50 protein-coding genes and 2 pseudogenes are annotated in these 54,335 nt (G+C 65.0%); 32 read left to right on the top strand and 20 right to left on the bottom strand.

The features are described 5' to 3' along the window. Nucleotides 1-221: 221 nt before the first annotated feature. Nucleotides 222-1,448 carry a CaiB/BaiF CoA transferase family protein gene (locus CH339_RS16785; RefSeq protein ID WP_111435527.1) on the bottom strand — a complete coding sequence of 409 codons (1,227 nt, stop codon included), beginning with the start codon at nt 1,446-1,448 and terminating at the stop codon, nt 222-224. 278 nt (nt 1,449-1,726) lie between these two features. Here CH339_RS16785 and CH339_RS16780 point away from each other — a divergent pair, with 278 nt between their 5' ends. From CH339_RS16780 to CH339_RS16705, 16 genes and pseudogenes are all read left to right on the top strand, one after another. After that, nucleotides 1,727-2,938: an ABC transporter substrate-binding protein gene (locus CH339_RS16780; RefSeq protein ID WP_111435526.1), complete on the top strand. Its 1,212-nt coding sequence runs from the start codon at nt 1,727-1,729 to the stop codon at nt 2,936-2,938. A 74-nt stretch (nt 2,939-3,012) separates the two neighbouring features. Further along, entirely contained in the window at nt 3,013-3,762 is a 750-nt protein-coding gene (locus tag CH339_RS16775; RefSeq protein WP_111435525.1) for an SDR family NAD(P)-dependent oxidoreductase, read from the top strand. Between the two features lie 4 nt (nt 3,763-3,766). Continuing rightward, the gene (locus CH339_RS16770; RefSeq protein ID WP_111435524.1) at nt 3,767-4,678 is read left to right on the top strand and encodes an NAD(P)-dependent oxidoreductase; all 912 of its coding nucleotides are present in this window, start codon (nt 3,767-3,769) and stop codon (nt 4,676-4,678) included. Beyond that, entirely contained in the window at nt 4,675-5,565 is an 891-nt protein-coding gene (locus CH339_RS16765) for a branched-chain amino acid ABC transporter permease (RefSeq protein WP_111435523.1), read from the top strand. The genes CH339_RS16770 and CH339_RS16765 overlap by 4 nt, the downstream gene beginning before the upstream one ends. Next, nucleotides 5,558-6,547: a branched-chain amino acid ABC transporter permease gene (locus tag CH339_RS16760; RefSeq protein ID WP_111435522.1), complete on the top strand. Its 990-nt coding sequence runs from the start codon at nt 5,558-5,560 to the stop codon at nt 6,545-6,547. Before CH339_RS16765 ends, CH339_RS16760 begins: the two co-directional genes overlap by 8 nt. Next, the gene (locus CH339_RS16755) at nt 6,544-7,323 is read left to right on the top strand and encodes an ABC transporter ATP-binding protein (RefSeq protein ID WP_244669170.1); all 780 of its coding nucleotides are present in this window, start codon (nt 6,544-6,546) and stop codon (nt 7,321-7,323) included. Before CH339_RS16760 ends, CH339_RS16755 begins: the two co-directional genes overlap by 4 nt. Further along, nucleotides 7,316-8,044: an ABC transporter ATP-binding protein gene (locus CH339_RS16750; RefSeq protein ID WP_111435520.1), complete on the top strand. Its 729-nt coding sequence runs from the start codon at nt 7,316-7,318 to the stop codon at nt 8,042-8,044. The genes CH339_RS16755 and CH339_RS16750 overlap by 8 nt, the downstream gene beginning before the upstream one ends. Nucleotides 8,045-8,054: 10 nt before the next feature. Beyond that, on the top strand, nt 8,055-8,867 hold the full coding sequence (locus CH339_RS16745; protein WP_111435519.1) for an N-acyl homoserine lactonase family protein: 813 nt from the start codon (nt 8,055-8,057) through the stop codon (nt 8,865-8,867). 66 nt (nt 8,868-8,933) lie between these two features. Beyond that, the gene (locus CH339_RS16740) at nt 8,934-9,569 is read left to right on the top strand and encodes a GntR family transcriptional regulator (RefSeq protein ID WP_111435518.1); all 636 of its coding nucleotides are present in this window, start codon (nt 8,934-8,936) and stop codon (nt 9,567-9,569) included. Nucleotides 9,570-9,638: 69 nt separating this feature from the next. Continuing rightward, nucleotides 9,639-10,217 (top strand): cysteine hydrolase family protein, encoded by a 579-nt coding sequence (locus tag CH339_RS16735; protein ID WP_111435517.1) that lies wholly within the window; start codon nt 9,639-9,641, stop codon nt 10,215-10,217. Between the two features lie 236 nt (nt 10,218-10,453). Further along, entirely contained in the window at nt 10,454-11,686 is a 1,233-nt protein-coding gene (locus CH339_RS16730) for an FAS1-like dehydratase domain-containing protein (RefSeq protein WP_245408159.1), read from the top strand. 30 nt (nt 11,687-11,716) lie between these two features. Continuing rightward, nucleotides 11,717-12,901, top strand: a complete 1,185-nt coding sequence (locus tag CH339_RS16725; protein ID WP_111435516.1) for a CoA transferase — start codon at nt 11,717-11,719, stop codon at nt 12,899-12,901. After that, nucleotides 12,898-14,106 (top strand): CaiB/BaiF CoA transferase family protein, encoded by a 1,209-nt coding sequence (locus tag CH339_RS16720; protein ID WP_111435515.1) that lies wholly within the window; start codon nt 12,898-12,900, stop codon nt 14,104-14,106. The genes CH339_RS16725 and CH339_RS16720 overlap by 4 nt, the downstream gene beginning before the upstream one ends. A gap of 22 nt (nt 14,107-14,128) precedes the next feature. Beyond that, nucleotides 14,129-14,992: an HTD2 family dehydratase gene (locus tag CH339_RS16715; RefSeq protein WP_111435514.1), complete on the top strand. Its 864-nt coding sequence runs from the start codon at nt 14,129-14,131 to the stop codon at nt 14,990-14,992. A 10-nt stretch (nt 14,993-15,002) separates the two neighbouring features. After that, on the top strand, nt 15,003-15,809 hold the full coding sequence (locus CH339_RS16710) for an HpcH/HpaI aldolase/citrate lyase family protein (protein WP_111435513.1): 807 nt from the start codon (nt 15,003-15,005) through the stop codon (nt 15,807-15,809). A gap of 474 nt (nt 15,810-16,283) precedes the next feature. Further along, nucleotides 16,284-16,409: pseudogene (locus CH339_RS16705) on the top strand (IS5/IS1182 family transposase); the annotation flags it as partial. A 59-nt stretch (nt 16,410-16,468) separates the two neighbouring features. On the opposite strand, the gene CH339_RS16700 reads toward CH339_RS16705, so the two are convergent. From CH339_RS16700 to CH339_RS16655, 10 genes and pseudogenes are all read right to left on the bottom strand, one after another. Continuing rightward, on the bottom strand, nt 16,469-17,971 hold the full coding sequence (locus CH339_RS16700; RefSeq protein ID WP_111435511.1) for an amidase: 1,503 nt from the start codon (nt 17,969-17,971) through the stop codon (nt 16,469-16,471). Then, the gene (locus CH339_RS16695; RefSeq protein ID WP_111435510.1) at nt 17,968-19,062 is read right to left on the bottom strand and encodes an ABC transporter ATP-binding protein; all 1,095 of its coding nucleotides are present in this window, start codon (nt 19,060-19,062) and stop codon (nt 17,968-17,970) included. Before CH339_RS16695 ends, CH339_RS16700 begins: the two co-directional genes overlap by 4 nt. A 30-nt stretch (nt 19,063-19,092) precedes the next feature. Next, a complete protein-coding gene (locus CH339_RS16690) occupies nt 19,093-19,890 on the bottom strand; it encodes an ABC transporter permease (RefSeq protein ID WP_170138562.1) in 798 nt (265 codons plus the stop codon). Nucleotides 19,891-19,919: 29 nt separating this feature from the next. Next, nucleotides 19,920-20,750: an ABC transporter permease gene (locus CH339_RS16685; protein ID WP_170138561.1), complete on the bottom strand. Its 831-nt coding sequence runs from the start codon at nt 20,748-20,750 to the stop codon at nt 19,920-19,922. A 156-nt stretch (nt 20,751-20,906) separates the two neighbouring features. Next, nucleotides 20,907-21,968 carry an ABC transporter substrate-binding protein gene (locus CH339_RS16680; protein ID WP_111435507.1) on the bottom strand — a complete coding sequence of 354 codons (1,062 nt, stop codon included), beginning with the start codon at nt 21,966-21,968 and terminating at the stop codon, nt 20,907-20,909. A 53-nt stretch (nt 21,969-22,021) separates the two neighbouring features. Further along, entirely contained in the window at nt 22,022-23,182 is a 1,161-nt protein-coding gene (locus CH339_RS16675; protein ID WP_111435506.1) for a mandelate racemase/muconate lactonizing enzyme family protein, read from the bottom strand. A gap of 343 nt (nt 23,183-23,525) precedes the next feature. Next, nucleotides 23,526-24,503, bottom strand: coding sequence for a LysR family transcriptional regulator (locus tag CH339_RS16670; protein WP_111435505.1), 978 nt, complete (start codon nt 24,501-24,503; stop codon nt 23,526-23,528). Nucleotides 24,504-24,736: 233 nt separating this feature from the next. Further along, nucleotides 24,737-25,222: pseudogene (locus tag CH339_RS16665) on the bottom strand (aldehyde dehydrogenase family protein); the annotation flags it as partial. Between the two features lie 71 nt (nt 25,223-25,293). Continuing rightward, a complete protein-coding gene (locus tag CH339_RS16660; protein ID WP_244669171.1) occupies nt 25,294-27,222 on the bottom strand; it encodes a bifunctional 5-dehydro-2-deoxygluconokinase/5-dehydro-2-deoxyphosphogluconate aldolase in 1,929 nt (642 codons plus the stop codon). Then, nucleotides 27,219-28,064, bottom strand: coding sequence for a MurR/RpiR family transcriptional regulator (locus tag CH339_RS16655; protein ID WP_111435503.1), 846 nt, complete (start codon nt 28,062-28,064; stop codon nt 27,219-27,221). The genes CH339_RS16660 and CH339_RS16655 overlap by 4 nt, the downstream gene beginning before the upstream one ends. Before the next feature lie 134 nt (nt 28,065-28,198). Here CH339_RS16655 and CH339_RS16650 point away from each other — a divergent pair, with 134 nt between their 5' ends. From CH339_RS16650 to CH339_RS16630, 5 genes are read left to right on the top strand one after another with little or no spacing between them, the layout of a single operon-like run. Then, nucleotides 28,199-29,230, top strand: a complete 1,032-nt coding sequence (locus CH339_RS16650) for an L-idonate 5-dehydrogenase (protein ID WP_111435502.1) — start codon at nt 28,199-28,201, stop codon at nt 29,228-29,230. Then, a complete protein-coding gene (locus tag CH339_RS16645; protein WP_111435501.1) occupies nt 29,227-30,693 on the top strand; it encodes a mannitol dehydrogenase family protein in 1,467 nt (488 codons plus the stop codon). Before CH339_RS16650 ends, CH339_RS16645 begins: the two co-directional genes overlap by 4 nt. Continuing rightward, nucleotides 30,686-31,183 carry a TRAP transporter small permease gene (locus CH339_RS16640; RefSeq protein ID WP_201241058.1) on the top strand — a complete coding sequence of 166 codons (498 nt, stop codon included), beginning with the start codon at nt 30,686-30,688 and terminating at the stop codon, nt 31,181-31,183. Before CH339_RS16645 ends, CH339_RS16640 begins: the two co-directional genes overlap by 8 nt. Before the next feature lie 3 nt (nt 31,184-31,186). Then, nucleotides 31,187-32,479, top strand: a complete 1,293-nt coding sequence (locus CH339_RS16635; protein ID WP_111435500.1) for a TRAP transporter large permease — start codon at nt 31,187-31,189, stop codon at nt 32,477-32,479. A 22-nt stretch (nt 32,480-32,501) separates the two neighbouring features. Next, nucleotides 32,502-33,512, top strand: coding sequence for a TRAP transporter substrate-binding protein (locus CH339_RS16630; protein WP_201241059.1), 1,011 nt, complete (start codon nt 32,502-32,504; stop codon nt 33,510-33,512). A gap of 1,145 nt (nt 33,513-34,657) precedes the next feature. Here the strand turns inward: CH339_RS16630 and CH339_RS16625 are convergent. The 7 genes from CH339_RS16625 to CH339_RS16595 all read right to left on the bottom strand — a co-directional run bounded on the left by CH339_RS16625 (nt 34,658) and on the right by CH339_RS16595 (nt 41,082). Then, entirely contained in the window at nt 34,658-35,827 is a 1,170-nt protein-coding gene (locus tag CH339_RS16625) for a M24 family metallopeptidase (RefSeq protein WP_111435498.1), read from the bottom strand. 12 nt (nt 35,828-35,839) lie between these two features. Further along, on the bottom strand, nt 35,840-36,058 hold the full coding sequence (locus CH339_RS25435; protein WP_170138560.1) for a TOBE domain-containing protein: 219 nt from the start codon (nt 36,056-36,058) through the stop codon (nt 35,840-35,842). Next, a complete protein-coding gene (locus CH339_RS16615; protein ID WP_111435496.1) occupies nt 36,036-36,938 on the bottom strand; it encodes an ABC transporter ATP-binding protein in 903 nt (300 codons plus the stop codon). The genes CH339_RS25435 and CH339_RS16615 overlap by 23 nt, the downstream gene beginning before the upstream one ends. Then, entirely contained in the window at nt 36,938-37,738 is an 801-nt protein-coding gene (locus tag CH339_RS16610) for an ABC transporter permease (protein ID WP_111435495.1), read from the bottom strand. The genes CH339_RS16615 and CH339_RS16610 overlap by 1 nt, the downstream gene beginning before the upstream one ends. Before the next feature lie 12 nt (nt 37,739-37,750). Next, nucleotides 37,751-38,635 carry an ABC transporter permease gene (locus CH339_RS16605; protein ID WP_111435494.1) on the bottom strand — a complete coding sequence of 295 codons (885 nt, stop codon included), beginning with the start codon at nt 38,633-38,635 and terminating at the stop codon, nt 37,751-37,753. Nucleotides 38,636-38,804: 169 nt separating this feature from the next. Next, on the bottom strand, nt 38,805-39,851 hold the full coding sequence (locus CH339_RS16600) for an ABC transporter substrate-binding protein (protein WP_111435493.1): 1,047 nt from the start codon (nt 39,849-39,851) through the stop codon (nt 38,805-38,807). Nucleotides 39,852-39,891: 40 nt separating this feature from the next. After that, complete coding sequence (locus CH339_RS16595; protein ID WP_170138559.1) at nt 39,892-41,082, bottom strand: pyridoxal phosphate-dependent decarboxylase family protein; 1,191 nt, start codon at nt 41,080-41,082, stop codon at nt 39,892-39,894. 410 nt (nt 41,083-41,492) lie between these two features. Between CH339_RS16595 and CH339_RS16590 the strand changes: the two genes are divergently transcribed. Then, entirely contained in the window at nt 41,493-42,110 is a 618-nt protein-coding gene (locus CH339_RS16590) for a TetR/AcrR family transcriptional regulator (protein WP_146610219.1), read from the top strand. A 925-nt stretch (nt 42,111-43,035) separates the two neighbouring features. Here CH339_RS16590 and CH339_RS16585 read toward each other — a convergent pair. Continuing rightward, nucleotides 43,036-44,061 (bottom strand): helix-turn-helix transcriptional regulator, encoded by a 1,026-nt coding sequence (locus tag CH339_RS16585; protein ID WP_146610218.1) that lies wholly within the window; start codon nt 44,059-44,061, stop codon nt 43,036-43,038. Between the two features lie 240 nt (nt 44,062-44,301). On the opposite strand from CH339_RS16585, the gene CH339_RS16580 reads away from it, so the two are divergent. From CH339_RS16580 to CH339_RS16535, 10 genes are all read left to right on the top strand, one after another. Then, a complete protein-coding gene (locus CH339_RS16580) occupies nt 44,302-46,290 on the top strand; it encodes a TonB-dependent receptor domain-containing protein (RefSeq protein ID WP_111435489.1) in 1,989 nt (662 codons plus the stop codon). Nucleotides 46,291-46,364: 74 nt separating this feature from the next. Next, nucleotides 46,365-46,649 carry a DUF2218 domain-containing protein gene (locus CH339_RS16575; protein WP_111435488.1) on the top strand — a complete coding sequence of 95 codons (285 nt, stop codon included), beginning with the start codon at nt 46,365-46,367 and terminating at the stop codon, nt 46,647-46,649. Then, nucleotides 46,646-47,791, top strand: a complete 1,146-nt coding sequence (locus tag CH339_RS16570) for an ABC transporter substrate-binding protein (RefSeq protein WP_111435487.1) — start codon at nt 46,646-46,648, stop codon at nt 47,789-47,791. Before CH339_RS16575 ends, CH339_RS16570 begins: the two co-directional genes overlap by 4 nt. Then, nucleotides 47,784-48,863 carry a FecCD family ABC transporter permease gene (locus CH339_RS16565; protein ID WP_111435486.1) on the top strand — a complete coding sequence of 360 codons (1,080 nt, stop codon included), beginning with the start codon at nt 47,784-47,786 and terminating at the stop codon, nt 48,861-48,863. The genes CH339_RS16570 and CH339_RS16565 overlap by 8 nt, the downstream gene beginning before the upstream one ends. Further along, on the top strand, nt 48,854-49,657 hold the full coding sequence (locus CH339_RS16560) for an ABC transporter ATP-binding protein (protein WP_111435485.1): 804 nt from the start codon (nt 48,854-48,856) through the stop codon (nt 49,655-49,657). Before CH339_RS16565 ends, CH339_RS16560 begins: the two co-directional genes overlap by 10 nt. 4 nt (nt 49,658-49,661) lie before the next feature. Next, nucleotides 49,662-50,075, top strand: a complete 414-nt coding sequence (locus tag CH339_RS16555; protein ID WP_111435484.1) for a hypothetical protein — start codon at nt 49,662-49,664, stop codon at nt 50,073-50,075. 96 nt (nt 50,076-50,171) lie between these two features. Next, nucleotides 50,172-50,891 (top strand): MotA/TolQ/ExbB proton channel family protein, encoded by a 720-nt coding sequence (locus CH339_RS16550; RefSeq protein WP_111435483.1) that lies wholly within the window; start codon nt 50,172-50,174, stop codon nt 50,889-50,891. Next, entirely contained in the window at nt 50,881-51,282 is a 402-nt protein-coding gene (locus CH339_RS16545) for an ExbD/TolR family protein (RefSeq protein ID WP_111435482.1), read from the top strand. Before CH339_RS16550 ends, CH339_RS16545 begins: the two co-directional genes overlap by 11 nt. After that, nucleotides 51,279-51,674, top strand: coding sequence for an ExbD/TolR family protein (locus CH339_RS16540; RefSeq protein WP_111435481.1), 396 nt, complete (start codon nt 51,279-51,281; stop codon nt 51,672-51,674). The genes CH339_RS16545 and CH339_RS16540 overlap by 4 nt, the downstream gene beginning before the upstream one ends. Continuing rightward, nucleotides 51,671-52,708: an energy transducer TonB gene (locus CH339_RS16535; protein ID WP_111435480.1), complete on the top strand. Its 1,038-nt coding sequence runs from the start codon at nt 51,671-51,673 to the stop codon at nt 52,706-52,708. Before CH339_RS16540 ends, CH339_RS16535 begins: the two co-directional genes overlap by 4 nt. A gap of 48 nt (nt 52,709-52,756) precedes the next feature. Here the strand turns inward: CH339_RS16535 and fes are convergent. Continuing rightward, nucleotides 52,757-54,335 (bottom strand): enterochelin esterase (fes, locus tag CH339_RS16530; RefSeq protein WP_111435479.1); only part of this gene is annotated, 1,579 nt, incomplete at its 5' end.

The following is a 54,335-nucleotide window of genomic DNA, read 5'->3' as shown; positions in this document are numbered from 1 at the left end:
GATCGCCGCCCCCGGATCGCTGCCCGTCTACATCATCAACACCAACGAGGAATTCATGATCGCACGCCACGCCGTCACTCTCCTGAACGCCAGGAACGCGGCGTAACATTTCCCCACAGGTTTGCAGCCGCCGGAAGGACGGTGGCTGCAAACCATGCTTCTAGCCCTGCCGTGCCCCGCCGCTCTCCGGCAGGTCGTCCCATCGCCCCGCGGCCTGCGGCTCACGTCCCGGTTTTTGCCTCCTTCGGCCGTGCCCAGAGTTCGGCATGCGGGTCTGCGGCCACGGCCGCGCCGGACTGAAGGATGCCTGCGATCGCATCAGCGTCGTAGCCCAGCCGGGCAAGGAGGCTTTCGGTATCCTCGCCGAGCAAGGGGGGGCCGTGCGAAAGGCCGTCGTCCCGCAACAGGGAGGGCAGCGGCAGGTCCGGCGTCTCGAACTCGAAATCCTTGAAGGAAAAACCGGAAATCTTTCCGGGGGCCTGCGCTTGAGGGGTGGCCAGCACGCGGTCAGCCGAGAGGACTTCGGTATGGCCGACACCGCTTGCCGACAACCGTTCGGCCAGGTCGTCATAGGTGAAGCCGGAAACGGCAGAGCGCACGATGGCCTCCACCTGCGGCCGTGCTTTCCGGCGGGCACGCAGGGTGTCGAGAGCCGGATCGGGATCGATGCCCGCGGCGGCGCAGAACTTGCGCCAGTGGTCGTCGCTCAGCATCACGAGGTAGATCCACCTGCCGTCCGAGGTCTCATAGGCGCCGTATCCGGGAATGCTGAATTCCGCCGAAGGCTCCGTTTCGGGACGGCCCAGCAGTTGCGATTTCAACTGGACGGCCAACAGGTCCCGCGCGGCAATGTGCAGGCCGGTCTCGTAAAGGCCAAGTTCGATGTTGCGCTCGCCCTCAGCCCCGGCAAGCAACGTCGCAAGGATGGCAATGGCCGCATAACATCCCGCGAACTGGTCGTGGTAGGACGGCCCCAGCCGGGACGGGCGCCCGTCCACCCGGTTGGAGAACATGACGCCGGTCGCCGCTTCGGCAATCGGGTTCGATGCGACTTCTTCGGCGAGGGGACCGGCGCCATAGCCCTTGATATGGCAGAAGATGATATCCGGATTGAGGGCGTTGCAGTCCGCAAAGGTGGCGCCGAGCTTTCGTGCGGCGCTGGGCGAGAGATTGTGCACGACGATGTCCGCCTCGCTGACCAGCTTGCGGAAGATCTCCCTGCCGGCCCCGGACTGCAGGTCGAGGCAAAGGCTCTTCTTTCCCCGGTTGAAGGCAAGGTAGCTGCCGCTCGGCCCGCCGCGCACCAGCTTGCGCGTGGTTTCCCCCGCCGGCGGTTCGATCTTTATGACCTCGGCGCCCATCTGCTGCAGAATGTGCGTGGCAAAGGGGGCCGCGATCATGCTGCCCAGTTCGATGATTGTTTTTCCCTTCAGGACTGGATTGTCCATGGCGCTCTCCCGCTTCCACGATGCCGCTTCCTCGGCGGCGTACTGGCCGAATGACTCTCATGGCGGCGCTTCGCGCGCAACAAAAAATGCATTATATATCGAAATATCGTGCTCACGTCCCAGCGCTGATGGAGCGAAAAGGGCGGAAATTGGCATTCCTGGTGCGATTTTTTCGTTTTCGATCAGATGGGCCAGAATATTAGTGCATTATATATTGACGCGGCCCCATAAGCGCGACTATCGTCATTCGCGAAAAAAAATCCATGGGAGGAGTACAGATGTTTCCGAAGTTGAGGGGGGCGGTATGTGCCGCCGTTGCGCTCGCAGCCGGCACCTTTGCCGGGCCGGTGGCAGGCGCGGAAATCGGTATCGATCAGGAAAACAAGGTCGTTACCGTCGGAGCGTTCACGCCGGTGACGGGGCCGGTGCCGTTCTATGCAATCCTGACCCACGCCGCCGATGCGTACTACAAGAACCTGAACGAGAACGGCGGCATCGACGGCTGGACCGTGAACTACGTCACGAAGGATGACGGCTACGATCCGGCCCGGTCCGTTGCCGTCACGCGCCAGATGGTCGAGGACGACGGGATATTTGCCCTGTCGGCGCCGATCGGCACGGCAACGAACGTCGCCGTGCTTCCCTATGCGCGCGAGGTCGGGCTTCCGGTCGTCGGCCCGATCGGTGGCGCCAGCGCGTTCTTCGTCGAGCCGACGGTGTTTCCGCTGCTGCCGGACTATGGTTGGTCCGCCGCCTCGAACCTCGACTACGCGATCAGCGATCTCGGGCTGACCAAGGTGGCGCTGCTGTGGGAAAACGACGAGCTCGGCAAGTCGGCCCAGCGCGGCGTCGACGCCTATATGGCCAAGGCCGGCAAGGAGCTCGCCGAATCCGTGCCGTTCGACGTCAAGACGACGAATTTCAGCCCCCATATCCGCCGCGTCGCCAATTCCGGTGCCGAGGCGGTGATCCTGTTCGGATCGAACGCCAACCTCGCCGCCGCCCTCAAGGCGGCCGACCTGCAGGGGCTCGACGTGAAATGGTTCGCGCCGTTCTTCACGGCCGACCCGTCGACGCGCAAGCTGACGGGCGGGCTTCTGGACGGCGTCTATTTCTCGTCCTGGCTGCTGCCGGTCTCCAGCGACGAGCCGGAGATTGCGGCCTATCGCGACGCCATGGCGAAATACTACCCCGATGATCCGGTCGGCGTCTTCGGCCTCAATGGCTGGAGCAATGCCGCGATCTTCCACAAGGGGTTCGAGGCCCTGCTCGCCTCCGGCAAGGAATTGACGCGGGAAAACCTGGTCGCCGCATTGGAGACCCTGGACGGAGCAGCGGTGGGCGGTGCCCGCGGCGTGACGTTCAAGCCGGGCGACCATCGCGGCACGCGCCAGGAGGGCATCATCCAGGCAACGGCCGACGGATTCGAGCTGGTGCAGGAATTCCGCCCCTATCCTGCCGTGGTCTTCGACGCTTCCAAGAGCCAGTAGAGCCAAAAAAGAGCCTGCGCCCGCGCGGCGGCGCAGGCTCTATCCTCCAGCTATCGACATTTCAGGAGGCAGGGATGACCCTGACACCAATCAGTGCGCCGGCGCGCATGGATGACAAGATTGTTCTGGTAACAGGTGCGGCAGGCGGGATCGGACGCGCGACCACGCTGGCCCTTGCCGAAGCGGGCGCCACGGTGATCGCGACGGACATCGCCGACAACGCCGATTTCGGCCGCAACGACGTGATCTTTCGCCGCTACGACGTGACATCGCGCAACGAGACGGACGCGCTCGTTGCCGACATTCTCAAGGATCACGGCCGGATCGACGGCCTCGTGCTGTGCGCCGGAACGATCTCCCACCGCCCGCTGACCGAGTCCACCGACGAGGAATGGCGCGCCATCCTCGACGTCAATCTGATGGGCGTGGTGAACCCCGTCCGGGCGATCTTCTCGGTCATGGAACGCCAGGGCGCGGGCAAGATGGTCGCGCTCGGCTCGATCGCGGCCAAGATCGGCGGCGTCGCGTCGGGGCCGTCCTATGTGGCGGCGAAATCCGCGGTCCACGGCCTGATGAAATGGGTCGCCAAGGCCGGTGCTTCCAAGGGCATCTATGCCAGCATCATCGCGCCCGGGCCGGTCGAGACCCCGATGTGGGAGACCGTCACCCAGCGCGCCGCCCCGTCGGCCAACGGCAACGTGCCGCTCGGGCGCTTCGGCCAGCCCGAGGATATCGCGCAGGCCATCCTGTTCCTGTGTTCGCCCGCTTCCAACTGGATCACCGGTACCGTTCTTGACGTGAACGGCGGCATGTTGATGGATTGATATCGTGAGCAATTCCGAAACGATCGGTTTCATCGGTCTCGGCGTCATGGGAGGCCCGATGTGCGGCAATATGGCGGTCAAACATCCCGGCCGCGTGCTCGCCTTCGACCTCTCCGACGAGGCTCTTGCGGAGGCCGAAGCCGCCGGCGCCGTGCGCTGCACGTCCGTTGCGGACCTGGCGGCGGAGGCGGACGTGATCTTCCTGTCCCTGCCCGGAGGCCCGCAGGTCGAGGCGGTGACGGATGAAATCCTCGCGCAGGCGACCTCGTGCACCGCCGTGGTGGACCTGTCGACCACGCCGGTCGAACTCGCCCGAAAGGTAGCGGCCAAGCTGGCCGAACGCGGCATCGCCTTCGCCGACGCTCCCGTCGCCCGGACCCGCGAGGCGGCGCGCAAGGGGGCGCTGGCGATCATGGTCGGGGCGCCGGCCGAGCTGTTCGAGCGTATCAGGCCGATGCTCGACTACATCGCCACCGACATCTCCCATGGCGGCGACGTCGGCGCGGGACAGGTCCTCAAGCTGGTCAACAACATGCTGGTCTTCGCCAATACCGTGGCGCTGGCCGAGATGATGGTGCTCGGCGAACGGGCCGGGGTCGCGCCCGAAACGCTGCTTGAGGTGGTCTCCAAGGGGTCCGGCGACAGCTTCGTCCTGCGCAACCACGGCATGAAGGCGATGCTGCCGAGGGCGTTTCCGGAAAAGGCGTTTTCGCCGGAATACGTGCTCAAGGACATCTCCTATGTCTTTGAGATGGCGAAAAGTGCCGGGGTCGACCTGCCGGCGGCGGAGGTGGCGCGCAGCTACTACGAGGCGGCGACGCATACCGACCTGTCCGGGCGCTACTTCCCCGGCGTCATCGAGCTTGTCGAAAGCGGCGCCATGGGCGCGGCGGTGAAACGGGACGATGTGGCATGAACGACGTCCTGCGCGATCTCTTCCCGCTGGCCTGGTCGGGCATGATCACCGGCTGCCTCTACGCCCTCGGCGCCATGGGCCTGGTGATGATCTTCAAGTCCTCGCGCGTGGTGAATTTCAGCCACGGCAACGTCGCCGGCTTCGCCGCCTTCCTGATCTACGGCTTCTCCAGCGGCGTGCTGCTCGATCTGAGTTGGGGCGCGGCGGTGCTGCTGACGATCGTCGCGGTCGTCGCGATCGCTTGTCTGACCTATGCGGTGATCGCGCCGCTGGTGTTCGATTCCGACCTGACCGCGACCATCGCCACTCTCGGCATCGGCCTCATCGCCCAGGGCGCAACGCTGCTGATCTTCGGTGCGGACATTGTCAGCCTCGACCTGCCGATCCCGCGCTTCAGCACGTCGGTGCTCGGGCTGCGCATCACCGGCTACGACCTGACGGTGCTTGGCGTCGCGATCGTGACCATCGGCGCGCTGTTCTTCGTCATCGACTACACCAAGCTCGGCATCGCGTTCCGGGCGATCTCGGAGAACTCCTTTGCGGCCGAGGTCTGCGGCCTGAACCTGCGCTCGATCCACCTGTTCTCCTGGGTCGTCGCGGCGGTGCTCGGCGTCGTCGGGGCGCTCTTGATCGTGCCGACCACGTTCCTCAGCGTCACCACCGTCGCCGCCTTCATGCTGCAGGCCTTCGCCGCCGCAGTGATCGGCGGGTTCGCAAGCCTGCCGGGCAGCCTGATCGGCGGCATCCTCATCGGCGTTCTGATGAACCTCTTCACCTTCTATGTCTCGCCGCAGTTCAGCAGCACCTTCCTGCTGTGCATCATCCTTCTGGCGCTGAACATCTTCCCCAACGGCATTCTCGCGCGCGTCGGAGGCTCCCGTGTCTGATCATCCCGTGACGATCAAGGCCGTCCACCCGCCGCTGCCCGAACGCCTGCGGGAGCTGGTCGCCTCGGACCTTGGAAGCTATGTGCTTGCTGTGGTGTTGATCGTGCTGCCGCTGCTGGTGAGCGGGTCCTGGATGTTTGCCATCGGGGTCTGCTTTGCCAACGCCATCGGCGTGCTGGCGGTGAGTTTCCTGGTGCGCTACGGCGGCGAAGTGTCGATCGGGCACGCCTTCTTCGCCGCGGTCGGGGCCTATTCGGTGGCCATTCTCGACACGCGTTTCGGCCTGTCGCTGCTCGTGAGCGTGCCGCTGGCGCTGGTCCTTGGCGTCGTCACCGGCGTTGCCTTTGCCTGGCCGTCGCGCAAGCTGTCGGGCATCTACCTTGCGGTCTCGACCATGGCGCTGGCGCTGGCCGTGCCGGAGCTGATCAACAACACCGACGCGCTGACCGGCGGCTATGAAGGGCTTTATGTGTCCAAGCCGCTGATCCCGGGTCTGCCGATGTCGTTCCAGCGCTACTACGTCGCGCTGGCCGTCTTGATCGCCGTCGTCTTTGCGCTCGCCCGGTTCCGCCATTCGCGCCAGGGCCTGACGATCCTGTTGTCCAAGGCGCATCCGGCTGCCGCCGATGCCTTCGGCACGCGCCAGGTCTGGGCCCGCTGTGCGGTGCTCGGCATCAGCGGCGGCATCGCCGCCCTTTGCGGGGCCATGCTCGCCTTTGCCGGATCGACCGTCTCGCCGAGCGGCTTCACGCTCTGGTCCTCGATCTTCCTCCTGGTCGGCTCCGTCGTCAGCTTCTATGGCCTGACCCTCGCGCGGGCCCTGATCGGCGGCGCGTTCCTGACGCTCGTGCCGCAGTTCCTGTCCGCCTCCGGCGCCTGGATCCCCGTGTTCTACGGGCTGGCGCTCCTCGGCATGATCCTGCTCGGCCATTACCTGCCGCGTCTGAAGGAGATGATGGCGCGGCATGGAGGGACAGCATGATGGATGTGGCGACAAAATCGCTGACAGGCCAAGGCATCGCCCTGTCCTTCGGCGGCATCGAGGTGCTCAAGGGCCTCGACGTTGAATTTCGTGCCGGCGAGATCACCGGCCTCATCGGTCCGAACGGGGCGGGCAAGACCAGCCTCTTCAATTGCCTGACCGGCGCCTATCACCCGCAGAAGGGGGCTATCAGCTATGCCGGGCACAGCCTGGAGGGTCTTCCGCCGGCGGCCCGCGCCCAGAAGGGCATCGTGCGCAGCTTCCAGCACGTGGCGCTCAGCCCGGACCTGACCGTCCTGGAAAACGTCATGATCGGGGTCGCGCGCAACTACCATTCCGGCTGGCTCCATGCATTCCTCCCCACCGTCCGGGGCCGCCACGAAAAGGCGGAGATGCGCGCCGATGCCGAGCGTGCGCTGGCCGAACTGGGCCTCGCCAAGGCCGCCGACAAGATGCCCTCCGAACTCCCCCCGGGCATGTTGCGGCTGGTGGAGATCGCCCGCGCCATCGTCGGCCGCCCCGCCGTCCTGATGCTCGACGAGCCGGCGGCCGGGCTGAACAACTCCGAGACGCGGGACCTGATGCGCAGCCTCAGCGCGCTTGCCTCGCCCGACCTGGTGATGGTCGTGGTCGAGCATGACATGGATCTGGTGATGTCGATCTGCGACCGGATCTATGTCCTCAATTTCGGTGCGTTCGTCGCCTGCGGCACGCCTGCGGAGGTGCGAAGCAACGAAGAAGTGGTGCGGATCTACCTGGGCAGCGACGATGACTGATCTCTTGAACGTGTCGGGCCTGTCGGTCTTCTACGGCGCCAAGGCGCAGGCGGTGGAAAACGTGTCCTTCGCGGTGCCCTCCGGCAAGGTGGTCGCCCTGCTCGGGGCCAACGGCGCCGGCAAGACCTCGATCATGAAGGCGATCGCCGGGCTGATCCCGGCCCGGGGCGCGATCAGCTTCGACGGTGTCGACCTCGCCGGCACGCCGGCGCGCGAGCGCGTCAAGCGCGGTATCGTCTACGTTCCGGAGGGGCGCGAGATCGTCCGCGAAATGACGGTGCGCGAGAACCTCGTTCTCGGCGGCTACCACCTCGGCGGCCGGGAGCGGAAGGATCGCACCGCAATGGTGCTCGACCTGTTCCCGGAGATCGCCAACAAGGCGGACGGTGCGGCCTGGCGGCTTTCCGGCGGCGAGCAGCAGATGCTGGCGATCGGGCGCGGGCTCATGGCCGGGCCGCGCCTGCTGCTGCTGGACGAGCCGTCGCTCGGCCTGGCGCCGATGCTGGTGCGGCGGGTGTTCGACCGGCTGCGCGCGATCCGGCAGGAAACCGACCTCGGCATCGTCCTGGTCGAGCAGAACCTCGTCATGTCGATGCGGCTCTGCGACGACCTCTACTTTCTGCGTGGCGGCATGCTGGTCGGCCACCGCAGCGCCGAAGAGCTGAAGGACAGCGCCGCCCGCCAGGAGGCCATCGACGTCTATCTCGGCGCGGCCGCGTGAGGAAAATGCCATGACGGAAACCATCTGGAAGATCTACGGCATCCGCCATGCCGTGAACACGGTGAGGACCCGGGGGAACAATTTCATCCTGGAGGCCGATCCGAATGTGCCGCTGGTGCTCGACTTCTATTCCTGGGTCCTGGTCTCGGGCGACCGGCACATCGTCGTCGATACGGGCATGGCGCCGCAAAAGGCTGCCTTGCACGGCCACACCCATGTGCTCAGTCCTGTGGAAGGATTGTCGGCTCTGGGCGTCGACGCGGCAGCGGCGGACACGGTGATCCTGACCCATGCCCATTACGACCACATCGGGTTTCTCGATTCCTTCCCGGCCGCGCATTTCCACATGCAGGCCGAGGAGATGGCCTATGTCACCGGGCCGTGGATGGAAAAGCCGTGGTTTCGCCGCGCCTACGAGGTCGACGAGATCCAGCGCCTGGTCGCCCTGTTGCACGCCGGACGCCTGACACTGCACGGGCGCGAAGCTGAGATTGCCGACGGCGTCACCGTGCATTGGGTGGGGGGACATTGCGCCGGGCAGGAGGTCGTGCGGGTCCGCACCGCGCGGGGCTGGGTCGTGCTGGCCTCGGACGCCCTCCATTACTATGAGGAGTACGAGCGCGGCGTTCCCTTTGCCGTCGTCTTCAACTCCTCCGACATGATCGCCGCGCATGACACCATAAGGGCGCTTGCCGATAGCGACGACCACGTCCTGCCCGCCCACGATCCGCGTATCGCCGCGATCTATCCCGAGGCCGAGGGGGTCGGATCGGAGCACATCAGACGGCTTGATGTGGCCCCCGGCCAAGGTGACGCAGAGTGATAAATTGCATTATCCTGTCGGCCCGATGGTATAAGGCTTCCGAAGAATGCGCGGAAGGTTACCACATTGAAGCATCAGACGAAGGAAGAGCTGGTCGCGGACTATTTGCGCGAGGGCATTATATCGGGCCAGTTCCCTCGCGGATCGAAGCTGAAGCAGACCGAGATCGCCGAGATGATCGGCACAAGCATCACCCCGGTGCGCGAGGCCATCAAGCTGCTCGAGGCCGAGGGGTTCATTCTCGGGACGTCGCATCGCGGTGCGATCGTGGCGCCGTTCGACATCGATGCCGCCGAGGAGATCGTCGACCTGCGGGTGACGCTGGAATGCAAGCTGGCACTGCGCGCCATGGACAGGCTGACCTCAGAGCAGTTGCAGGAGCTGCGCGATTTGCAGGAGCAACTGGAGGCCGCGGCCTCGCGCGGCGACCGGGATGCGGTGCGCAGCATCAACTACCGCTTCCACGAGGTGCTCTATCTGGCTGCGAACCTGCCGCAGACGCTGCGTTTCGTGCGGGCGCTGTGGGCGCGCTATCCGTTCGATCTGATCAACAAGCTGGAAAACCGCGTCGAGCGGGCATCCGCAGAACACCGCGAGATGCTGAGCGCCATCCTGACGCGCGACGAAAGCGCGATGCTGTCGGCGTTGCGGACCCATATCCGCGCCGGCTGGGACGAATTCAAGGCAGGCTACTCCGGGTAGCGCAGGTCCGCTCTCCTGCGCGGCGCGGTGCGGCTGTCGACCTCACCGCAACTTTGTAAGGAGACCGGAATGCCTGCAAAAAGCATCCTGCTCGTCATGGATATGCTCAACGACCTCGTCCATCCGGACGGCATGGGGGCCAAATCCTACGTCCCGCTGTGCCAGGAGAGGGGGGTCTATGACGCCACCAAACTGGCCATCCGCCGCGCCCGCGAGGCCGGGGTTATGGTGGGCTATGTGCGGGTCGGCTTCTCGCCCGACTACGCCGAATGCCCGCCGGGCTCGCCGGTCTTTTCCAAGGCCCGCGACAACAACGTCTTCACGCTCGGCGGCTGGGGCACGGAGGTGTTTCCCGATTTCGCCCCCGAGGAGGGCGATCCGGACATCGTCAAGCACCGGGTCAGCCCGTTCTATGGCACCAAGCTCGAACCGCTGCTGAGGGCGCAGGGCATTTCCCGCCTCATCCTCACCGGCGTTTCCACCAACGGCGTCGTGTCGGCCGCGGTCCGCGAGGGCCACGACCGGGACTACGAGTGCGTCCTGCTTGAGGATTGCTGCGCGGGCGCGACCCGCGAAGAGCATGACTTTGCTCTGGCTGGTCTTAAGCGCTACGCCACCGTTACATCGGCGGGCGATTTCACCATCTGACCATCCTTTCCATGGAATAATGCACAAAAATGGGGTTCGTTAACGCTCTGGCGGGCCGCAAAGGCCCATGCTTGCGCTAAAACACACCTCTGGATGTGAAAATAATGCATTACGCATTGCTTCTTGTGTTGACGAAAAAAAATATAATGCATTAAGTTAGCCCCAATGGCCGACCGGGCCGCCGGGCGCACCAAACACTGCGCCATGTCGTGATGCATGAACAGGAGACGCGAACCGTGATCACCGCCGAGAAGATCGAAAAGACCAAGCACGACGACGCCAGCGGCATGGGCGGCGCGCCCGCCGAGGGCAAGATCACCGACGAGGCGATCGCGGCCGCAAGGGACATGATCGGTCTGCAATTGCGGCCCGAGGGTCCTTACCTTCAGGACGCCACCTCCGACACGCTGCGCAATTGGTGCAACGGCATCGGCGACCTGAACCCGCTCTATCGCGACACCGGATACGGCGCGGCCTCGCGCCACGGCATGCAGCTCGGCCATCCGATGTTCCCGATGGCCTTCGGCTGGATCGGCCGCACCCGCTGGGGCCTGCCCGGCGTGCACGGCTTTTATGCCGGCAACGACTGGGAGCTGTTCCGCCATGTGCGCCCCGGCGACCGGGTCAGCGCCGTGGAGCGCGTTATCGGCATCGAGGAGAAGGAATCGAAGTTCTCCGGCCGTCTCGTGCTGCAATATGTCGAGGCCAGCTACTTCAACCAGCATGGCGATCTGCTCGCCCGGGCGCTCGGTACCTGCACCCGCCACGAGCGCAAGGCCGCCCGCGACGCCGGCAAGTACAAGGACATCAAGACCCACGAATATACCCAGGAGGAGTACGAGGCGCTCGATGCCTGCATCATGGAGGAGCCCCAGAAGATCCGGGGCTCCAAGGTGCGCTACTGGGAAGACGTGACCGAGGGCGAGAGCCTCGACACCATCGTGCGCGGCCCGCTGTCGCTGATGGACACGATGGGCTTCCTCGTCGGCTGCGGGCGCGGCCACACCCATGGCGTGGTGTTCCAGGCGGCGATGAAGCACCCGGGCCATTTCTTCCGCAATCCCGAGGCCGGTGGCGGAATCGAATATACCGGCATCGGCCACCACCGCGAGAGCACGGCCAAGGAGGTCGGCGTTCCCGGTGTCTATGACTACGGGCCGCAGCGCTCGTCCTGGATGGCATCGCTGGTCACCAACTGGATGGGCGATGCCGCCTTCCTCAAGCGCGTGCGCACCGAGATGCGGCGCTTCAACACCATGGGCGACAGCACCTGGTGCAAGGGCAAGGTGACGAAAAAATACGTCAAGGACGGCCACGCCCTCGTCGATATCGAGATCTGGGGCGAGAACCAGCGCGGCGAGGTCACCACGCCGGGCGTCGCCACCGTGGCCTTGCAGTCGCGCGACCCGGAGCTTCGGGTGTTCCTCGATGGCGGCAACCTGGAGCTCGACCTGCCGGTCGTGCGCTGAGGTCAACCGACAAGGGGAGGGCGCCCGGCCATGCAACAGGACACTCCACTCGCCGGCATCCGTGTGGTGGAACACGCTGCCGGCGTGGCCGGCGCCTGGGCCGGACGCCTCCTCGCGGCTATGGGCGCGGAGGTCATCATGGTCGAGCCTCCGACCCTGTGCCCGTTACGCAAGGAAGCGCCGCTTTTTGCGAACGGCGAGAGCGCGCTCTTTGAATATGTCGCGGCCGGCAAGCGCAGCGTCGTCTGCGATCTGGAAACGGCGGTCGGGCGCGACGTCCTCGCTGCTCTGCTCGACACGGCGCAGATCCTGATCGACGACACGCCGCTGCAACAGCGCCCGCAATGGGGTCTCGACCGGGAGGGGGTAGCCGCGCGCCATCCCGACCTGGTGCATCTCTCGGTTCTGCCGTTCGGTGCCAGCGGGCCGAAGGCCGGCTGGACGGCCTCAGAAATCAACCTCATCCACGCCGGCGGGGAAGGCTATCTCCTGCCCAACGGGCTGTCGGCGCACCTGTTTCCGGACCGCCCGCCGCTCAAGATCGCCGGACACTTTGCCGAATTGCAGGGCGGGGTCGCGGCGGCCCTCTCGGCGCTGTCCGCGCTCTGGTTCGGAACCGGGCAGTTCGTCGATGCCTCGGTCCAGGACGCGAATGTGGCGGTCGGCGCCTTTGCGCTCCAGCGCTATGGCGACGGCTCCATCGAGCATCGCCACACCCGCTCCTTCCGCTATGGCGGGGTCATCGAATGCCGGGACGGCTATGTCGAGCTGCTGACGCTCGAGGAGCGCCAGTGGCAGGGCCTCGTGCACCTGATGGACGACCCGGAATGGGCGCGGGACGAGGAACTGAACGACCCCGTGACGCGCAGCGAGCGGGGCGATGCGATCAATGCCGCGATCCGCGCCTGGGCACGCGAGCACGACGTGGAGGAACTGGTCGCGCGGGCCCAGAAGCTCGGCGTCCCGATGGCCCGCTACAACACGCCCGAACAGATCCTGACCGGCGGGCACGAGACCGCCCGCGGCACTTTTCAGGATGTGGATGTCCCCGGTGTCGGCGAGGTCAAGATCCAGGCCGCGCCGTTCCGCTTTTCCGAGGCCCCGTTGGCCCTGTCGGCCGCGGCGCCGGCACCCGGCGCCGACCAGGACCTGGTGACGAGCGGCGCAGCGGCGGCGAGCCGTGCAGGGGCAGCAGCAAGGACGGCCACGGCATGACCCCTCGTTCCGGCAAACCCCTTTCCGGCATCCGTATCGCCGATTTCACCGTCCACGCGGCAGGACCGTTCTGCACCCACATGCTGTCGCAGCTCGGCGCCGAATGCATCAAGATCGAGAGCGCCCAGCGTCTCGATATCTTCCGCAAGCCCCATGCCGTCTATGGCCGCGCCGGGCCGGCGACCTTTGACCAGGTCGCTTCCAACAAGCTTTCGGTGCGGCTGAACCTCAAGCACCCCGAAGGCGTCGCGCTTGCCCGGCGGCTCGTTGCCGCCTCGGACGTTGCGGCCGAGAGCTTTCGCGCCGGGGTCATGGAGCGCCTCGGGCTCGGCTATGCCGACCTGTGCCAGGTCAAGCCCGACATCGTCATGACCTCGGTCTCGTCCTCGGGGCAGACCGGCCCGGACAGCCATTTCGCCGGCTACGCGCCGTTGTTCGGCGCCTGGGGCGGTCTGGGGCACCTGACCGGCTACGAGGACGGGCCGCCGGTCGAGATGCGCCATGTCATGGACCACTCGGTCGGCATGAACGCGGCCCTTGCGACCGTTGCGGCGCTGCATCGCCGCCGTCGCACGGGTGAGGGGAGCCATGTGGACATCGCCGCGCGCGAGGTCGCATCGTCCCTTGCCGGGGATGCCCTGACTGCCGCGTCGGCCGGGGTCCGCATGCACCGCATGGGCAACGCCGACCCGCAACGGGCGCCGCACGGGCTCTATGCCTCCCGGCAGCACGATCGCTGGCTGTCGATCGCGGTGTCCAGCGACGACGAATGGGCGGCGCTCACCGGGATCATCGGAAAGCCCGAACTCGCGTCAGACCCGCGTTACGCCAACGCCGCCGCGCGTGTGGCCGCGCGGGACGAGGTCGATGCCGTGGTCGCGAACTGGGCGGCTTTCGTGGAGGCGGACGAGGCCGCCGAGATGCTGCAAGAGGCCGGCATCGCCGCGCACGTCTCCTGGCGCGCCGAGGACATCGCCAGGGATCCGCATCTGGCGGAGCGGGGCGCGGTCGTGTCCGTCTCCGAAACGGATGGCGGCCACCGCATGGCGGTCGGGTTCCCCGCACGGTTCTCCGGCACCGACGCGCCGGGGCTGGATCGCGGCACGCCCGGGCTCGGCGAGCACGAGGAATATGTTTACGGCGAAATTCTGGGGTTGGGGCGGGCCGACCGGGCACGTCTCGTGGAAGACAGGGTCATCTACTGACCGCACGAAAGGGGCTCACGCAATGACGGCAACAACCGTCCTTCACGAACAGGACCACAGCGCTGCGATCGGCCGCACGGAGACACGGTCCGAGGTCATCGAGGCCGGCCGCGTCTCGGCGTTGGCGGCAACGCTGGACCTGGAAACCGCGCCCCAGGGCGGAGCGCCGTTGCCTCAGGGCTGGCACTGGCTGTTCTTCAACCCCTTCGTGCGCCGCGGCGAACTCGGTCCCGACGGCCATCCCCGACGCGGCGGCTTCCTGCCCGACGTCGGTCTGCCCCGCCGCATGTGGGCTGGCGGACGGCTGCGCTACCTTGCGCCTTTGCCGATCGGCGCAGAGGCGGACAAGACCAGCGAGATCCTCGATGTCGCGTCGAAGACCGGGCGGGCCGGAAAGCTGGTCTTCGTGACCGTCAAACACAGTATCTCGACCGGCGGTGTGCTTTGCATCGAGGAAGAGCAGGACATCGTCTATCGCGAGGCGCCGGCGCCCGGCGCGCCCAAGCCCACGCCGCCTGCCGCGCCCGAAACCTCCGAGTGGTCGGCCGAATTCGTTCCCGATCCGGTGCTGCTGTTCCGCTATTCGGCGCTGACTTCGAACGGGCACCGCATCCACTACGACCGGCCCTATGCCACCGGCGAGGAGGGGTATCCGGGTCTGGTGGTCCATGGTCCGCTGATCGCCACCCTGCTGCAGGGGTTCGCGGCGGACTGCCGGCCCGACGAGCCCCTGACCGGGTTCTCGTTCCGGGGCATGGCCCCCCTGTTCGTCGACCGCCCCTTCCGGCTCGAAGCGTCCACTGGCGATGCCGGGAGCCTCGATGTGTGGGCCAGGGGGCCGGACGGGGAACTGGCGATGAAGGCTGAGGCGTCGTTCGGGTCCTGAGGGCGAGAACATGAAACACCCGCGCAGCTATCTCTTTGTTCCCGGCCAGCGCCCTGATCGCTTTGCCAAGGCCGCGGCCTCCGGCGCCGATGCCGTCATCCTCGATCTGGAGGACGCGGTCGGCCCGGACGCCAAGGACGACGCGCGCGGCCATGTCCGCGACTGGTTCGCGCAAGGCGGCGGGGGACTGGTCCGGATCAACGGATCCGACACCCCCTGGCACGAGGACGATCTGGCCGCGCTCGCGGACATGCCGGAGGCAACCGTCATGGTGCCGAAGGCGGAACCGGAGGCCCTTGGCCGCATCGCCACGCGCCTGCCGGGGCGCCCGCTGGTCGCACTCGTGGAAACGGTCGCCGGGCTTGCGGCGGTGCGCGAGACCGCGCGGCTCGGCGCCGTTGTGCGGATCGCCTTCGGCAATCTCGACTTCGGGGCCGATGCGCGCATTCCCGAAAGCGGCAGCGTGCTCGATCCGGCGCGGTTCGAGATCGTGATGGCCTCGCGCCTCGGCGACCTCGCGCCGCCGGTCGACGGCGTGACCACGAACCTCAAGGACATAACGGCCATCGACGCGGATGTCGCGCGCGTGCGGGGGATGGGGTTCGGCGCCAAGCTCTGCATCCATCCGGCGCAGGTCGCTGCGGTGAACGATGGCTTCTCTCCGACGCCGGCCGAGATCGACTGGGCGCAGCGTATCCTCGCGGCGCTGCAGGCCGCCGCGGGGTCCGTGGTCCAGGTCGACGGGAAGATGGTCGATCGTCCCCTGATCGATCGCGCCAGGCAGATCCTTCTGGATGCGGGCGCGCAGGCGCACTGACTACGTCTTTGAGGATTGCCGATCCGTTCGCAGGCGGCCGGAAAAAAGCAGACATGAGCGCCGAACACGGGTAGCTGCCCGGGATAATTTTCGCGTTCGTTGAACCCGACGAACGCTGTCGACCGGCGCTCGAAGGGCTTTTTTGGGCAGAATGATCTTGCTGCCGCGCCTCATAATAATCCGTGCGCTCCATGTGACAGGCCGTGCTCGCGAGAGCCCTTTACGATGGCGCCCATAGCGGGACGGCATCCGCGTCCGCATCCAGCACGTCTCGTCGCTTGAGAACGGCACGAAGTGGGGTAGGGGCGAAAACGAATGAAAAGTCCTGAGCGGTGCAACAAGGACGGCAATCGCAGCTTGGCGGTTTGCCGCCGCGCTGCTCAAAGCGCGACCTGGACGTCGCGCGGCAACAGGCAGAACTGCCGCTTCAAGGTGGTGGCGAAATTGGCCGCGCTGATGTCGCCGGCGAGATAGAATGTCATCGAGCGCATGTTCGGCAAGCTGAAGAACTGGCGCCGCATCGCGAACCGGTACGATCGACTGGCCGCAAACGACCTCGCCGCCCTGGCACTCGTTTCCGTCGTCATCGCCTGGATTTGAACGAGGCCTCAAGCTCAATACACCGTCAACCGCTCAAGACTAGCGATACCCGTTCAGGGTCACTCGACTTCCAAAAAACCATGACAGGAGGAAAGCGGCGGGGCGGCCATCAGGCCTTTGAGGTCCGGAGCCTCGGGCGCCAGAGTCGACACCCCTGCGATGAGGCTTTCAAGCTGTGCGGCGACCGCCAGAACGCCAAGGTCGTCATGCCGCCGGCCGATGATCTGAAGTCCGAATGGAAGACCGTTGGGATAACGGCCGCAGGGAATCGATATCGCCGGATGTCCGGCAATGGTCGACGCATAGGCCAGTGCAAGCCAATGGTAGTAGCTGTCGAGCTTGTGCCCGTCGATTTCCAGCGGGGCGTTTTCGTGCCAGTCACGGGGGGCGGCGGTGACGGTGGGCGAGATCAGATAGTCGCAAGTTTCAAAGAAATCCTGCCAAAGCCTGTAATAGGCACTCTGCGCATACATGGCCTCCGCCACATCGGCGGCGGAATACCCGCGCGCCTCGATCACATTGTCGGTGACGTTGCGGCCGACATGCTCCGGCTGCTCTAAGACATAGCGGTCATGGGCGCCAAGAAACAGCAAGGCCCGCAAGACCGCGAAGATCCGGTCGGCGCCGGTACAGTCCGGGTGGCGCTCGTCGATCTTCGGCAGGAAGGGGGCAAGGTCCGACATCACCGAGCGGAATGTCGCGCGCGTTGCGCCCTCGGTGGGGGCAAACCCAAAATCCTCGGTGACGGCGAAGCGCAGCCGGGTGAGGTCGGTGCGCGGCAGATCGGCGAAGCTCTGCGATTTCCATGGCGTCCCGCCGTCTGTCACGGTCGTGAAGGGATCGTATCGGTCCGCAACGGCCATGACGGAGAGCATGAGGCCGCAGTCCGCGACCGACCTTGCCATCGGTCCCGCCGTGGTGATCGAGAGTGTCGCGATCGACCGCGAATGACCGGGCACGACACCTGGGGAGGGGCGAAAGCCGACGACGCCGTTGAAGGCGGCGGGGGTCCTGAGGCTGCCGCCCGTATCCGATCCGGTCGCCAGGGGCGCGAAACCGCAGGCAAGCGCCACCGCCGAGCCGCCCGAAGAGCCGCCGCAATTGAGCGAAAGGTCGTATGGGTTTGCCGTCGTGCCCCAGACGCGGTTGCGGGAATTGGCCCCGGCGCTCCATTCCGGCGTGTTCGTCTTGCCGATCGGCAATGCGCCGGCTTGGCGGAGCGCCGTCACGATCGGATCGTCCGCCGTGGCGATATTGGTCCTGAAGATTTCCGAGCCGTAGGTCGTGGGCAATCCGGCCACGTCGATCATGTCCTTGACCGCGAACGGCAGACCGTGCAGCGGCCCCAGCGGCAGTCCGGCCGCCTGCCTGGCGTCGGCCTCGCGCGCACGTTCTCGAAACGTGTCGAAATCGCGTGCAACCAGAGCATTGACGGCGGGATCCACTGCTTCGACCCGTGCGATGCAGGAGTCGGCCAGCTCAAAGGCCGAAAGCGCGCCGCTGCGGATCCTGTCGCGGGCCTCGATCGCCCCGAGATCGCAAGGGGCGGTCTGCCGGATCATCGACCGGACCCGGACGCGAACAGGTGGGTATGGTCTGACGACCAGCCGAGCCGCAACGGCTGTCCCGGGGCCGCCGCCGCCACCTCGAAATTGTTCGCGACCTTAACCGATACCTCCGAACCGTCGGCGATCTGCGCCCGGATTTCCAGAGCATCACCGAAGAAGGTCGGGCCCAGCGACGACGCCGTAAGGACATTGTCCTCGGCCGCACCGTCGCCGCCGATCAGGCGGATGTGCTCCGGCCGGACCATCAGCCGGACCGCGTCGCCCTGGCGAACGCCGTCGCGCCGGGGAGCCAGCAATTCCTCGCCGCCGGACAGGCGGCAACGCGTTGCGGCGGCCGAGACCTCCGACACCGTCGCTTCGATGAAGTTGGAATTGCCCAGGAAGTCGGCCGCGAAGGCGGTCTTGGGAGAGAAATACAGCTCGCGCGGGGCGCCGAGTTGCTCGATCCGCCCCTCGTTCATCAAGGCGATGCGATCGGACATCGACATCGCTTCCTGCTGATCGTGCGTCACATAGAGGATCGTAATCCCGAGCCGCTCGTGCAGTTGCTTGATTTCGTGCTGAAGCTGTTCGCGCAGCTTCTTGTCGAGCGCGCCCAGGGGCTCGTCCATCAGCACCAGCGACGGATTGTAGACGATGGCCCGGGCGATCGACACGCGCTGCTGCTGTCCGCCGGACAGCGCCTGGGGCTTGCGATCGGCCAGATGCGCCAGCTGCACGGTTCCCAGCGCCTCGCCGACCTTCCGCCTGATCTCCTCGGCCCCGGTCTTGCGCACCTTCAGCGGAAAGGCGACGTTGTCGAAGACGCTCAGATGCGGCATCAGCGCATAGTTCTGGAAGACCATGCCCAGATCGCGTTCGCGAACGGGCGTCTCGGTCGTGTCCCGCCCGTTGATGAAAACACGGCCGCCGCTCGGCCGTTCCATCCCGGCAATGATCTTGAGCAGGGTCGTTTTGCCCGAGCCGCTCGGCCCCAGAAGCGTCACGAATTCGCTCTCTGCGACGTTCAGGTCGGTCGGATGCAGTGCGTCGACATACCCGTAGGCCTTGGAAACCTGTTGCAGCGAAAGCTTGTTGGTCGTCATAGGGGCACCTTTGGAGGGTCCGGGCGGCGGTCAGATGCCGTCGGTTTCGGCTGAACTGATAAATGCCGCCACGACGGAGCCAACCACCGTGATCGCGACGAGGAAGGTGGAGATCGCCGAAAGCACGGGCGAGATTTCCCACTGGATCGAACTGTACATCTTGACGGGCAGCGTCGGCTGGTCGCTGCGCGCGATGAACCACGACACGATGACCTCGTCGAAGGACAAGAGGAACGCGAACAACCCGCCCGTCAGGACTGAGCCTTTCAACGCCGGCAGAACCACATGAAAGAAGATCTGAAGCCGCGTCGCGCCCATCACCATGGCCGCGTTCTCGATGTTGCGGTCCAGATGTTTCAGCCCGGACAGCGTCGTCACCAGAATGAAGGGCGTGATCACCACGGCGTGCGACATGGCCAGCGCCGCCATCGTTCCGGTCATGCCGAGCGTGGCGAAGTAGAGGTAGAGCGCCAGCGCGACCACGATGGTGGGCGCGAAGATCGGGCTCATCAGCATGAAGGTCAGGGCCTTCTGGCCGGGAAACCGCGAGCGCGACAGGCCATAGGCGGCCGGCACCCCCATCAAGAGGGCGATGGTGGTCGCCAGAATGCCCAGTACCATGCTGCGACCGGCCGCCGCGAGCCAACCCTCGGCGGGATCGAGCGCACGACGATACAGATCCAATCCCCAATCCTGCGGGGGAAAGACCAGTTCGTTCGAGGTGCCGAAAGAAATCGGGATCACCACGAGAGACGGCACGAGCAGGAAGACGTAGATCAGCCACGTCACGATGACGGGCAGGCTCAGGTTCTTGGTCAGGAAGCGCATCGGGGTCCCCGAACTGGAAGGGTTCGTGCTCATGCCGCGGCCCCGCTTTCCTGGCGCTGCCGCAGCCAGGCCGCGAGCGACAGGATCAACAGCGCGATGAGAACGAGGATCACCGCGATGGCCGAGGCCATACGCCAGTCGAGTGCTTCGCGGACGTAGAAATCCACCAGGTTGGCCATCATCATGTCGCGCCGTCCGCCCAGGAGAGCCGGCGTGACAAAGCTGCCCATGCCGATCACCGAAGACATCAGGCCGCCGGCGATGACGCCGGGCAGGCTCAGCGGAAAGGTGACCTTCCAGAAAATATCCCACGGGCGCGCGCCCATGATCTCGGCCGCATCGCGCAGCGCCTTGTCCTGCGACAGCAGGCTGCTGAGGATCGGAAACACGGCGAAGGGAATGAGCCAGTGCGCCATGCCGATGATCACCCCGGCACGGTTGAAGATCATCGGGATGACGATATCGGTCCCCGTCACCGCCTGGAGGGCGTTGTTGATGATGCCGTCGGTGCCCAGGATCACGGTGAAGGCAAAGCTCTTGACCAGGATCGAGGTCCAGAACGGCAGCATGACCAGCACGAGAAAGAACCGCCGCCTGCGCGCGGTCATGCGCGACAGGTGATAGGCCACGAAATAGCCGCATATCACCGAGACGAGCCCGGTGACGAAGCCGATCGAAAGCGTGTTGATCAGCGCACGGTGAAACAGCTTGCCGGTGGCGAAATCCACATACGCCACGAGCGAGCAATCGCCGTCGCAGATGCTCGTGCGGACTACCCCGATCAGAGGAAGGCAAAAGACCAGCAGCATGAATAGGGTCAGCGGCAGCACGAAGCTGCCGAAGCCGAGCCGATTCAGCATGGTCCGGGTCCTGCCGTCGCGCCGGAGCATGGGTGTGGTCATGGTGGTCTCCTAACGCTCCACAGGGCAATCCGGGGAAAGCGGAGACGTGCGTTTTCCCCGAAATGCCCGCAATGCCGGTGTGTTTCCCGGCATTGCGGCGGCCGCGAATGCCGCTCAGGTGAGCAGGAATTCCTTGAAGCGCCGGTCCAGCGTGATGAAGTTGTCGGCCCAGAAGGCTTCCTTCAGCAGCACCGTGCGGGGATCCTTCGGATCCGGGAGCAGAGCCTTGACCTCGGGCGTCACCATGTCCAGCGCGCCGGGGCGCACCGGAACGGAATAGTAGGCCTCGGACAGGCGCTTCTGCACATCGGGGCGGGCGGCATAGGAGATGTATTCCATTGCCTGAGCGCGTTTGGGGGAGCCCTTCAGAACCGAATAGTATTGGGTCATGAGGATCGTTTGATCCGTCGAGAATTCGATATTCAACCCGTCGGCCTTGGCGGATGCGACGCGCCCGTTATAGGTGTAGGAATAGTCGATCTCGTTGCTGGTCAGCAAGCTGATGGTCTGCGGGGTCTGCGCAATCCATTTGGCCACCCGCGGCTTGATCCTTTCCAGGGCGGCAAAGGCGCGGTCGACATCGAGCGGGTAGAGGTCTTTGGGGTCGACGCCATCGCCCAAGAGCGCGATTTCGAGCGTTTCGGAAACGCGGGTGCGCAGGCCGATGCGGCCGGGATAGGCGTCGCCGTCGAACAGCTGCTTGAAGGTGCGGGGCGGGTTGGGCGTGCGTTCCGGGTCATAGGCCATGCCGCCGGCATAGATCAGGAACGGCATCGCGTGAGCCGTCGCCTCGCCCACCAGGTTGGACGTGTCGATGACGCTTGTATCGAGCTCCTCGAACAGCCCTTCCTTGGCGGCGTTATGCATTGACCCGCCGCTGCCGTCGTAGAGATCCCATTCCAGGTTTCCGGTGGTGACCTGCGCCTTGGCCTTGGACAGGTCGGGGCCGCTCACCAGCGTTACGCCGATCCCGGTCTCCTCGGTGAAGGGAGTGGTGATGGCCTTGCGGATGACATCGGCATAGGCGCCGCCCCAGGTGACCAGAACCAGGGCATCCGCGGCCAGCGTACGGCGCGCTGACAGAACGAACGGCGCCGCCAGAATGCCGGTGCCAAGCCCTTCGAGGAAGCGCCGACGACTGGGCGTCGGCAAGAGGGTCGTGTTCGTCTTGCTCATTGTATCGCTCCTTGCTGGATGATGTTTGTTTTGGTTTGGATTGCCGGCACGGTTCAATCGAGATGCGCGAAGATGTGGTCGCGCAGGACCGCTTCGTTCAGCGTGACGCCGAACCCTGGGCCTTCCGGGATCGGAAGCGCGCCGTCGCGCGCGCAGGACTCGAAGCTCTCGGTCACCACCTCGATATAGCCCGGGATGGTCGACCAGTAGGGGAAGTGCTCCTGGATATAGAAGTTGCGGATGCAGGCGCTCAGATGGAGGCCGATGGCCACCCCGACCGAACTCGCACAGACATGCGGCTGCAGCTTGAGCCCGTAGGCCTCTCCAAGGGCCGCCACCTTGATCGCTTCGCAGAAGCCGCCGACACTGCCGACGTCGGGCTGCAAAATGCTGACCGAGCGGGTTTCCAGAAGATCGCGGTAGCCGTTCAGAAGGAAATGCCGTTCGCCGGTCGCGATCGGAATGTCGATATGCGGTGCGATCTGGGCCATCGCCCCCAAATCGCCCGGGTCGATGATCTCTTCGACGAAGGAAATGTCGTAGTCCTCGATGCCGCGGCAGAAACGGATCGTATCGCCATGTGACAGGCCGCCGGCCAGGTCGAGCATGAGCAGAACGTCGGGGCCGATCGCGGCGCGCATATCGCGCACGAAGGCAACGGCTTCGGCGACAAGCGTACGGTCGTCGGCAAACCGGTTGCTCGGGTGGCAAAGCGTGCCGTTGGGCCGAATCCGCGCAAGGGGATACATCTTGAGAGCGCGATGCCCGTCCTTGACCGCCGCCTCGGCCTGGCTGATCACCTCGTCCCTGGATTTCGCACCGAAATACCAGCCGTTGGCATAGTAATCGAGGCCGTCGCGCATCCGTCCGCCGAACAGATCGTAGACCGGGACGTCCAGCGCGCGTGCCCGGATGTCCCAAAGCGCCAGCTCGATCGCGCTGAGGGCGGAGCTGGCGATGCCGCCGGGATTGCGCAGCCAGAAGGACTGGTCGATCATCTCGGCCGTCAGCGCGTTGATCCGGGTCGGGTCCTGGCCGATGACGAAGCGCTCGCAAAGATCCTTGATCATCCCGACCGTGCCACCGCCGCCGCAGCCAAAGGAGGGCGCGGACTCGCCGAGCCCGATGATGCCGGCATCGGTCTCAAGCTTCAGGATAATCGGCTTCAGTCCTTCGCCGTTGACACGGTAGACGGTTGCAGAGGTGATCTTCACTTGGATGTCCTGTTTTTATGACGTAGCCGGCAGTGCCGGCATCCCCTGGACGATCAGCGATACGAAGAAACGTGTCAAAATCGCCAAAAACCAAAATTTATATGATATTTTTCAATGGGATAGCACCTGCAGCGGCTGCCACTACTCAGCCGGGCGCATAGTCATCATTACTGACAGTTATGATGACGCCACATTGCGGCGCATATGGAGGGCGATCCGTCGGCGCCGGCCCGTTTTTGGAACGTTTCGGCGCAAGTTTTAGACAGGTTTCGGTCGAAACGGTGTAGGCGGCCCCGGCGCAAAGGCTCCGCCAGCCGCAACGGCGCGGCATGGATATCCGGGGTCAGGTCGTGCCGAGGGCGATATTGCAGGCCGCGGCAAAGAGGCGTTCCGATTTCCCGATAGCCTCAAGCTCCGCGCGCACTTCCTTCTGCATCCAGGCCCGGACTTTCCGGACGAGATCGCTCGGAGGAAAAGCGCTGTTGGTAACCAGGTTGTAGGTCGCACCGGTGGAATAGGCGGCATCCGCGGCGCCGACCAGTTTCCGCATGCGGATCAGCCGTGAGGTGACCGAAAGCCATCCCAGCACCACCCCCTGTCCGTTGATGGCGGATTCCAGTGCGACCGAATAATCCGAAAACTGCATCTCGTTGAACTCGGTCGGCAGGGCAAGTCCGCTTTCTGCCGCGAATTTCTGCCAGTCGCACCAGTGGTTGCTGAGCGTGATCAGCGTATGCGGCCGCCGCGCTCCCTTGCGCCCGAGGGTCCCCACGCGGCGCAGATATTCCGGCGAGGCGATCGGCTGGATGATCTCCGGGACATAGAGCGAGTCCGGCTCCGCGGACTGCCCCGGCTCGACCCGCCGCAGCCCCAGATCCGCCGTGATGGGTGCGCTGCCGATAGCGCCCGCGATCAGTTCGAACCGCAGATCGACATTGGGAAAGATCTGCCGGAAGTCGAACAGCCTTGGGATCAGCCAATGTGTCGCCATAGAAGAGGAGATCGACAGCAGAACCGATCCACGATCCCGGTTCGCCCGCCAGCGCGCAAACAGCGTCTCGAGCGAATTGAAGGCGTCCGAGAGCAAGGTACTGAGCTCCGCCCCCTTAGGGGTCAATTGAACATTCGGGCCCGAGCGCTGGAACAACTGTTCCCCGACCTCCGCCTCGAGCGCGGCAATAGCGCGGCTTACGGCAGGCTGCGTGACCCCCAGTTCGGCCGCTGCTTTGGAAAATGATCCAAGGCGTGCCGCGGCTTCGAAGGCATTGAGCGTGTGGGGGGAGGGAAGCTTTGAGCGCATCTCGCTTGCGGAATAGGTCAATGGAAGGCTGTTGTCCGACGACAACCCAATCCATCGACAGCGACACCATTGATCGGCCTGTCTAGCACAGAAAGCAGGTCACCGCGCCTGTCAGACGTCGTCCTTGTCTGTTCGACGACATCGAACGCTTCCACAATCCTCCGCGCCGGCAGACGGGCCTTGTGCCCAGGCCGCCGCGATTTTTCCTGGCGTGGCCGCGGGGCGCTTGGCGGCGCCCGCCGGTGCGGCCAGACTCACCCCATCGTCGGCATGACGAAGTCCGGATCGGCGCGCAGGCCGGTCGGCCAGCGCGTCGTCACGGTTTTCAGCCGGCTATGGAACCGCACGCCCTCCGGGCCGTGCATGTGGTGGTCGCCGAACGAGTGGAAGGCCATCGGCACCGGAATCGGCACGTTGACGCCGACCATGCCGACGTCGATATCCCGGGAAAAGGCGCGCGCAGTGTCCCCGTCGCGCGTAAAGACGGCGACGCCGTTGCCGTAGTCGTGGCGCGAGACCAGGTCGACGGCAGCGTCGTAGTCCGGCACACGGGCGAGCGAAAGCGCGGGGCCGAAGATCTCTTCCTTCCAGATCGCCATCTCCGGCGTCACCCGGTCGAACAGCGAGCCGCCAATATGGAAGCCGCCCTCGTAGCCCTGGCGGTCGATCGTGAAGTCGCGGCCGTCGACGACGAGGTCGGCGCCTTCGGCGACACCCTTCTCGATATAGCCACGCACCTTGGCGCCGTTGACGACGTTGAAGACACCGTCGGGCAGTCCGGCCTCGTTCTGCCCGGACTGACGGCCGGCCGTCAGGCGACCGCGCGCGCCTGGCGGGCCTCGACCCAGATGTCGACCAACCGCGCGAACCGCGTCGTCAGCCGCCGGCGCGCCTCGTCGTCAGAAATCGTGCCGGCCAGCCAGTCGCGGGCGGCGGCGGCAAAGACGGTGCGGCCGACGGCAAAGCCGCGGACCACCGGCGAGGCGGCGGCGCGGGAGAGGCTTTCCTCCATCACCTCGATGGGTGCGTCGAGGCCGAGCAGGAGAACGCCGCGGCACCAAGGATCCTCGGTCCGCACGACCTGTTCGATGGCGTGCCAGCCGCGGGTCGTCTGGTCCGGCAGTTTCCACCAGTCGGGGCGGATACCTTCGGCGTAGATCTGCCTGAGGGCGTCGGCGGTGGCGGTCTCCCCGGCGTTGCGGTCGGTGCCGATGACCTCGACGAGGAATTCCAGCCGCGCCTTGCGCGCCGCCGAGGCGAGCCGGTGGAGCTGGTCCATCTGGGTGCGCCGCATCTCTTCGGGGTCGTTGGCGTTGTGGTAAACGAGGCATTTGACGACGTGGTCGGGCGGCCAGCTCTGCAGTTCGGCGCCGAGGCTCGGCAGGCCTTCGAAGCGCAGCGGCCGGGAAGTGGGCACCTCGACCGGGCGACCGATCCAGACGCCCTCGCGCTCGGCCCGGAACAGGGCGTCGCGGCCGTAGCGGCTATCGAGCAGGGTGCCGAGCGTGACGCCGTCGCGCCGGGCCGCCAGCAGCGCATCGAGGCAGAGTGACTTGAAGGCGGAAATCCGCGCCCGCGGGACGCCGGCCTCGTCGGCCATCGCCTCGAGCTGGACGCGATGGTCGGCAGCGAGCGCGCAGACATCGTTCCATTGCGGACCTCGGGTGGTCGTCCAGTGGACGTGTTCGAGCCAGTCATCCTCGCGCAAGCGTGGCGTGACGATGCCGCGTTCGAAGAAGACCTGCAGCTCCTCCCAGGTCGGATAGGACGGTGCGCACCCATGGCGCGACACGGCAAGGGCGCCGCAGGCATTGGCGATGCGGCAGCACTCCTCCAGCGGCAGGTCGCGGAGATAGCCGCGCAGGAAGCCGGCCATGAAGCCGTCGCCGGCACCGAGCACGTTGAAGACCTCGACCGGAAAGCCTTCGGACGACACGCCGTCCTCCAGATCCTCCGGGATCGGGCCGGGAAAGACCAGGCAGCCCTTGGGCCCGGTCTTGAGCACGATGAGGGCGTCGGTGCGGGCACGAATGGCACGGAGCGCTTCACGGGTGTCGCCGGCGCCGCCGGCGATGCTGACCTCCTCATCGGTGCCGACGACGACGTCGCAATGGGGCAGGATCTCCTGCACCCGGGCGGTCACCGCGGAATCGCTGACGAAGCGGATGTCGCCTTCGCCGGCGCCGGCCAGGCCCCACAGGTTCGGCCGATAGTCGATGTCGAAGACCACCTTGCGGCCGGCGGCGCGGGCCGCTGCCATCGCCTTGTGGCTGGCGGCGGCGAGATGCGGCTTGGAGAAGTGGGTGCCGGTGACGACGACCGCGCGGGCGCGGGCGATGAAGCCGGGATCGATATCGTCTTCGCAAAGCGCTGCGTCGGCGCAGTCGGTGCGGGCGAACAGCAGGGGAAAGCTGCGGTCGTCCTCGATGCCGAGGAAGGCCATGGCGGTCAGCCGCTTGGGATCGCTGCCGAGGGCTTCGGTGGAGACGCCCTCGGCGTCAAGCGTCTCGCGGACGAAGCGGCCGAGCTGGTCGTCGCCGACTCGGCTGATCACCGCCACCTTGAGGCCGAGCCGGGCGGCGCCGACGGCGATGTTGGTCGGGCAGCCGCCGACATATTTGGAGAAGCTGCGGGTGTCTTCCATGCGGCAGCCGATCTGGTCGGAATAGAGATCCACGCAGCTGCGCCCGATGGTGATCGCGTCGAGGGTGGGGGCGGTCTGGTCTGCCATTTCGGTCATTGTCTCTCGTCTTGCGGGTTCGACTTGTGGGCACTGAAGGTGCCGGCGCGGATCGCCAGCACCAGCGCCAGCGAGATCGTTGCGGTAAGCGAGCGGAAATTCTCCACGCTGGCCTCGACGACCTCGAAAACGACGTCGGCGTGGACGTAGGGCGCGCGCGGCACATCGACGATGGCGACGGTTCGGGCGCCCTTGTCGAGAGCCAGGCTGAAGACGTCCGCCGTTGTCTGGGCGCCGGGCAGGAAGGAGATCGCGACGACCACGTCGTCCGGCCCCATGAGGTTGCTCTGCTGCTCGAGCATGCCGCCGATGCCGTCGAACAGATGGGCCGGCATTTCCAGCCTGGCGAGGTTGTAAGCGAGATAGGCTGCGGCCGGGAAGGTACGCTTCTGGGCGAGCACGTGGACGGTCCGGGCGTCGGCGATGAAGCCGGCGGCCTCGTCGATCTTGTCGGGCGAGATCGTCAGCTGCAGATCCTTCAGCGACGCGATGCCGGCGTCGATGAAGCGGCGCATCATGTCGTCGGTCGCATCGGCGCCGCCATGCTGCTCCAGATTGTGGACCCGGTCGCGGTAGGAGGGCGCTGCCGCTTCCAGCCGCTGGCGGAACACGTTCTGCATTTCCGAAAAGCCGGAATAGCCGAAATGCTGGGCAAAGCGGATGATCGCCGAAGGCGCGACGCCGATCTCTGCGGCAAGGCCGGCAACGGCGCGCAGGGCGAAGGCGGAGGGATCGAGCAGGGCGTAGTCGGCGATCAGCCGCAGCCGCTTGCTCAGATCGTTGCGCTGGCTGGCAATCGAACGGCGCAGGGTCTCGTAGCTTTCGGGCGCGGGGCCGTCCATGCTCTCGGGTTTCCTCCAAATGTCTTTCTGAATGGAATGTTTATTCCATATTGACTTGAGAATAGATTTTATGATCTAAAATGGACAACATCAAGATAAAAGGTGCTCCGGCATTCGGGAGGAAAGGCACCAAAATGAAGGCATGCGTCATTCACGCCGCGCATGACGTCCGGCTGGATAGGCTGGAGGAGCGTGCGCTGGAGCAGGACGAAGTGCGCCTGAACTTCGGTTTCGGCGGCGTCTGCGGCTCCGATATTCACTATTTCCTGCACGGCCGCGTCGCCGATTCGATCGTCCGCGCGCCGATGATCCTCGGCCACGAGTTCACCGGCATCGTCGCCGAGATCGGTTCGGCGGTAAGCGGGCTTGCCGTCGGCGACAAGGTGGCGGTCAATCCGGCCCGCCCCTGCGGCGACTGCGCCTATTGCCGCAAGGGCATCACCAATCTGTGCACGTCGATGCGGTTCATGGGCAGCGCCGCCTTCACTCCGCACGAGAACGGCGGCTTTGCCGAGCGGCCGGTGGTGTCCGCGCGCCAGTGCATCCGCCTTCCCGAAGATGCCGACCTGCGCCACGTGGCGATGTCGGAACCATTTGCGGTGGCGCTACATGCGGTTGCCCAGGCCGGCGACCTGGCCGGTGGCGCGGTTCTGGTCTCCGGCGCCGGGGTGATCGGGCAGCTCGTTGCCGTGGCGGCGCGGCGCGCCGGTGCCGGTGCGATCACCATGACCGACGTTTCCGATGCCGCGCTCGCCCGCGCCACCGATCTCGTTGCCGACCGGACGGTCAATGTCAGCGATGCGGCGGCGACCGAGACGCTTGCGTCGAGCCCGGCGTTCGATGCGGTGTTCGAGGCCTCCGGCACGGCTCCGGCGCTCAACCTGGCGCTGGCCGCGGCGCGACCGCAGTCGACGATCGTTCAGGTCGGTTTCCTGCCGCCGGCCTCGCCGCTCGATCTCGCCAAGCTGTTGACGCGCGAACTGGTCGTGCGCGGCGCCTATCGCTTCGTCGACGAATTCGAGGTGGCGGTGCGGGCGATCACCGGCGGCGAGGTCGACCTGCGCCCGCTGATTACCGCGACCTGCACGCTCGAGGCGCCGGAAGAGGTGTTCGCCCGTGCCACCGACAAGACCTGCAACGCGAAGGTGATGGTGGCATTTGCATGACCGAGGCAGCGGGACAGATCGGTACCGAAGCGTTGGGCTACGATCCGGCGGTCCTCAGGCCGGGCGCCCTCCACCTTGGCATCGGCGCCTTCCATCGCGGCCACCAGCAGGTCTATTACGACGACCTCGCCCGCGACGGCGAGCGCGACTGGGGGGTGGTCGGCATCAACCTGCTGCCGCCCGACCTCGGCGATGCCCATCGCCGCCAGGCCGGCCGCTATGGCGTTCTCGCCCGCGACCAGCATGGCAGCGACTGCCGGGCGATCGGTACATTGCGGGAGTTTCATTTCGTCGCCGGCGCCGCCGATGCCGCGCGCTTTGCCGATGCCCGCTTCGTAACGCTGACGATCACCGAAAAGGGCTATTGCCACGTTCCCGGCACCACCGATCTCGATCCCACCTCGGCGATCGCCGCCGACCTTGCCGCGCCGAAAACGCCGGCAACGGCAGTCGGCTTCCTCTGCCACCTGCTCGAGGCCCGGCGCCAGGCAGGCGGCGGTGGCGTGACGATCGCCAGTTGCGACAACGTACCGGCCAACGGCCGGCTGCTGCGCGCCGTGATGGAGCAATATGCGGCCGAGGCATGGCCGCAGCTCGGCCCGTGGATGCGCGACAACGTCGCCTTCCCGAATTCCATGGTCGACCGCATCGTGCCGGCGATGTCGGCGGAAAGCCGCCACCTGCTTGAAGCGACGCTCGGCACCGGGGATGCCCTTGGCGTCGTCACCGAGCCGTTCCGCCAGTGGGTGCTAGAGGACGCGGTCGCCGGCGCCCGGCCGCCGTTCGAACGGGCCGGCGTGCAGATCGTCCCCGACGTCGCGCCCTACGAGCACATGAAGCACCGCATGCTCAACGGCCTGCAGTCGGCCTATGCCGAGCTCGGCCGGCTCTGCGGCTGTGCGACCAGCCACGCGGCGGCGACCGATCCGGCGCTCGTCGCCTGGGCAAAGTGGTTTCACAAGGTGCAGGCGACGACGCTCGCCTGTCCGCCGGGCGAGGACCTTGCCGCCTATGGCCGGGTCAGCCTGGAGCGGCTAGCCAACCCGACGATCCATCATCCACTCGGCCAGATCGCCACCGACGGCAGCTTCAAGCTGTCGCAGCGCATCGCGGCACCGGCCGCCGACCTGGTCGCGGCGGGCGGCGATCCGACCTGCCATGCCATGGTACTGGCCGCCTGGATGCTGCAGGCTGGCGAATGCAAACCCGACGCCGGCGGTTTCACCCCGAGCGACCCGCTCGCCACCCGCCTGGCCGATCTCCGTTCCCGCCATGCCGGCGATGCCGCCGCCACTGCCGGCGCTTTTCTCGACCTGCCGATCTTTCTCCCGGCGCTCGGGAAAAGCGCCGGTTTCCGTGAGTTGGTGGCGAAGTGGATCGGCATTTTCGGCGACCGCACCGGGCGGCCGGAGGCGATCCGGGCAGCCATCGCCGGGGCTGTCGAGGAGATGGCCGATGCGTAGGATCCTCGCCGGCCGCACACCGGAGGAATGGATCGGCGCCATCGCCATGACGGTGGTGCTGGCGCTGCTCGGCTTCCAGGTGGTCGCCCGGTTCGGCTTCAGCCGGTCGTTCAGCTGGCTGGAGGAAGTGAGCCGCTTCGCCTTCGTCTGGGCAGTCTATTTCGGCTTCGTGATTGCCGCGGAGAAGGATCGCCATATCCGCATCTCGCTGCATATCGAAGCCTTGCCGCGGCGACCGCGGCTGATCCTCTTCACCCTCGCCGACGCCGTCTGGCTGGTCTTCAACGCCGTCGTCATCTGGCACGGCTACTGGTTCACGATGTCGATGTTCGAGTTCCCCTACATCTCGCAGACGACCGGTATCAATCTGGTCTGGGTGCAGATGATCGTGCCCCTCGGCTTCCTCCTGATGTCGGTGCGGATCGTGCAGGTCATGATCCGCCGCTGGCAGGGAGAAGAGGAACACGTCGATCACCGCAAGGGGGATTGAGCGGTGAACATTTCGCTTCTCTTGACCGTCACCTTCGTCGTCTTCCTGGTACTCGGCGTTCCGGTCGCGATCTCGATCGGCCTTGCCGCCGTTCTGGCATTGGCCTCGGCCAACATGCCGATGTCCTACCTGGTGCAGACGGCCTACACCGCCGTCGACGAGTTCACCATCATCGCCGTGCCGATGTTCATTCTTGCCGGCACGCTGATGGAAAAGGGCGGCCTTACCGCCCGGCTGATCGGCTTTTCCCGTGCCATTGTCGGCCCGGCGCCCGGCGGCCTCGCCACCGTCACCATCGTCGCCTGCACCTTCTTTGCGGCGATTTCCGGCTCCGGACCGGCGACGACCGCGGCGATAGGCTCGATCATGATCCCGGCGATGGTGAAGGAGGGCTACGGCAAGGGTTTCGGCTCGGCGATTTCGTCGTCGGCCGGCGGCATTGGCGTGGTCATTCCGCCGTCGATCCCGATGATCATCTACGGCATCACGTCGGAGACCTCGATCAGCGGTCTTTTCATCGCCGGCGTGGTGCCGGGACTGATGCTTTCCGGTGCGCTGTTCCTGACCAGCGCCGTCATCAGCCGCCGCCGCGGCTATCGCGCGCGAAGCGCCGAACCGCGCAGCTTGCGGCTGGTCGGCCGCGCCGCCTGGGAGGCGAAATGGGCGCTGTTCGCGCCGGTGCTGATCCTCGGCGGCATCTATTCCGGCATCTTCACCGTCACCGAGGCCTCGGTAGTGGCGGTCTTCTACGCGCTGTTCATCGGCATCTTCGTCTACCGCGAGATCAACGTGACCGGCTATTTGGACAGCATGACCTATGCCGTGCGGATCACCGGCACCGTGATGCTGGTGCTCGTCACCGGGCGTATCGTCGGGCGCATTCTGTCGGTGTTTCAGGTGCCGCAGGCAGTCTCGGCCTATTTGATCGAGACCGTCTCCGACCCGACCATGCTGATCCTGCTCATTCTGGTGATGCTGGTCTTCATCGGCATGTGGATGGAGACGCTGACGCAGATCATCATCCTGACGCCGCTGCTTCTGCCGGTGGTCACCAATGTCGGCCTCGACCCGATCCAGTTCGGCATCGTTTTCGTGATCGCCTGCGAGATCGGCTATTCGACGCCGCCGCTCGGCGTCAACCTGTTCGTCGCCAGCGAGATCGGCAACACAACGGTCGAACAGGTCAGCAAGGCAAGCATCCCGTTTCTGGCGGCGGAGATTTTCGTCATGGGCCTCGTCGCCTTCATCCCAGAGTTGAGTATGTGGTTACCGCGCCTGCTCGGCTTCGCAACCTAGATAAAACCAAGGAGGAAATGCAATGAAACTTCTCAGGCATGCAATGATCGGTGCGCTTTTTGCGGCGGTGTCGGTGGCTCCGGCACTGGCGGCTGACTATACGATCCGGCTCAGCCACGGCGACAACGAGAACAACCCGACCCACAAGGGAGCGGTGAAGTTCGAGGAGCTGGCGGAGAAATATTCCGACGGCCGCATCGACGTGCAGATATTCCCGAACAACCAGCTCGGTTCTGAGCAGGAAGTGGCGCAGGCGCTGCGCACCGGCTCGATCGAGGCGGAGATCCTCTATACTGGCAATCTTGTGCCGCTGGCGCCGTCGGTGGGTGTGATGATGCTGCCCTACGCCTTCACCTCCAACGAGGAGGCGCATGCGGCGATGGATGCACTCAAGGACCCGCTCAACGCGCGGCTGCCGAAGGAGGCGGGTGTGCGCATCCTCGGCTATTTCGAAAAGGGCTTCCGGGTTCTCACCAATTCCAAGCGCGAGGTGAAGACGCTCGACGACCTGCAGGGCCTGAAGATCCGCGTGTCGAAGAACAATATCGCCATCGAGACCTTCAAGTCCTGGGGGCTCGATCCGATCCCGATGGCCTGGGCGGAGGTGTTCCCGGCCCTGCAGCAGGGGGTGATCGACGGCCAGGAGAACCCCTACACGACGTCGATCTCGTCGAAATTCTACGAGGTGCAGAAATACATCACCGAGATCCACTACCTGATCTGGTCCGGTCCGATCATTATCTCTGAACGCTTCTACCAGGGCCTGCCAGCCGACCTGCAAGAGGCGCTCGACCGCGCCGGCGAAGAAGCGGCGGTCTATGAGCGCGAGGTTTCGGCGACCGAGACCGAGAAGGCAACGAAGGAGCTGGTTAAGCTCGGCATGGTGCTGAGCGGCGCGCCGACGGACGAAGAAAAGTGGCAGTCGGCGGCCAAGGCCCTGTGGCCCTCGTTCTCCGAAGACATTGGCGGCAAGGAGTGGGTCGATAAGGCCAGCGGCATTATGGAAAAGGCCATCAAGGGCGGCAGCGAATAGACCCCGATTCCTCCAGCATGCGCCGTTTTTCGGATACCCATAGCAACAACGGGGCCGAAAACCGGTATAAGAAGTGCCGATGCGCCGGCTGAGGCGCATCGGAAACCGAACTGGCGGGGGCTCCCCTGCCAGTTCTTTTTTTGCTTCGTCGCGCCGGTGTCGTAGGCGATGCGCCGCGGGTATTTGGCGACTCTGCACGCCGCACGAGTGAGGCATTAAGATGCCGCCGCGGCCGATGCGACCATGGTCGAGCGATTGCCCGACTTCCGCCGCTTGCGCGCCCTCAAGGTGGTCCGACGACCACAACGAAATCCATCTCCCGTCATCGCTTCGGATGCGTCCCGCAGGCAGTTCATCCAAACGCGGACCCAGTAGCTGGTCCATCCGGCGAAACGGGCATAACTCCGCCGTGCGGTGTTGCCTAAGCCGAACCTGCAAAGAAGCTCTTGCGCCATCCTGTGCGTAAGCAAATCGCCGCGGGCGTCCTCAAGCAGGGGCAGCCGTGCCATTGTGCTATCCCAAGAGCAGGAAAGTGGTTTTGAGTGGCAATGGTCGTTACAATTTGAAAAACAGACCGAAATAGATCGCCCATCAAAAACGCCGGCAGTGTAAGTCGGGCCGATCTTGCTGTGGCTCAGGAATCTCATATAAGTGATTGAAAAATATAATAAATTCTCCGTCGCGCCCATGATGGACTGGACGGATGTTGCAAAAAAAGGCGTGATATCAACACTCTATCGGGCACGGCTCTCGTCATGTTGTACACTCGTTGTACCGGCCAGCCCTTTTTCGATACCGGTTGCGTCCCGGTGAGGAGGGCAGGCGAATAGCCGATACATCGTGGAGCCTTTCGACCATGCTGGGATAAGGGATCAAACAGAGCATTGGCGTGTAGCTGAGAAACTGTTGGGGCGGAAGGCGAGAGCCTCGGACATTACGATCTCGCAACGCTTGTCGATATCCGCGTAGCCCCACAGCATATCGCAGCCGCCACGGTAGATCCGGACCCGTGTCACGAGACCAAAATGATCCGCGCATACCGCTGAAGCGCGTCCGGCGGAACCTTTTCGCCGATGGAGCCGGAGCCCCACGTGACCCACGCGATGTCTCTTCACCAGAGCAGGCCAGGCCGGCACCGCTCCGTCCTACCGAATGAAGAGTTCCCGGGGACATGTCGAAAGCGTTCTCCCGCCGGTCGGCGCAACGACGAAGGTTTCGGAAAAAGCATATCCAAAATCTTCCTCGAGCCAATTTCCCAGCATGAGGTGGAAGCTCATATTCTCCGTCAGAATGGTCTCATCGCCCGGCTTCAAACTGGCCGAGACCTCGGTCCAGTTTATCCCTATGGCATAGCCGCACCGGCTGACTTTTTGAAAGCCGTGCCGTTCCAGAACCCGGTGAAACGCATTCGCGACATCGGCGCATCGGTTGCCAGGTCTGGCCTCCTCCAAAGCCCTTTCCAGCCCTTCGGATTCCGCGTCGTGCAGTCGTCGCAGCCGGTCTGGCGGCGGCCCCACATGCACTGTGCGCATGAGGCCCGTATAGTACCGATGGCAGGAAGCCCCGAGTTCGATGTTGATCTGCGACCCCGCGGTATAGACATGGTCGCTCCAAGCCACATGTGAGGTGCCCGTCAGCGGCGTGGTACAAAAGGCCGGTTGCTTCAGATGCGTCGGCTTCACATCGTCGACACCGCCGATCATCACATCGACGGCGGCCCGTACGGCAGCACTTTCCGGCACGCCGGTGCCGATTGTATCGACGGCTGCGAGCATTGCAGCGTCCGAGACCTTCCCGACAGCCTCCATTACCGCTACCTCTTCATCGGATTTCGGCAGCCGGAGCCAGGTAACGAGCGACGTTGCGTCCACAAGCTCGGCGTTCTCGAAAGCCTGGACCAATTGCTTGGCGGCAACGAACGACAGAGTACCGAATTCCACGCCTATGCGCCCGCCCGACAGGCCGCATTCACGCATCCGGTCCACCATATGGTCGTAGCCGTTACGCTGCGGATTGGCGACCAGGTGTTCCGGGAACGCGACGATCTTGTCCCGATCCAAATAACTCTCATGGATTGCCGCCGGCGCATCCATAGCACGCACGCACAGAAGGGGTTCGTCGGCGCCAGGATCGACGACGAGGGATTGTTCGACATAGGCGGATTCCGCCGTGAAGCCACTCAACCAGACCAGATTCGCATGATCGGTAATGAACAGCGCATCGAGACCGGCTTTCTCCATGGCCGCTTTTGTGGCGGCCAGGCGGCGAGCGTATTCCCGCCTCGTGAAGGCCTGCGGTCCTTTTGTCAGCGTCATGGTCTGCGCTCCTCAATCCTTTGATGTAGGGTTCTCGAGCCTTTGCGCGCGAGAGAGATCGATGACGATTGTCAAACGGTCACCTGTCCGCGGCCGGCTGCCGGCCGGGAAGGGGTGCTCCACCACCAGCGTCTCCTCACCGACCTTGACATTGATGCGCGTAACGCCGCCGAAATATGCACTCCCCGATACGGTTCCCAACAACCCGTCAGGATCGTCCGCCTCGGCCACCCGTACATGTTCGGGACGCAGCACCAGCGAACAGTCGCCAGGGGGGGGCCTCGAAAGGCAGCCGCAATCCGTTGACGCTTCTGAACGCTGCGTCTGCGCATGTGCCGTCCAGGATCGTGCATTGGCCGATGAAATCGGCAACGAAACGGCTGGACGGCCGTTCATAGATCTCCCCCGGACTGCCGATCTGCTCCACGCGGCCGGTGCTCATCACAACAATCCGGTCAGAGAGTGCGAGAGCTTCCTCCTGATCGTGCGTGACGAATAGCGTCGTCACGCCGATCCGCTCGATGATCCTTGTCATGTCCTCGCGCAACCGGACGCGCAGCTGCGCGTCGAGGTTCGAAAAGGGCTCGTCCAGAAGCAGCAATGCGGGCTGAAGTGCCAACGCGCGGGCAAGCGCAACGCGTTGCTGCTGACCGCCCGATAGCGCGGCCGGCCGGCGGTCGGAGAGATGGTCCAGCTCAACCATCCGCAACATCTCATGGACGCGGGTCATGCGCTCGGATCTCTCGACCCCCAGGTTCTCGAGACCGAATGCGACATTCTCCGCCACGGTCATGTGCGGGAACAACGCGTAGTTCTGGAAGACCATGCCGGTATCCCGCTTGTAAGGCGGCAGCGCGGTCACATCTTTTCCGGCAATGCCGATACGGCCCGCCGTCGGTTTGATGAAGCCGGCCACCATGCGCAGTGTGGTGGTCTTCCCGCACCCGGAAGGGCCGAGGAGGCTTACGAACTCACCGTCCGCGACATCAAGCGAAAGATCCTCGACGGCAATCACGTCGCCATAGTGCTTGCTAAGGCCGTCGAGCCGGAGAATCGGTGCCGCCTGCTTCGCGGAGCCCGCATCGGAAACGTCTTCGAAGTTCACCTTCATTACAGAACCTTGTCCATTCCGGCGATGCGCTCGATCGCCAGCATGATGATGACGGTCAGCACAATGACCATGGTGGAGACGGCAGCGAGCGTCGGGTCGTAGCTGTGTTCGACATAGGTGAATATCTGTACCGGCAGTGTCTCCGCCCCCGCGAATCCCAGAAAAATCGATAGCGTGATATTCCCGAAGGAGATGACGAAAGCGAAGATTCCTGCCGATAGGAATCCGGGCAGAAGCAGAGGAAGGGTCACGCGGCGCAGAACCACGTGCGGGGCCGCGCGCAGATTGGCCGCCGCTTCCTCATAGCTTCGGTCGAGCAGAGCCAGCGATGTCGTGAGGGTGCGGACGACGTAGGGGAGCGTAATGATGACATGCCCGATCAGCAGACCGAAAAACGTCTGCCCGAATCCAATGGCCGTCAACAGTTGCAGAAGGCCGATACCCAGCACGACAACGGGAACGATTAGCGGCGAGAGCGCCGTGGCCCGAAGCGTTTCCCGTCCGAAAAATCGGTATCTGTCCATTCCGTAGGCGCCCGCAAAACCTATCGCCAGGGAGAGGAACATCGCGGCGAAGCCGAGTTCCAAGCTCATGACGAAAGCATTCATGAATGCGGTGTTCTGGAACGCCTCATGATACCAGCGCAGTGACAGTCCCTCGGGCGGGAAAACCATGCTGTTGCCCGCGGTCAGCGACGCCCCGACGACGATGATCGGCGGAAGCAACATGGTGATGTAGACGAGTGACTGGGTAAGAACCCCCGCGACGGCAAGGAAGCGGTCCGGCCATTGTGATTTCATATGCCTGCCTCCTCATCCCGGATGGGATTTCAGCCATTTGTTGACGATGAGCGTAATAGTCAGCGTGACGGTGAAGAGGACGGCGGACATCGCCGCTCCGAAGGGCCAATTCAACAGGACGATGATCTGTTCGTAGATAAGGCTGCCGAGCATCTGCACACGGTGACCGCCGATCAGACGTGGCGTGATAAAGGCAGACACGCTGAGTACAAATACCAGGGTCAGACCGGAAAGAATCCCAGGCAACGAGAGAGGAACGATGACTTTTCGGAAGGTGGTCCAGCGATTGGCCCGCAGGTTGGCGGAGGCTTGCTCCAAGGTCGGGTCTATATGACCAACGACGCTCATCACCGACAGCACCATGAAGGGCAGGAACTGCTGCGCCAGGACGATGATCACCGCCGGGGAGTTGAACAACAGACGTATCGGCTTGTCGATAAGACCGGTAAAAACCAGCACTTGGTTCACCAGCCCCTGGCGTCCCAGCACCACGAGCCATCCGAAGACCACGATCACCAGACTCAAGGTCAAGGGAAGAATGATGATAATCAGTCCCCATCGGCGCCAATGCGGCTTCGCGCGGGCCAGGGCATACCCGGTCGGAAAGCCCAGAACCAGGCACAGAAGCGCCGTCGCCAGACCATATCCCAGCGTGTCCAACATCACGTTCAGGTAATAGGAATCTGTCAGGAACCGCAGATAGTGCTCCAGGGACACGCCGGATGCGTTGAATGAGCGGTCGCCCTCAAAAAAGCTGGCGCGCAGCAGGGACAGGATCGGCACGACAAGGAACAAGAGGAGCACAATTGCCAGGGGCGCGGTCAGCGCGATCCAGGCATATCGGCCGGACGGACCAACGCGCACGGTTCCGCGTGCCGCAACAGAGGACGAATTCATGCCGACCCGGCTCCTTCAATCGCGGGCCGCGGCGTCTCCATCCAACCGGATTGGCGTCGGCTCTGACACTGATAGGACATGATGCTCACTTGAAGGTTCTGCCCAGGGAACCACACGGGTACACCGGGCAGGACCAACCTCGACAAGGGTCGCGCGTGCGGGCCAGTAATCAAGCCATCGTTCGATTGAAACGCTCGATCCATCCGGACCGCTTTTCGGCGATCTTGGTCCAGTCCAGAGTCTTGATCTTCGCGCGTCCCTCCGGGCCGAAGGTGATGATCGTATCGGCGACCGCCTTCGGCAGATCGACAGTCGTCGTCGGCCCATAGCGGAAGAAGTTGGCGATCGCGCCGATCGCTTCGTCGGACAGTGCCTTGTTGAGATAGGTGGCGACCGCTTCCGGATGCTTGGTTCCCTTGATGGGGTTGTAGTAGGACATCAGGGAGTAGATGCCTTCCGACGGGGCGACCATGGCCATGGGCTGTCCGGCATTCTGCATCGCGAACACGCGGCCGTTCCACAGCGCGCCCGCCGTCGCTTCGCGTTGCTCGAACAACTGGATGAGCGATACCGTCGATGAGGTCAGTGTGACGATGTTGGGCTTGATCCGTTCAAGCGCCGCGAAAGCCGGGTCGATGTTGTCGATGCCCCCGCCATTTGCCTCCGCCATCGCCAACAAGTACAGGACACCGCCGGTGTTCTCCAGATTGAAGAGGGCGACCCTGCCTTCAAGGTCAGGGCGGGCAAGATCCGCATAGGACGCGATCGGCGTCTGCGTTTCTTCCGTATTGTAGGTGATGACCGAGGAAGAAATCATGAACGGGACGCCGTGTTGCCCGAACTCCGGTAGACCGGGAAGCAAATTTGCGACATTCGGGACCTTGTCCGGCGTAACGGGGTCGATCATATCCGCCTTGATCAATTCTGGCACACTGGGGCTGTCGCACAGCACAATGTCGAAAGGCGGATTGTCGGGCGTTGCGATCGTCTTGGCGACTGCCGCCGAGGAACCACCTGGCGCATAAGTCACGTCCAGGCCCGTCTCAGCCTTGAGCGGATCGGCCACGGTTTCTTTCATGATGCGGTCGAAGTCGCCACCGAAGCCGTTCAATGTCAGCGTGACGTTGTCGAACGGTTTGGCCCTGACAATGGCCGGTGCTGCCAGCACGGCCCCCGCGGCCACAGTGCTTACAAGGAAAGTACGTCGGGTTTGCATATGCGCTTCCTTTCTGCTTTTCGAAGTCCAGGCGGTCTTGTCACGAATTGCATTGCGCTAAGGCAGCGCGGATTTCTCCGGCGTAGCGTTCCAGGTCGTCGTCATCGCGCTCGGGGCCGATGCAAACGACGAACCCGCCGGGCGACTGTATTTGCTTTCCTCTGTGGCGGCGCGCCGCGAAGCGGGCCGCAAAGTCCCGGTGCTGCGGCGCCACAGCATCGAAGGTGACGACACCGAGCGTCGGCTCAACAAGGACCCGCATGCCCGCAATATCACGGACCATTTCGGCAAAGAGTTTCTGGTTCTCGGCAATCGCACGCGCTCTGGCCGTATAACCCTCGCGCCCCAGGACTTGGACGATCGCCCAGGCTCCCGCGAGCGTGTCCAGACTGCGCAGTCCGGCTACCCTGTCGCCCGTCATGGCGGATCCGTCCCAGTTGGACATATCGACGAGGCGGAGGTCGGCGATCGACTTTTCGCGAAAAAGAGCCGCGGCGACGCCGACGGGTGCATAACCGTATTTATGAAGACCGATTCCGATGGACGTGACGCCCGGGACCGTGAAGTCGAATGCCGGAAGTGCCACGCCTACCGAATCCATGAACGGCGCGAGACACCCGCCGATTGCTCCATCGACGTGAAACCAGATGTCGCTTTCCGACGCGATCGCGGCCATTTCACCGATCGGGTCGCACGCGCCGTGGCTGTCGGTCGGCAGCGCGCCAGAGATGACAATCGTATCGTTGTCTATTGCCCGACGGAGCGCCGCAGTATCGCAGCGCAGGTCTTCGTCCAAGGAAACCGCCCTTACCGAAAGCCCCAGATAGTGGGCCGCCTTGTCGAAGGCCGGATGGCCGCTTGTCGGGCGTATGACGTTGAACGGGGGGCGTCGGCCATCTGCGAGCGCCTTGGTCCGGGCGGCCAGCAACACCAGAAAAATGCATTCCGAACTGCTGGAGCCGTAGGCGACATCGCCGCCCGCAGGCAGGTTGTACAGGTTGCCCCAGAATCGGGACACCTCACCGGTCAGCAACTGGCCGAGCGGGGAGCCCCAGGTCATGGCGGAAGGATGCATGCCGACGTGGCGCATCGTGTCGTGCGCAAGCCCGCGAACCTCGTCCTGCGGGCGCAGCCGCGTGATGCGCATCCACTGGGTGGTGTCCTGTTCCATGGCCGCGTCGAGGCGGGCAAACGTCTCTGTCACAGGGTCGGATAGCGACATGGGTTTCATCAGACCTTCTCTAGCGTGTCTTCCGACATGTTCAGAAATATGTCCCTGCACAGTCTCCTCCAGCCACCCATGCAGCGGGCTCTTCGACGGGTCTTGCAATAAGCAGTTCGTCCTTCTAACAAACATTCCATTTGAATGGAAGGAAAATATTCCAGCGATACCCTCATGCGGCTTCGGCGCCGGTGGACGAGAGAAAAACATGCCCATGCGGGATTGGAGATGCGGGTTTGTGAATTCTCAAAGGGCTGATTATCCTTCGGAAATTCTAGTCCCCGGCTTTGCTGGAAATATGAGATCTCAAATGCCGGGTCCAGGAGAACCAACCCGAGCCGCATGTCACAGGTTTGGTCGATAGAGTATTTCCAACCAACAAGAAGCAGTGCGTCATTGCCATTTCAACGGAGGAACCATTGACGAAACGTATGACTCAGGAGGAACGCCGCGCGGAGACAAGCGAGCGTCTGATCGCGACCGGAATTTCTCTTGTGGCCCGCCGCGGATTGGCCTCGGTAACGACCAAGACGATTGCGCAGGAAGCCGGCATTACCTGGGGTGCGGCGCAATACCTGTTCGGCAACAAGATCGGATTCCTTACGAGCCTGGGTCGCCGCCTCCTGGAGGACCTGAAGAACCAGGCCCCCATACCCGGACGGGCGGCATCCAGCGTCAGGGCCGGATTGGAAACATTCGTTTGGAGTGTTTGGTGCTCCTACAGCAGCCCGTCCTATATCGCTTGGATTGAACTCGTTCGAGGCTCTAGGGGCGATCGGGAAATGCGGGACGCCCTCAAAGTGATGCAAAACGACTACATCGACCATATCAGCGCACTTTGGCATGCGACTGTCCCACACGGCACCGCAGGCGCCCCAAACGAGATCATCATGCACCACATCGTCCTGACGTTGAGCGGCCTGGCGGCTCGACGGATTTTTCTGCACGACGAAATCGCGGAGAATGAGCATATCCATCTGTGCATCGACATGGCGGTACGGATGGTGATGGAGAAAACGCAGGTTTCCGGAAGCTAGAGCCTCGCAAAACAGTTCGGACGCGGCCGGGATCGGCTGATACGGCCGTTCGTTAGGCGTCATTGTGCAGGGGGATCGCGCCGCTTTGTGATCTGAGCCACTTTGTCCCGCTCGAAATCATCTCTGTAGTTGGCTTTGCCCGCAACCGCCTCTTCACCTCAAATTTAGGGAATATTCACGTATAGATTTGGTATACGCCTGTAAATTCTGGCATTCTGCGCCAAAATTAGGTCGGCGAGAACAGAGCGGAAAAACATCTGTCTGAAAAAACGAGAAGATGTTCGCAACTTAAAAAGAGATATTCTTATAAATAACTGAAATAAATAGGAAAATAGCCGTCGCGCTGATGATGGATTGGATGGGCGTTGCGGAAAACGGCGTAAAAACAATTGCTAATGCTCCTTGTATTTGTGGAGTTGTGCTCTCGTTGTACTGGCCAGTCGGTAGGGGCGATGCCGGTGGAGCTGCGGAGTAGGGTGCGCGCGATTAGCAAAGCGTGGCCGAAAGCCGAGCCATGAGGTCCTGGCGGGTCAAAGATCAATCACTGCCAGGCTGGTGCTGAGATATTATTTGATGCGGAAGGCGCGAGCTTCGGACAATGCTATCTCGCGACGTTTGTCGATGTACGAGGCCAGGTGCTGCAGGTGAACGCCCTTGTGGATATGACGTGTTCGCGGCGGGCCCGGCGAATAGTTCCGTAGTGCAAAAAATAGCTCGTCGCGGTCGCCGCGTTGCTTTCCGGCGCTCAGCCGGGCGCTGGCGACAGACGAGAACACCGGCCGCTTCGCGCCTTATTCCGGAGCGTGATCGTCTGCCGTGAACGCGGGCCATTGCGAAGGTGCGCCGGGAAGATCGGGGGATCGAAGACAAGCGCACGCCGCGGTCTGCCATCGGGCCGTCGATGACCCCGTTTCCGCCGCGACCCTTAAAGCGCGACCTGGACGTCGCGTGGGGACAGGCCGAACTGCCGCTTGAAGGCGGTGGCGAAATTGGCCGGGCTGGTATATCCGGCAAGGTAGGCCGCCTCGGCGATGCTGACGCCGCCGTTCTCCAGCGCCTGACGCGCCTGTTTCAGCTTCCACAGCCGGATATAGCTGTAGACCGACATGCCATAGGCCGCCTGGAAGAGCCGCTGCAGGGTGTTGGTGCTGGAGCCGACATCGCTTGCCAGCCGGTCGGCGCTCACCGGCCCCTCATTGTTGGCGGACAGCCATTCCTCGACCCGCTGCAGGCGTTTGCGGTCCTGCGGTCGCAGTCGGGCGTCGTCCGCGCCCGGCGCAACGGACAGGATCTGTTCGAAGGCCTCCGCGATCAGGGCCAGCACCCGGCTTTCCAGGTAGAGCCCGGAAAGCAGCAGCGGCTGGTCGGGCGGGTTGATGATCTGTTCGGCCATGGAGATCGCCCGGTTGCTCGGTCGCCAGGTGCGCCAGGCCAGGTGGCAGCTCGCGAACCGCCGGATTTTTTCCAGATCGAAGCCGTTGTCGGCCGCGCCGGCCTCCAGCCACTCCGGCGTGATGGCGATCGACACCTTGCGCACATGGACGCCCTTGCGGGTGCGCCTGACGAAGCGCTCGGTGCGCGACTGGGCGAAGATGCAGCCGATCGGCTGCCAACCGGTCTCGGCCTTTTCCGGCATCGGCACGCGCACGCCCCCGACGGTCGCCTCGACCGCGCCTTCCAGGAAGATCTTGACGCCGAGATTGGGCGCACAGTCGCGCTCCACGACGAAATCCTTCAGGTCCTCCGCATCGGAAAAATGCACCGACAGGCCGTCGCGCAGGCGCATGACGCCGCTGCGGCCCCGCAACAGGCCCTCGGACCGACGATGGTCACCCTTCAGCGTGCGGGAGGGAGCATCGCCGTCGCGGTCGTAGAGGTCGCCGGCCGTGACCACCGGTTCGGCGCCGTGACCGCGGCCGCGCGCGGCGCGCGCAATGCGACGCGGAGCCATCGTTTCCGGCTGTCGGAGGATCGCCATTCCAATCCCGTGCGTAGTGTTTCGGATAGCCTTTCCTACTGCGCAAAGGTAATTGATGCAAATGCAAATGAGTAGCATCTAGGCCGCATGCGGAGGCTCGTGTAACGAATCCTGACGGTAATTGTGATGGTTCCCGCAACGCAGCATCGATGGCTGCGGCAGCAGCGGGAACGGGGTGACCGGCGGAAGCGCGCCGGGGAACGGGGTAGTTCAATGCAGTACAGTCAGCGATTCATCGGCCTGCTTCTGGCGGGCGTCAGCGTCATAGCGCTCGTGCCGGCGGCACTGGCACAGGACAGCGTCCCGCTGGACACGATTGTCGTCTCCGACGAGAGCGGCGCCGGGGCCAAAGAGGTGGAAACCGACGTCCAGGTCACCGAGGAAGACATCGAACGGCGCAATCCGCAGACCCTGCGCCAGCTTTTCCAGACCGAACCGTCGGTGCAGGTGACGGGCGGCAGCACGGCGACGCAGAAGATTTTCGTCAACGGCGTCGAGCAGTCGAAGCTCAACGTCCAGGTCGACGGCGCCCGCCAGCGCAACAGCGTCTGGCACCACAATGGCGACTTCGGCATCGATCCCTATTTCCTGAAAGAGGTCGAGGTCGACGCAGGCGTGGCGCCGGCCGATGCCGGCCCCGGCGCGCTCGGCGGTTCGGTCAGGTTGCAGACCAAGGACGCCAAGGACATGCTGCTGCCGGGCCGGACCTGGGGCGGCACGGTGCGCGGCAGCTACGACACCGACAGCGAGACCTTCACCTCCACGACGGCCGCCTACCGGGTCCACCAGGGCTTTGAGGTGCTCGGCATCCTCAAGCGTTCCGAAGGCCAGGACTATACCAACGGCGACGGCATCACGGAGCCCGGCACGGCCAACGACCTGTGGAACGGCCTTGCGAAATTCGGCTACGAGAGCGAGGCCGGCCACCGCTTCATGCTCTCCACCGAGTACTACCGCGACGCCGGCATGCGCCGGCTGCGGGCCAACCTCAATCTGTTGTCGATGCCGCTCTTCAACTACAGCCTGGCGGAGCGCTGGACGACCACGTTCCGCTACACCACCACCCAGCCGACCGACACCTACGACCCCGAGGTTCTGCTCTACTACAACCGCAACCGCCTGCAGCGGCCGAACCGCAACGGCTATGCGGGGCCGAGCGGCGACTTCAATGCCGACAATGGCGAAGTCGGCGGCAAGATCCAGAACCGGTTCCGCTTCGACTGGGGCACGCTGACGGCCGGCACCGATTTCTCCAACAACAGGACGGAGATCGAGCGGTTTCATTTCCCCAACGACGTGTCGGAGCGGATCACCGATGTCGGCGCCTATCTGCAGGCGCGCATCGCGGCGACCGAGCGGCTGGAAATCTCCACCGGCGCGCGTGCCGACTTCCAGAGCTACCGCGCCGTCGACGGCCAGACCTTCGACAATTTCGGCCTCTCGCCGAACATCAGCGCGGCCTTCGAGATCATCGACGGCATCAAGCTGAAGAGCGGCTACGCCTATGTCTTCGGCGGCCTGGAGCACCCGCAGACGGCGCTCTACCATGCAAGGGACTACGTCTACGACCGCGGCCTCGACCCGACCTGGGCGCATAACGCCAATGTCGGAGCCGAGTTCAGCCGCGGCGGTGTCACGGTCGGCGCCAACCTGTTCTACACGGAGATGGATAACATCCTCGCCTACGACTACACGGGCCCCGTGGCGGCCCGGGTCAACGGTCCGGAACTCGTCACCTACGGCTTCGATGTGTTCGCCCGCTATCGCAGCGAGACCACCTATCTCTCCCTTGCCTACAGCCACACCAAGCCGGAGGTCGACGGGCTGACGGCGCTGCCGAATTCCAGCCCCAACTCGGCCAATGTGGTCGGCGACATCCTGACCTTCGACGGCTCCTACACCTTCCGCGACTGGGGCGTCACCGTGGGCGGCCAGGCGGAAATCGCCTTCGACTTCTCCGACGAGGACCTGCGGGACGCGGGCTTCTCGGACCTCGACGGCTACGAGGTGGTCAATTTGTTCGCCGAGTGGCAGCCGCCGGTGGAAGAGCTGGCGCATGTCACGCTGCGCGGCGAGGTCGTCAACGTCTTCGACGAGCAGTACACGCGCCGCGGCGGCTACTACCAGCTTCCAGTGCGCGGCATCGAGCCGGTCTACGAGCAGGGCCGATCCTTCCTCGTCACCGCAACGGCGAAATTCTGAGCCCTGCCGACCCGGGCGTCCGTCGCGGCGTCCGGGCCGGTTCTCCTGCAAGGCCCGCATCGCGAAAGGACGCTATGCCCGTCACCTCGACCGAAATCGCCACCAAGGCAGCCTCGAAATATCTGCAGCAGCTCTGCAAGCATTTCGCCCACAAGGTCCCTGCCGAATGCGACAGCGCCGCCGGCCATGTGCGCTTTCCCTTCGGCCTATGCCGGATGGCGGCGACCGGTGCCGCGCTGACCATCCATTGCGAGGCCGACAACGTGGAGGCCGCCGAACGCATGCAGGCGGTGATCGCCACCCACCTGGAACGCTTCGCCTGGCGCGAAGAGCTGTCGATCGACTGGGTGGCGGCATGACGGTGAGGGCGCTTTCCAAGACCAACCACGCCGCGTTTCGGTCGCTCGTCCTCTTCTGCGCCGTCCTCGCCGCCTCCCTCGCGCACGCAGAAGAGGTCACGGACCTCGCCGGTCGCACCGTGACGATCGAGCGACCGGCCGAGACCATCGTCGTCGGCGACGGCCGCATCCTCTCCGCCATCGCCCTTCTCGACCGCAAGGATCCGCTGCACAGGGTCAAGGCGCTGCTCTCCGACCTGCGCCTCACCGACGGCGACCTCCTGTCGACCCTCTCCACGCATTTCGAGCGCATGAAGACGCTGCCGATCTATGCCGGCAAGGGCGACTCGGTATCGGCCGAGACGATCATTTCGCTGGCGCCCGACGCGGCGGTTTTCGGCCTCCAGGACCACGGGCCGGGTGCCAGCAACACCGAACTGATCGCGCAACTGGAAGAGGCCGGCACGACGGTGGTCTTCATCGACTTCCGCCAGCACCCGATGGAAAACACGGTGCCGTCGATCGCTCTCCTCGGCAAGCTGCTCGGCCGCCAGAAAGAGGCGAGGGAATACACCGATTTCTATGAGGCGCACCGGGAGCGGATCGCGAAACGCGTCGCCGGCTTCACCGGCGAGCGGCCGACCGTGTTCCTGCATGCCCATCCCGGCCGGTTCGACTGCTGTGTCGGAATGGCCAACGGCATGCTCGGCCCGTTCGTCACGCTCGCCGGCGGGCGCAACATTTCCGCCGCGGTGACGCCCGCCGTCGTCGGTAGGCACACCCTGGAATTCGTCCTTGCCGAGGACCCGGACGTGTGGATCGGCACCGCCTCCGGCTCGATCGAGGATTTTGAGGCCGGACGGCCGATCGTCGTCCTCGGCACACGGTCGAGCGATGAGATCGCCCACGCCTCGCTTCAGGCGGCGCTGGAAGCCGATGGCCTGGAAGCCCTGTCTGCGGTGCAGGCCGGGCGGGCGCATGCCATCTGGCACAATTTCTACAACTCGCCGCTCAACATCTATGCGTTGGAATCCTTCGCCAAATGGCTCCATCCGGACCTGTTCGCCGACCTCGATCCTGACGAAACACTGAAGGAAATCCATCGCCGGTTCCTCGGTTATCCGCTTAACGGTCTCTACAGCGTGAGCCTTGCCGATGACTAGCGCTGCAACCGAGACGACGCTGGCCGCACAGGACCTTGCGGCCGGCCACAGGCGCATCGCGATGCACCGCATCGCGATGCTCGTCGTTCTTGCCGTCATCCTCCTCGTCGCGCTGGTCCTCGACCTCACCACCGGGCCGGCGCGGATCGATCTTGCCGAGATCGTCGGCGGCATCCTCGATCCGGCCGGTCTCGACGTGCGCACGCGGATCATCCTCTGGCAGGTCCGGCTGCCGGACGCGCTGATCGCGCTGTCGGTCGGCGCCGCCCTCGGCCTTGCCGGCCTGGAGACCCAGACCGTCCTCAACAATCCGCTCGCCAGCCCCTACACGCTCGGCATTTCCGCGGCCGCCTCCTTCGGCGCCGCCATGGCCATCGTCCTCGAGCCGGTGCTCTCCTTCGTGCCGCCGATGGCGGTCTTGCCGGTCACGGCGTTCGCCTTTTCCTTCGGGGCCGCGCTCCTCATCCTCGCCCTGTCGGCGCTCCATGGCGGCGCCACCAGCACGGTCATCCTCTACGGCATCGCGCTCCATTTCCTGTGCAACGCCCTGACCTCGGCCCTGCAGTATTTCGCCAGCGCCGAGGCCGTCGAACGGGTCGTCTTCTGGACCGTCGGCAACCTGACCAAGGCCGGCTGGACCGAGGTGGGGATCGTCACCGCCGTCTTCCTCCTCGTGCTGCCGCTCAGCCTCCGCCATGTCTGGGTGCTGACCGCGCTGCGGGGCGGCGAGGTGCTGGCCGCGAGCGCCGGCATCGCCGTCGGCCGGGTGCGGATCGCCGTCATGGCGCGGGTGGCCTTGCTCGCCGCCATCGGCGTGTGCTTCGTCGGCGCCATCGCCTTCGTCGGCCTGGTCGGGCCGCACATCGCCCGCATGCTCCTCGGCGAGGACCACCGCTATCTCATTCCCGGGGCGTGCCTCACCGGCGCGGCGATGCTGTCGCTCGCCTCCTTCCTGTCGAAGGTGCTGCTGCCCGGCGTCATCGTTCCCGTCGGCATCGTCACGGCGATTGTCGGCGTGCCGGTGTTTCTGGCCCTGATTGCCGCGCGGCGGGGGGAGGCGGCATGGCGGTGATGACGGTCCGCGACGTGGATGTCCGGCTCGGCGGCCGGCCGATCCTCTCACGAGTGAGCCTGCCGCCGTTGCAGCCCGGCCGGCTGACGGCGCTGATCGGCCCGAACGCGGCCGGCAAGTCGACGCTCCTGCGCGCGCTCATCGGCGCGATCCCGGCGCGCGGCACGATCGCCGTCGACGGCACGGAGGTGCGCAACATCGACCGGCATACACGGCGGGGCCTTCTCTCCTATATGCCCCAGGCGCTGCCCCAGGGCTCGTCGCTGTCGCCCTACGAACTGGCCCGCAGCTATGCCCGCGCCACCGAACTGGCGCTCGCCGGCCCCGACCTCGACCGGCGCATTGCGGAGCTCTTCTCCATGCTCGGTCTGATGGACGATGCGCACCGGCCGATGCAGGTGCTCTCCGGCGGCAAGCGTCAGCTCGTCGGGCTCTGCCTCACCGTCATCCACCAGCCGGCGATCCTGCTCCTCGACGAGCCGACCAGTGCCCTCGACCTGCATTGGCAACTGGCCGCGATCTCCATGGTCCGCGGCTATCTCGACAGGAACGGGGCGTCGGCCGTGATGGCGCTGCACGACGTCAACCTGGCCCTCAGGTTCTCAGACGAGATCGCCGTCCTCAAGCACGGCCGGCTCGTTGCCGCCGGGCCGCCGGCCGACATCGTCACCCCCGATCTCATCGCCGACGTCTACGGCGTCGCCGCCCGCGTCGAGACCTGCAGCGCCGGCATTCCGGTGCTGCTCGCCGACCGCCCGACCTCTACCGCCACCTCCACAGCAAGCCCCGGATAAAGCCATGATCCCAAGAACCGTCCTCTCCCTCCTTGTCCTCCTTGCCGTCAGCATGGTCACGCCCGCTGGCGCTGCGGAGAGCCTGCCGATGGAGCTCAACAAGGCGGCGACCGTTGCCGGTAAATGCCGGGTCACCATGGTCGTGCGCAACGGCCTGGCGCGGCCTTTGTCGGCGCTCTCCGTCGACGTCGTCGTGTTCGACAAGGAGGGCGGCGTCGCCGGCTATTCGGCGCTCAATTTCGGCGCCCTGCCGGCCGGCAAGATGCGCGTCCGGCAATACGACATCGCGGAGATGCCCTGCGCGGAGATCTCCCGGCTCCTGATCAACGACATCCGCAAATGCGGCGAGGGCGGCGAGGCCCAATGCCTCGGCCTGCTGGAACCGTCATCGCGCCTCGACATCGACTTCGCACTCTAACAGTTTGTTCTAGCGCGTATTCTTGTCCGAAAACCGGTTCCCACGTTTCGCTGACGCGGACCTTCGGTTCGGGAATACGCTCTAAGGGAGAATTAAATGCCCGAAGCTCTCGCACCCGTCGGCGTCTCCTTCCTCGATCCGCTGATCCGGCTGGCGACCACCGGCGGTCCGGTCGTCATGCTGCTCATCGTCCTGTCCGTCATCGCGCTCGGCCTCGTCATCGCCAAGCTGGTGCAATTCACCAGGCTCCGCGTCGGCCGCCACCGCCGCGCCCGGGCCGCGCTCAATCTCTGGCTCTCCGGCAACCGCGAGGAGGCGAGCGGGCACCTGCGGGGCGACCGCTCCCTCGTCGGCGACGTGCTGCATCACCTGTTCCAGGGCGCCGCCCAGCCGGCGACGCGCGAGGAGCATTTGCGCGAGGACATCGAGCGCGTCTGCATGACCAGCCTCGGCCGGCTGCGGGCGCTGCTGCGGCCGATCGACATGATCGCCCAGACGGCGCCGCTGATCGGCCTCTTCGGCACCGTCATCGGCATGATCGAGGCGTTCCGCGGGATGCAAGGGGCGGGTGCGACCGTTGATCCCTCGGTGCTGGCCGGCGGCATCTGGGTGGCGCTCTTAACCACCGCGGTCGGTCTTGCCATCGCCATTCCGGCAAGCGCCATCGTCGGTTGGTTCGACGGCCGCATCGAGCGCGAGCAGGCGGCGATGGAAGCGCTGGTCACCGCGTTCTTCACCGGCGCGCCGACCGAACGCGGTGCGCTGACGGTGGTGGCGATCGACCAGCGCCGGAGACGTCCGCGACATGAAGCTTGAACGTGCCGAGCGCCGGCGGCCGATCGGGATCACGTCGTTGATCGACGTGATCTTCCTCCTGCTGCTGTTCTTCATGCTGGCCTCCAGCTTTTCCCGCTACCAGGCGCTGCCGGTGAGTGCCGGGGTCTCCGGTGCCGGCAGCTCGGCAAGCCGACCGCAGCTCCTGCGCGTCCACGACGCCATCCGCATCGACCTCAACGGTGCTCCGGTGACGCTGGACGAGCTTGCGGAACGGCTCGGCGAGACGAGTGGGACGAATACCGGGGACATTCCGAAGCCGGTGGCGATCTGGTCGGGGCCCGAGGCCTCGACCCAGCATGTCGTCGATGCGCTCGTCGCCGTCAGGGGCGCAGGGCGCGAGGCGCTGGTGATCGCGGGGACAGGCCGGTGAAAATCGCAAAGCCGCAGCAGCGCACGCCGCCCGACAACACCGTGCCGCTCATCAACATCGTCTTCCTGATGCTGATCTTCTTCCTCTTTGCCGGCACGGTCAGCCGCGACGACGCGGCCGAGATCGACCCGCCCAGGAGCATTGCGGAAGACGAGCGCATCCGCTCCACCGGGGCGCTGGTCATCACCGAGGACGGTACCGTTACCCGCAACGGCGAGGCGGTGGCGCTGGAAAGCCTCGACGCAAATGCCCTTGCCGACGATGTCGAAAGCGCCCGCCTGATGATCGCCGCCGACGGCCGGCTGCCGGCAGACCACCTCAAGCAGGTGCTGGCGCGGCTCAAGGACAGCGGCCGGGAAATCGTCCTGATCACCCGACGGAAGCAACCATGATCAACCGGCGCGTCATCGGCATCTCCATCGTCCTGTCCCTCGGCATCCATGTCGCGGGATTCGCCACGTTCGCCGACCCGGACGACCAGGTGGAAATGGCGGCCTCCCAGGGCGGCGCCGTCTCCGTCATCGGCTCCCTTGAAGACATGGTGGCCGGGGCCAATACCGAGCTCGACCCCGTCGATCCGGTCAGCGAGGCCGAGCCGGTGGCAACGGAGGTCGCCGAGGCCGAGCCGATCAAGATGCCGGAGCCGGCGCCGCCGGTGGAGGCAAGCCCGGCCACACCCGTCGAGACCGCACCGCCGCCGCCCGATGCGGTGACGCCGCAACCGAGTGCCGAGGTGGAGCCGGCGACAGAAGCGGCGCCGGTGATGGCGGCTGACATTCCGCTGGTGCCGGTGACGGAAGCAGAACCGGTCGAGCAGGACGAGGCGGCCGAGGTCACGCCGCAGGAGACGATAGAGGAACGCCCGGCCGAGGTCGCGGCACTCACGCCTCCGCCGGACGCGGCCGAGCCGGTGCGCCCAGATACCATGACGCCGGTGGCAACCCCGGTGCCGCAGGTGAAACCGCGCCCGCCGCGCAAGGTGGCAAAGAAACCGGCGAAGAAGAAGCGCCGCACCACCAGGCGCGTGCGCCGCGGCGGCAAGGCCAATTCGCGGCGCGGCGGCGAGCGCATCACGGCAAAGCGGGGCAATTCCAACGCCGCCGGCGGATCGCGCCGCAAGACCGACGGCGGTGGCAGGGCGGCTGCCGATAACTACAAGGGCAAGGTGTTGCGCCGGCTCAGGCGGGCCAAGCGCTATCCGGCGACGGCGCGAAGGCGCGGCCTGACGGGCACGGCCGTGGTGCGCTTCACGGTCTCCCGCGGCGGCGGCGTCAGCGGCATCCGCCTGGCGCGCTCGTCCGGACACGGCGTCCTTGACCGCGAGGCCGTCGCCATGGTGCGCCGCGCCTCGCCGATGCCGCGCTTTCCGAGCGCCGTTGCGCAAAGCCGCATGACCTTCAGCGCCCCGGTCCGCTTCGCGCGATAGGGATGAAGGGACGCCGGTGCAACCGCGGCACCGGCAGCCCGGAGAGCATCACTTTTCGGGTGCGAAAAGGGCGATCAAGCCGTCGATGAGGGCGCCGCGCCAGATGGCATAGTCGTGGCCGCCGGCATATTCCCGGTGGACCACCGTTTCATAGCCCTTGTCGCTGAGGGTCGCCGCGACCTGCCGGTTGGACTCCACGATCGAGATCTCGTCCGGGAACCGGCTGGTCTCGAAGATGCCGGCCGACAGGAACGCCCTGATCGGCCGCCGCGGCGCCTCCCGGAAGCGAGACGCAACATAGGCCTCCTTGCCCTCATAGGTTTTCGGCGCCCACCAGAACGATCCGGAGAGGGAGAGGAAGGCGCCGAAGCGGTCCGGATGGCGATGGGCAAGGCACGCCGAGGCGAGGCCGCCATAGCTCGACCCGGTGACCGCGGTGCGCGCTGCGCTCGGCGTGAGACCGGTCCGGCGCGCGATCTCCGGCAACAGGTCCAGCGCCATGGCATCGGCGAAGTCGGCATTGCACGGCAGCTCGCGCGCCCGCGTCCTCTGGTCGATGTGGTCGACGAAGACGGCGACGACCGGCGGCAGCGTTCCGGCCGCGATCAGCCGGTCGAGCATGGCCGGCAGTTTTACGCGCGTCTGGTACTGCTTGCCGTCGAAGACGAAGAGGAGGATGTTTTCCGGGTCGGCGGGATCGAAGCCGGTCGGGCGATAGATCGACACGGTTCGCGTGTTGCCGAGCCGCTCGCTTTCATAGGTGACGTTGGTGATCGTGCCGGGCTGCGTCACCGGTCCCGTCAGCCCCAACTGGCGCGGGGCGTCCGGGAGTTCCACATAGCTCAGCTGGTTGAAGCGGTCGGTGCCTTCCGGCTTCTGCGGGAACCTGTTGAGCGGGTCGGCCTGCAGGACGGAGAGCATGGCAAAGCGGCGGTCGCGCCTGGTGCCCGGTACGAGCGGAATGTCGGGCGCGAAGCGATAGGAAAGCCGCGTTTCATCGGGGACCTCGAAGGAAGCGAACCAGACGTCGCTGTCGCCGAGCCGCTCAAGCCACACATGGTCGCCGGTCGGGCCGCCCCAGAGCCGGACGTTTTTCTCCGCGCCGCGCCAAAGGAAGGTGAGATGGGATTTCCCGTCCGCGCCGCTCGGCGCGGGCTCGATGAGCGGGGTTCCCGCGCGGGCGAATTCCGCCCAGAAGGCGTCGGTGTCGCCGCCGGCCTCCAGCTTCGCCAGGAGCGCTTTCAGGGCCGGGCTTTCCGGATCCGTGCTGGTGCGGACCGGCGGATGCGGCCGCTGCTCGTCGGGCGCAATGTTGTTGACGATGGCAAAGGCGACGCCATCCGCCTGTGCCTCTGTGCTCAGCGCCAGGTCGGCGACATCGCTCCCGGCGACGAAATAGAAGTTGTGGTGTCCGGTGGCGTCCTCAAGCAGCACCCTTTCCGGGGCACCGTCCGGCCCGAGCAGGACGAGATCGACCGGCACTGCGCTCTCTACCAGGCCCTTTATATAGGCGCCGGGCGTTGTCGAAACGCGAAGATGCCGCGTCGACGACGCGGCAACATCGAGCACCTGTTCCTTGGCCGTCACCGGTGCGCCGGTCGGGTCCGAAACGGCTTCGGCGGCCGCC

It is taken from the genome of Rhodobium orientis, assembly GCF_003258835.1.
Classification (GTDB): domain Bacteria; phylum Pseudomonadota; class Alphaproteobacteria; order Rhizobiales; family Rhodobiaceae; genus Rhodobium; species Rhodobium orientis.
Note: the sequence above shows the minus strand (reverse complement) of the source record. Positions and strands in the feature narration are given on the sequence as shown.

What these genes read in the sequence shown, in the direction of transcription:
- CH339_RS16755 (WP_244669170.1), top strand. Translation starts at nt 6,544, where the DNA reads ATGATGGATGTGGCGACAAAATCGCTGACAGGCCAAGGCATCGCCCTG.
- CH339_RS16715 (WP_111435514.1), top strand. Translation starts at nt 14,129, where the DNA reads ATGACGGCAACAACCGTCCTTCACGAACAGGACCACAGCGCTGCGATC.
- CH339_RS16610 (WP_111435495.1), bottom strand. Translation starts at nt 37,738, where the DNA reads ATGAAATCACAATGGCCGGACCGCTTCCTTGCCGTCGCGGGGGTTCTT.
- CH339_RS16685 (WP_170138561.1), bottom strand. Translation starts at nt 20,750, where the DNA reads ATGCTGAATCGGCTCGGCTTCGGCAGCTTCGTGCTGCCGCTGACCCTA.
- CH339_RS16725 (WP_111435516.1), top strand. Translation starts at nt 11,717, where the DNA reads ATGCAACAGGACACTCCACTCGCCGGCATCCGTGTGGTGGAACACGCT.
- CH339_RS16605 (WP_111435494.1), bottom strand. Translation starts at nt 38,635, where the DNA reads ATGAATTCGTCCTCTGTTGCGGCACGCGGAACCGTGCGCGTTGGTCCG.
- CH339_RS16710 (WP_111435513.1), top strand. Translation starts at nt 15,003, where the DNA reads ATGAAACACCCGCGCAGCTATCTCTTTGTTCCCGGCCAGCGCCCTGAT.
- CH339_RS16660 (WP_244669171.1), bottom strand. Translation starts at nt 27,222, where the DNA reads ATGACCGAAATGGCAGACCAGACCGCCCCCACCCTCGACGCGATCACC.
- CH339_RS16650 (WP_111435502.1), top strand. Translation starts at nt 28,199, where the DNA reads ATGAAGGCATGCGTCATTCACGCCGCGCATGACGTCCGGCTGGATAGG.
- CH339_RS16600 (WP_111435493.1), bottom strand. Translation starts at nt 39,851, where the DNA reads ATGCAAACCCGACGTACTTTCCTTGTAAGCACTGTGGCCGCGGGGGCC.
- CH339_RS16545 (WP_111435482.1), top strand. Translation starts at nt 50,881, where the DNA reads ATGAAGCTTGAACGTGCCGAGCGCCGGCGGCCGATCGGGATCACGTCG.
- CH339_RS16645 (WP_111435501.1), top strand. Translation starts at nt 29,227, where the DNA reads ATGACCGAGGCAGCGGGACAGATCGGTACCGAAGCGTTGGGCTACGAT.
- CH339_RS16615 (WP_111435496.1), bottom strand. Translation starts at nt 36,938, where the DNA reads ATGAAGGTGAACTTCGAAGACGTTTCCGATGCGGGCTCCGCGAAGCAG.
- CH339_RS16640 (WP_201241058.1), top strand. Translation starts at nt 30,686, where the DNA reads ATGCGTAGGATCCTCGCCGGCCGCACACCGGAGGAATGGATCGGCGCC.
- CH339_RS16655 (WP_111435503.1), bottom strand. Translation starts at nt 28,064, where the DNA reads ATGGACGGCCCCGCGCCCGAAAGCTACGAGACCCTGCGCCGTTCGATT.
- CH339_RS16775 (WP_111435525.1), top strand. Translation starts at nt 3,013, where the DNA reads ATGACCCTGACACCAATCAGTGCGCCGGCGCGCATGGATGACAAGATT.
- CH339_RS16785 (WP_111435527.1), bottom strand. Translation starts at nt 1,448, where the DNA reads ATGGACAATCCAGTCCTGAAGGGAAAAACAATCATCGAACTGGGCAGC.
- CH339_RS16780 (WP_111435526.1), top strand. Translation starts at nt 1,727, where the DNA reads ATGTTTCCGAAGTTGAGGGGGGCGGTATGTGCCGCCGTTGCGCTCGCA.
- CH339_RS16735 (WP_111435517.1), top strand. Translation starts at nt 9,639, where the DNA reads ATGCCTGCAAAAAGCATCCTGCTCGTCATGGATATGCTCAACGACCTC.
- CH339_RS16595 (WP_170138559.1), bottom strand. Translation starts at nt 41,082, where the DNA reads ATGAAACCCATGTCGCTATCCGACCCTGTGACAGAGACGTTTGCCCGC.
- CH339_RS16550 (WP_111435483.1), top strand. Translation starts at nt 50,172, where the DNA reads ATGCCCGAAGCTCTCGCACCCGTCGGCGTCTCCTTCCTCGATCCGCTG.
- CH339_RS16625 (WP_111435498.1), bottom strand. Translation starts at nt 35,827, where the DNA reads ATGACGCTGACAAAAGGACCGCAGGCCTTCACGAGGCGGGAATACGCT.
- CH339_RS16630 (WP_201241059.1), top strand. Translation starts at nt 32,502, where the DNA reads ATGAAACTTCTCAGGCATGCAATGATCGGTGCGCTTTTTGCGGCGGTG.
- CH339_RS16765 (WP_111435523.1), top strand. Translation starts at nt 4,675, where the DNA reads ATGAACGACGTCCTGCGCGATCTCTTCCCGCTGGCCTGGTCGGGCATG.
- CH339_RS16720 (WP_111435515.1), top strand. Translation starts at nt 12,898, where the DNA reads ATGACCCCTCGTTCCGGCAAACCCCTTTCCGGCATCCGTATCGCCGAT.
- CH339_RS16695 (WP_111435510.1), bottom strand. Translation starts at nt 19,062, where the DNA reads ATGACGACCAACAAGCTTTCGCTGCAACAGGTTTCCAAGGCCTACGGG.
- CH339_RS16745 (WP_111435519.1), top strand. Translation starts at nt 8,055, where the DNA reads ATGACGGAAACCATCTGGAAGATCTACGGCATCCGCCATGCCGTGAAC.
- CH339_RS16585 (WP_146610218.1), bottom strand. Translation starts at nt 44,061, where the DNA reads ATGGCTCCGCGTCGCATTGCGCGCGCCGCGCGCGGCCGCGGTCACGGC.
- CH339_RS16565 (WP_111435486.1), top strand. Translation starts at nt 47,784, where the DNA reads ATGACTAGCGCTGCAACCGAGACGACGCTGGCCGCACAGGACCTTGCG.
- CH339_RS16750 (WP_111435520.1), top strand. Translation starts at nt 7,316, where the DNA reads ATGACTGATCTCTTGAACGTGTCGGGCCTGTCGGTCTTCTACGGCGCC.
- CH339_RS16680 (WP_111435507.1), bottom strand. Translation starts at nt 21,968, where the DNA reads ATGAGCAAGACGAACACGACCCTCTTGCCGACGCCCAGTCGTCGGCGC.
- CH339_RS16690 (WP_170138562.1), bottom strand. Translation starts at nt 19,890, where the DNA reads ATGCGCTTCCTGACCAAGAACCTGAGCCTGCCCGTCATCGTGACGTGG.
- CH339_RS16580 (WP_111435489.1), top strand. Translation starts at nt 44,302, where the DNA reads ATGCAGTACAGTCAGCGATTCATCGGCCTGCTTCTGGCGGGCGTCAGC.
- CH339_RS16700 (WP_111435511.1), bottom strand. Translation starts at nt 17,971, where the DNA reads ATGATCCGGCAGACCGCCCCTTGCGATCTCGGGGCGATCGAGGCCCGC.
- CH339_RS16570 (WP_111435487.1), top strand. Translation starts at nt 46,646, where the DNA reads ATGACGGTGAGGGCGCTTTCCAAGACCAACCACGCCGCGTTTCGGTCG.
- CH339_RS16555 (WP_111435484.1), top strand. Translation starts at nt 49,662, where the DNA reads ATGATCCCAAGAACCGTCCTCTCCCTCCTTGTCCTCCTTGCCGTCAGC.
- CH339_RS16575 (WP_111435488.1), top strand. Translation starts at nt 46,365, where the DNA reads ATGCCCGTCACCTCGACCGAAATCGCCACCAAGGCAGCCTCGAAATAT.
- CH339_RS16535 (WP_111435480.1), top strand. Translation starts at nt 51,671, where the DNA reads ATGATCAACCGGCGCGTCATCGGCATCTCCATCGTCCTGTCCCTCGGC.
- CH339_RS16560 (WP_111435485.1), top strand. Translation starts at nt 48,854, where the DNA reads ATGGCGGTGATGACGGTCCGCGACGTGGATGTCCGGCTCGGCGGCCGG.